This is a genomic window from Halomonas halocynthiae DSM 14573 (genome assembly GCF_000425725.1).
GTDB classification, from domain to species: domain Bacteria; phylum Pseudomonadota; class Gammaproteobacteria; order Pseudomonadales; family Halomonadaceae; genus Halomonas; species Halomonas halocynthiae.
In genome coordinates, this window is record NZ_KE384439.1 from 437,315 (window position 1) to 494,249 (window position 56,935).

Consider the following 56,935-nt stretch of genomic DNA (forward strand, 5'->3'; position numbering starts at 1 on the left):
CAGTCCGGCATGCTGGGTAATGCCATGATTGATTGGGCGGCGGGTCGAGGCATCGGGTTCTCTCACCTTCTGACACTTGGAGATAGTGTTGATGTGCGCTTGCCCGACTTGATCGACTATATCAATCAGTACTCACCCACTCAGGCCATTTTGTTGCATTTGGAAAATATCCATGACTCGCAACATTTCATGACCTCACTACGCGATGCCTCCCGCAACCGTTTAGTTGTTGCCATAAAAAGCGGCCGCACCTCTGAGGCAGATATCAGCGGTATTGCACCGACGCTTGGTATTCCTTGTCGTGACAGAGTTTATGCAGCGGCTTTAGCACGCGCAGGTGTTGTGCGAGTCGACGATTCAGATGAAATGTTTGATGCGTTAGAAACCTTGTCGCGCGTTAAACCCATGCGCGGTGATCGCCTGGCAGTTGTTTCTAACGGACTAGGGCCAGCGTTACTGGCTATCGACAAGCTGATTGGGGCGGGCGGTAAGTTAGCGAGCTTTACCCCAGAAACGCGTCATGCCTTGCTGCGTGATGACGTCGATATTAGCAAACCGGGTGAAAATCCAGTGGATCTCGGCGGGCAAGCGACTCCCGAGCGCTTTGTTGAGGCGCTGGAGTGGGTTGCCGCAGACCCTAATGTAGATGCTGTATTAGTCGTGCATGCGCCGACTCGCCTAGCACCATCGAAAGCAACCGCGCAGGCGATTATTGCAGCCCGTAAACGTTTACGGCGTAATTTATTAACCAGCTGGATGGGCTTCGATGAGGCGCTAGCAGCTCGTCACGAAAGCAACCTGGCCGGCATCCCCACTTATATGTCGCCCGAAAAGGCCATCAAGGCGTTCATGCACATGGTGAATTACCATCGGGTGCAAGCGTTACTTCAGGAGACGCCCCCTAGTCTGCCGTTTAGTACGACAGCGGAAATTCGCCAGCAGTGCCACGAGTTGATCGCTGAAGCACGGCAGCAAAAACGTGAGACGCTTTGGCACTCTGAAGTTGCCAACGTGCTTGAGGCTTACGGAATTCCAGCGGCAGAAAGCCAATATGTAAAAACAGCAGAAGAAGCTAAGTATGCAGCGCAGACGATGCCTGGAGAGCTAGCGATTAAAGTGGTGCATGAAAATAACTGTCGGCCTTTTCATTACCGCAAACACCCACATAAATTATCGGCTGGTTTATTGCAGGACCTGAGTACGCCCAGTGCTGTAGCGGAGGCACATCAACGTCTGGAAGCTCGCATGGCTGAGAAATTTCCTGAGGTTGAAATTCGTGAATATTGCTTACAAAAAATGCAGCGCGGCAAGCACTCGATGCAGCTCTGTGCGGGAATTACCCGCGATGCCGTGTTTGGTCCAGTCATCGTATTTGGCATTGGTGGTTACAAAGCAAATGTGCTTGCTGACCGACAGGTGGCGCTTCCTCCATTAAACCTGACACTCGCTGAAGATATGGTGTCGCGTACTCATGCGGCCAAACTGATTCGTGAGCATTCCAGTGACCCCGAGCGTGACCTTGGCCGAATACATCAAATGTTGGTGAAGCTTTCACAAATGTCCAGTGACTTGCCTGAACTGCGTGGCCTAGAGATTAATCCGCTGCTGCTTAACCGTGATGGTATGCTAGCCGTAGACTTCGCCATGGACCTAGGTTCACCGGCACGCTTTGCTATCATGCCTTATCCTGAAGAGTTGCGTGAGTGGGTGGTGCTTAAAAATGGCTGGGATGTGGAAGTGCGGCCCATTCGTGCGGAAGATGCGCCGTTGATTTCACGTTTCCATGCGCAGCTTTCTGAAGAGAGTATCCGTTTTCGCTATTTTCACAACAAAGCGGACCTTAGCCAGCGCGATCTTTCGTTACTTTCACAAATTAATTACGACCGCCAAATGGCGTTCATTGCTGAGCGTCTGGATAGTAATGGCAATAAAGAAATGTTGGGCGTAGTGCGGGTCTGGAATGATCCAGACAATATTCGCACTGAGTTTTCCGTTATTATTCGCGATAGTTTGCAGGGCCTAGGTATCGGCAGCCTGCTGATGAAGAAAATGATTCGCTATTGTAAGAGCGTGGGTACATTAGAGATTGTCGGTAAGATCATGGTCGATAATCATCCGATGCGTGGGCTGATGAAGCACCTAGGGTTTACTCAGCATTACAATATCGAAGAGCAGGTAGTGGATGCGGTGCTTAGGCTCAACGAGCCAGAAAACGATTGGCAACGACACCGCTTAGAAAAGCCAGCGTAAAAGAAGAAGCGCTGGCTATGGCCAAGCGCTTCTCAGTACTGCATAACGTTGCTGTTACCAGAGGCTTAGGGCGCCAAGCGAAAGTGGTGCCATTCATCGTCGCGCTTCTCGTAGCGAATACGGTCATGCAAACGACTCGGCTGGCCTTGCCAGAACTCGATCATACTCGGTTCAACCCGATAACCTCCCCAGTGAATAGGGCGATGTATTTCCTGTTCGGAGTAGACTTGGCGGTAACGTTGCTCGCGCTCTTCCAGCCACTCGCGGTCAGGAATGACCACGCTTTGTGTTGCGACCCAGGCGCCTAGTTTGCTATCCCAAGGGCGGCTTTCAAAATAGGCGTCAGATTCTTTTTTGCTGATTTTACTAACGTGACCTTCAATACGTACTTGCCGGTCGAGTGATGGCCACCAAAATGTCAACGCCGCTTGAGGAACATTTGCCAGCTCGCTACCTTTGTGACTGTGGTAGTTGCTGTAAAAATACAACCCTTGCTCATCATTGCCTTTGAGCAACACTACACGTGCATGGGGGAGGCCTTGCCTGTCGACTGTTGAAAGCGTCATGGCATTGCCATCTAACCCCTCGCTCTCAAGCGCTAGTGTCAGCCACTCATCGAATAGCGGCATCGGTTCACTAGGCATATTGGACTCGTCGAGCTTTCCACCTTCGTAGTCGCGACGGATGTCAGCGATATTGCGTGTCATGGGATTCTCCTCAGATTCATGCCCCATGGTGGCGATTCGTAGCGATAAGCTCAACACTTTACGGGCCAAGATCCGACTTTTTGTTGATCTATGTCACCGCCTAACCTAGTTGCACCATGGCCATATACATACCCGTGCCGCCAATGATTGATAGCAACGCATTGCGTCGCCATAAGTGAAGCGTGGCAACAATGATCGATGCAATAATCATCGGCCAGCCAGTACTGCTAACGTTCAGCTGACTGTCCAGCATTGGGCGGAACTCACGTAACGCGTAAATCACCAAAATCATCATGACCGCAGGGGGTAAATAGCGCCCCAAGTGAAGGATAAGCGGATGATCCGCATGCTTCGCCAGTGCCACAAAAGGGATGACCCGAGTCGCGAAAGTTGTCACAGCACACACGGCAATAAAAATGAGTAAGTCAGCAATATTCATGCCTGCGCTCCTTGGTTATCACGCATCATGCGGTAGTGTACTAATAGCAACAGGCTGGCTGAGCCAATGGCGCCTAGCAGCATGTGGCGATCAGGTAGCAATATGAGTGCTGCCATGGCGCACGCAATGGCAAGACCAAACGGCAACCAGCGCCGCAAGCGGCTGGCTTGCTCTAAGGTTAAGACAATAAATAAAGCGGTCAGGGCGAACTCGATGCCTCGGCTATCAAACTCAATATTGGCGCTGGCAGCAGCGCCGATCAGGCTACCAAGCATCCACCAGAGATGGTTGAGCAGGCTGATCCGGAACGCCTGATCGTGATTCTGGTTTGCTTGGCTGGTCAGCAGTGAATAGGTTTCATCGGTCAGTGCAAAAATTAGGTATGGCTTACGCCACCCAGACCCTTTGAAGCGTTTGAGTAGTGAGAGGCCATAAAAAAGGTGGCGCGAATTAAGCATCAACGTAGCCACAGTGACGTCCACCAAGCCAGCGCCTGCGCCTAACAACGCAACAGCTAGGAACTGGCCGGCACCGGCATAGATTACCAGCGACATAAGTACCGCAGCCCATACCGGCGTGCCAATTTCGACGGCGAGAATACCAAAGGCTGCCCCTAGGGGGAGATAGCCAAACATCACTGGCAACGAGGCCTGAAACGGGGCTCGCCAGCGGTGTGTGTCATACATGTGAAGTCTCCTTATTAGCGTCTTTCATAATGCGCTATTATAAGCAGAAGGCGCGGAATATTGTTGCCTTGCTAAGTGTTTTCTTTCATCGTGAAACCTATTCATAGGGGGTATGTATGCAAAAAATCAAGGTGTGGGACCTGCCTGTTAGGTTTTTTCATTGGCTGCTTGTTGCCGTCGTTGTTGTGGCTTTTTATACGATGAAGACAGAAGGCGCGCCATTTGACTTCCCTATTGAAATACACGCGAAGGCGGGTTACATCGCACTGGGTTTGTTAGTGTTTCGTTGGATTTGGGGAGTGACGGGGACGCATCACGCACGGTTCAGTAATTTTATTTACTCACCCGCCAATACGTTTCGCTATTTGCGCAGTATGCTGAGTGGTCAGGGGGCGTCCTATGCGGGACACAATCCGCTGGGCGGACTCGCCGTTCTGGCGTTGTTAGTGTCGCTGAGCATACAGGTTCTTAGTGGGTTATTTCTCAGCGATGATATCTTTTTCAATGCGCCACTGTACTCTTATGTCTCAAGCGATATCAGTAGCCTGATGAGAAAAGTTCATACTTGGAACAGTAATGCGCTGTTGGTACTGATTGGCTTACACTTATTGGCCCTGCTGGTGCACAGCCTGAAAGGTGAAAAGCTCATTGGAGCGATGCTTACGGGTTACAAGAATCTGCCCGACGCTGCTGACGAGCAGCCTGGCCGTGAAATAAAGCGCCACCTGAACCTTTGGGCAGCCTTACCGCTGATTGTTTTTGCTATCGGCCTTGTTGCATGGCTGTGGCGAATATAGGCCTCTGAGTGCGAATACTGGAAGTATAGTTTCACACAAAACAAGGCGGCTGATAGCCACCTTGTTTTGTTGCCGGCCTATGTTAAAAGACCATGCTGAGAGCGGTATCAGTCGCCACGATATGCGTCGTGACAGCTTTTGCAGCTCTGACCTACTTTGCCAACTTGCTTGCGCATGGCGCTGAAGTCATCACCGTTAGATAATTCAGCCAGGGTAGTGGTTTGCACGACTAAGTCGTCGGCCATGCCCATGAAATCGTCCATGTTAGTGGCAATTTTAGCTAGAGCACCAGTACTGACGCTGTGCTCACCGCCGCGGAACGATCCTTCAACGAAACCTTCCCAAGGCATGCCAGCAAGTGCTGCGAGGTTGTTGGCGCGCAACTGAAACTCTTCCGCGTTATAGTCCATATCGCCTTTGGCCATAGCGCCCAGCGGCCCCATTTGCCAGGCCATCACGCTGAGGGCGTTTTGGCGATAGTCGATAGCATTGTCATTTTCTTCTGTGGCTTGCACATTGGCGGAAAGCAGCAGGGCTACGGTGCCCAGAGTACACATCTTAAATATTGACTTCATCACGGTCTCCTGATTTTAGTCTTGCTTTTTTCTTCGCGTCACTGGTAGCAACTCAACAAGATAGCGCCTGCTTATCCTAGCAGCAGCCAGTGTAATGAACACCCTGAATTTAATTAATCATTTCTCATGTGTTTCGCCTGAGTTGGCGGCTGCGAAAGCGCGCGTAACCCATGCAGCCAGTAAACAAGGCAAGTGAAACGACCATTTCCAGTACACCATGAAGCGCCTGGTCTGGGAGGGTTGTCACCATGACGCCCATTGTAAAATATAGCAGGCTAACGAAAGCCAGCCACGCATGCCCACGGGGGCGCTTCGCGATGATGGCAGGCGAAAAGAGTAGCAGAGGCAGTATAAAGACCAGCAGTGGTGTCAGGGGGCCTTCTGTACTACCGACCATCAGTCCACGGTAGGCCGATAGCAATAACAGTAAAATAAAGCTGACAATAACCAGTACTCGAGACTGATGGGTTAATCTATCCAGCCCTTTGCGGTTCTCAAAATCTTCCAGCCAAGCGCGCATTAGCTTTCCTTGGAGGCGCTTAGCGCCAGTGCGAGGTGGGCAACTCTGTTACCTTGAGCATGACAAAGCTGTCGTTCGTTTTCATCTAACGGCTGATCACTGGCAGTGCCAGCAACATGACTGGCCCCATAAGGGGTGCCACCGCGAGTGGTGTGTAGCAGTGCCATTTCACTGTAAGGAATGCCAGCATAGACCATGCCGTGATGCAGCAGCGGAAGCAGCATCGACATTAGGGTGGTTTCTTGCCCGCCATGCAGGCTGGAGGTGGAGGTAAACGCACTGGCAGGCTTGTCGATAAGTGCGCCACTGAGCCAAAGTTCACTCGTGCCATCCAGAAAGTACTTCATGGGAGCAGCCATATTGCCAAAGCGAGTTGGGCTGCCAATTATCAGCCCTGCACAGTCGCGCAGGTCGTCCAGAGTCGCGTAAATTGCCCCGTGATCTGGAATGTCGGGCGCTACAGCGTCACAGGTGGCAGATACGCTGGGTACCGTGCGCAGGCGTGCTTGAATACCGCGCCGAGACTCGATGCCAGCGGCCACCTGTTCTGCCATGGCACGTGTTGCGCCGTGGCGTGAGTAATAGAGAACCAGTACGTATGGAAGTTCAGTCATGAATATCGCGCCATGAAAATAAGGAGATTAATTGACGAGCTCAAGCACTCGCTCGGGCGGGCGACCGATGACAGCCTGCTTGCCAGAGTCAGCGATGGGGCGTTCGAGAATACGTGGGTGGGCGACAATAGCGGCGACAACTGCCTCTGAATTATCCGCTGACACGCCAAGCGCTTTCCATTCGTCCTCGCCTGTGCGCACTAGGCCACTGATCCCATTGGGTAGTCTGGCGATTAATTCGCGCAGTTCATCTTCATCGAGCGGATTTTCCAAGTAGCGGCGTACCTGCACGTCAGCCCCAGCCTCTTCCAGTAATGCTAGCGCCTGGCGAGACTTAGAGCAGCGAGGGTTGTGAAGCAGTGTCAGCATAGCGGAACTCCTTAGATTGGCTTATCGCAGACCAGAACAGGCGGCAAATATTGTAGGCCGCAGCGCAGTTGGTCACAACTGAAGCCAACACACGGCGGTTACGCTTTTTTGACCACTAGGCCTTCCACGCTAACAGGAAGCAGCGGCCCAGCTATCAATCAACCGGTGCGGGCGATGCATTTAAGCGCTGGTACACCCAAGCTTGCTGGCCCTCAGATAAGCGAACGCGAACACGTTCGTAGCGAACTCCCAGTCGTTCGTAACGATCCAGTCGTCTTAGCTCATTAACGTTGACATTAAGCAATAAGCCATTGACCTGGGCGTGAGCATTAGGTGCCAGGTCTAATCCCTGGCGTTCAAAACCGGCTAATTGTGCGGCGACGGGGTTGCCTGTACGACCATAAACTAGCCAACGCACCGGAGCATGGGTAAGGGTGCCATACACAAACACTTGCTGTTGGCTCTCGGGCATGGCGGGCAAGCCCTCAGGTTGCTGATACGTCCAAGGGCTGAGCAGAGTCAGCCATAGCCACAGCAGTGGCAAGGACACGACAAATAAGCCCGTTAGCACAAGATATCGCAGAGACATTGAACTCCAGACGCAGGGGGATTAATCATTGGCAATCGTGATGCTAGGATACGTTAACCTATGACTCAACCCGAGGTGCCATCATGACTCTGACAACGCGTGATGAGGTGGACTTCCAGACGTTGATGGGCGATGTTCGCCCGCTGTCACGAGGTCACAACCGTGCGAAAACATCGCCGGTACGCCGTGCCCCTAGTGAGGCACAGCTGGCCCGCCGCGAAAGCGCCATTCAAAGGGTGGGTGAAAGTGATTTTCTGTCGGATGATTTTGTTGAGCTGGTTCCCCCTTTCGACCCGTTGGCGTTCTGTCGTGCGGGTGTTCAGCAGGGTGTTATGGACCGTCTGCGGCACGGAGGTTACCCAGTACAGGCCAGCCTGCACTTGTTACGTCGACCACTAGAGGCATGTCGTCGGGAGTTGCCACGGTTTATCCGCGATGCGTATGCGCATGACTTGCGTTCAGTGTTAATCGTACATGGACGAGGGCGAGAGGTAGACAGCCCTGCAAATATACTGCGTTCGTATCTGGCCAAATGGTTGATGTCATTTGATACGGTTCAGGCATTTGCATCGGCAGACAGCGCTGACGGCGGTTTGGGGGCAACATGGGTCATGCTGAGAAAATCAGAGCGGGCCAAATCAGCCAACCGTGAACGCCAACAGAAGCGCAGAGGCTAACTCTGTCTCTGCGCTTTGTCTCTGCGCTTCTTGTCGGTGCAGTGGCAGTGATTGAGGTAGTGATCGCTTAAACTGCCGCGCCCTCTAGTGAGGTGGGTTCTTGGTGGGCACGGCAGTTATTACGTTCGTGCATCTCGCGTAAGCGGCGACGAAATAAGGGTTCGGTGCTGTCCACGCCGGGCTGGTAGCTACGACTGAACGTTTTCAGCGCCCGCAAAGCGTCTTCAATAATTTGATCCTCACGCAGCGAAAAAGCATCAAAGCCACAGCGTGACAGGTAAAATAACTGATCGATCAGCACATCACCGACTGCGCGAATTTCTCCTTGATAGCCATAGCGCTCTCGCAGCAATCGAGCCGTGCTATAACCACGACCATCGGTAAAGACAGGAAAGTCGATGGCAATCAGTGGTGCGCTGGCAAGCTCTGCAGCAAGTTCTGCGCTCAGCTCAACATCGCTGGCAAGCCACGGCGCGATATCAGCACCTTTGGCCGAGGCCTGCCACTGTTCCAGAGGAGCGATTAAGCGGCCGCCTGGCGTGGTGGCCTTATGCGCGTCAAGGCGTATCTTGGACTCTTGGTGCGGCTCACTCTGTGTGTTATCACTTTCTGAGCTATCACCTCGCCATAGACCCCAGCGGTCATCAACGTGACGGCCACGCAGAATCAACGGGCGTTCGCTGTAAGCCCCTGTAATCTGTTCAGGCATATACATGCTCCTTGAAAGGCTTGATGCCCAAGCGCCGATAGGTATCGAGAAAGGTTTCATCCGGCTGGCGGTTACCAACATACACTTGCAACACTTTATCGATGACTTCAGGCACATCGGCGCGGTAAAAAGAAGGGCCGAGAATTTTGCCCAGTGACGCGCCATTGCCTTGACTGCCACCGAGTGAAATCTGGTAGTACTCTTCGCCTTTTTTGTCGACACCAAGAATGCCGATGGTACCGACATGGTGGTGTCCGCAGGCATTCATGCAGCCGGAAATGTTGAGCTCTAGCGGTCCCAAGTCATAGAGAAAATCAAGATCCTCGAAACGCTCTTGAATGGCTTGAGCAACGGGAATCGACTTGGCATTAGCCAGCGCGCAGTAGTCGCCGCCGGGGCAGCAAATCAGGTCTGACAAGGTGCCAACAGTGGGGTTGGCCAGGCCGAGTGCATCCAGTTTGTGCCACAGCTCTTCAATGCGATCAACGGCAACATCGGTAAGCACTAGGTTTTGCTCATGAGTGACGCGAATCTCGCCATAGCTGTATTCATCGGCTAGGTCGGCGATGGCTATCATGTGCTCTGACGTGACATCGCCTGGCGCATGCTCACGGCGCTTCAGTGACAATGTGATGGCTTTGTAGCCCGGTGTTTTATGGTTGGTCACGTTATTGGTGACAAAGCGTGCGAAGGCGCGGTTTTCATTGCGCAGTTGTTCGTATGCCTCAATCGCTTCTGCAGGAATATCGCGCCACTCGGGATCAATAAAGTGCTGAGTAACTGCCGCGACGGCTTCTGACGTCAGTGTTTGCGGGCCATCTTTCAGGGATGCCCATTCCAGCTCAACCCGACGGCGAAACTCATCAATTCCTAGTGCTTTAACCAGTATCTTGATGCGCGCTTTAAACTTATTGTCGCGGCGCCCGAACTGGTTATAGACCCGAACTAACGCCTCTAGATAGGTCAGTAGATGCTGCCAGGGAAGGTCGTCACAAACCACGTCGGCGATCATTGGGGTTCTGCCTAGGCCACCACCTGCTAGTACGTTGATGCGCACTTCACCAGACGCATTACGCCATAGTCGAAGGCCTACATCATGAACCTGAATGGCGGCTCGATCCTCTTCGGCGCCGGTTACCGCAATCTTGAACTTACGTGGCAGGTAAGCAAACTCAGGGTGAAAGGTAGACCATTGACGAATCAGCTCGCACCATGGGCGCGGGTCAACGCTTTCATCGTCGGCAATGCCAGAGAACTGATCCGTGGTGGTGTTACGGATATCGTTACCGCTGGTTTGAATCGCATGCATTTGTACACTGGCCAGTTCTGCCAGGATATCTGGCACGTCTTCTAGCTTCGGCCAGTTAAGCTGCAGGTTCGTACGAGTGGTGAAATGGCCATAGCCGCGATCATAGCGTGCCGCTATTTCACCCAGTTTGCGCAACTGATAAGACGCCAGCATGCCGTAAGGGATAGCGATGCGCAGCATGGGCGCATGACGCTGGACATAAAGCCCATTCTGCACGCGTAATGGAAGAAACTCAGCCTCGCTAATCTTACCTTCAAGATAGCGGCGCATCTGGTCACGGAATTGGGCGACACGTTCATCGACCAGAATTTGGTCGTGGTTATCGTAGCGATACATTCGGCGCGTTCCTGAAAAAGGGAAGTGGCTCATTTAGCTCCACCATAGCGCCTGTCTTTTATTCAATAAAAGAATAAATGGCTATCAATCATAATTTTTTGGTAATAAAAGGTGGGTTGCTGGGGCAGCTGAATGCATCTCAGGAGGCAGCAAAAAGGGTTGCTGCCCACTGGGATGCATTTAACACCGCGATGATACCCGAGCCTGGCCCGCGACACGGTGGTTTCATTCATTATCACTCAGGGTCGTAAGAGAGCACAGGGGCTAACCAGCGCTCCATGTCATCCTGTGTGCGGCCTTTTCGATGGGCCAAAGACTCGACTTGGTCGCGAGTGATTTTCCCAGTAGCAAAGTATTTCGACTGTGGATGAGAAAAATACCAACCCGCCACAGCAGCAGCAGGCCACATCGCAAAGTTTTCGGTTAGCTCCAGTCCTGAATTAGCGGTGGCATCAAGCAGGCGGAACAAGGTGGTTTTTTCGGTGTGATCAGGGCAGGCGGGATAGCCCGGAGCGGGGCGAATGCCTTGGTATTTCTCCGCAATTAACGCGTCATTATCTAATGACTCTTCCGGTACATAGCCCCAGAACTCTTTGCGCACGCGTTGGTGAATTCGTTCAGCGAATGCTTCGGCTAACCGGTCGGTCAACGATTGAATCAAAATCGCATTGTAATCATCACCGGCAGCCTTGTACTCCTCAGCGAGTGCTTCCACGCCATGCCCTGTAGTGACTGCGAAGCCGCCGATCCAGTCTGGTTTGCCGCTTTCTTTAGGGGCGACAAAATCCGCTAGGCTGTAACAGGTTCCATCACGGTTCTTGGTGGTTTGTTGGCGGATATGATGCAGCCGTTCAACCACTTCGCTGCGTGACTCATCAGCGTAGATCTCAATGACATCGTCATCGACGCTGTTCGCTGGCCATAGGCCAATCACGCCACGCGCCTGCACCCGCTTTTCATCAATCAGTTTACGCAGCATGACCTGGGCATCATTGAACAGGTTGCGCGCGGCTTCCCCGACCGTTGCGTCATCGAGAATTTTTGGGTATTTGCCTGCCAGCTGCCAGCTAATGAAAAATGGTGTCCAGTCAAGGGTTTCTAGCACGTCATTGAGGTCATAGTCGTCAAAGCGCAGTAGTCCGGTCATGGCGGGGCATGGTGGCGTGTAATCGTTCCAGTCAATTACTGGCTTGCGCTTGCGCGCTTCGGTATAGCTCAAGTCGGCGGCTTTAGGGCGGCGCTTGGCATTTCGCTCACGCACCTTCTCGTACTCGGCGTGTATTTCAGCAACGTATTCCGATTTCAGTTCTGGCGACAGAAGCCTGGAGGCAACACCTACGGCACGCGACGCATCCGATACATAAATGACGGGGTGCTCGTAGCCAGGTGCGACTTTAACCGCCGTATGAGCCTTAGAGGTGGTGGCGCCACCAATTAGCAACGGCAGTTCAAACCCTTGGCGCTGCATTTCCTTAGCCACACTGACCATCTCATCAAGAGAGGGAGTGATGAGCCCGGACAGACCAATAATGTCAGCTTTTTCATCAATAGCCGTTTGCAAAATTGTTGCAGCAGGCACCATTACGCCTAAGTCAATCACGTCATAGTTATTACATTGCAGTACTACCCCGACAATGTTTTTTCCGATGTCGTGAACGTCACCTTTGACGGTGGCCATGACAATCTTGCCCTTGGCTTGAGTGGTTTCATCTTTTTCGGCTTCAATGTAGGGCAGCAGGTGACCCACTGCCTGTTTCATGACACGAGCCGACTTAACCACTTGAGGCAAAAACATTTTTCCTGCCCCAAAGAGATCGCCAACCACATTCATGCCATCCATTAATGGGCCTTCGATAACCTCAATAGGGCGCTCAAATTGCTGACGAGCTTCTTCGGTATCTTCAAGGATAAATGCCGTCACGCCCTTAACTAACGCATGCTCGATGCGTTTTTCAACAGACCAGCTGCGCCACTCCAAGTCTTCTTTTTTCTCGGCACTACTGTTGTCATCTTTATATGTCTCGGCCAATTCCAAGAGACGCTCTGTGGCGTCTTCATGACGATTAAGTACTACGTCTTCAACGGTTTCGCGTAGCACGTCATCTAGGTCGTCATAGACACCCAACTGGCCCGCATTGACGATCCCCATTGATAGGCCCGCACGAATGGCGTGGTAGAGAAATACCGAGTGAATGGCCTCGCGTACCGTGTTGTTACCGCGAAATGAAAAGGACACGTTGGAGACACCACCGGACACCATGGCGTGGGGCAGGTTTTCACGGATCCACTGGGTGGCCTGAATGAAGTCGACGGCGTAGTTATTATGCTCTTCGATGCCGGTGGCGATGGCAAAGATATTGGGGTCGAAGATGATGTCCTCGGCAGGAAAGCCGATATCATCAACCAGCAATCGGTAGGCACGCTCACTGATTTCAGACTTGCGGGCAAAGGTATCTGCCTGGCCACTTTCGTCGAAAGCCATAACGACAACAGCGGCACCATGGCGGCGGCAAATAGCAGCTTGTTCGCGAAAGCTCTCTTCACCCTCTTTTAGCGAGATGGAGTTGACGATGGCCTTGCCTTGAATACACTTCAGACCTGCTTCAATAATCTCCCATTTGGACGAATCGACCATAATGGGGACCCGGGAAATATCCGGCTCACCTGCAATGAGGTTGAGAAAACGCACCATGGCTTCCTGAGACGCCAGCATGCCTTCATCCATATTGATATCAATGACCTGAGCACCGTTCTCTACTTGCTCTAGGGCCACCTCAAGAGCGGTGGTGAAGTCATCTTCTTTGATTAGGCGCTTGAAACGGGCTGACCCTGTCACGTTGGTGCGCTCACCGACGTTAACAAATAGTGAGTCAGCTGTGATGTTGAACGGCTCTAGCCCCGAAAGTCGGCAGGCGGTTTCAATTTGCGGTATTTGCCTGGGGGATATGCCATCAATGGCTTGTTTAATGGCGCTAATATGCTCTGGTGTAGAGCCGCAGCAGCCGCCGATAATGTTAACTAGGCCACTTTGTGCAAACTCAGCAACAATCTCGGCCATTTCTTCGGCGGTTTGGTCATACTCGCCAAACTCGTTAGGTAAGCCCGCGTTGGGGTGCGCTGAGACAAACGTATCGGCTTTGTCAGACAGCTCGTGCAGATAGGGGCGTAGTTCAGCGGCGCCCAGAGCGCAGTTCAGGCCGATGGTCAATGGCTTGGCATGGCGTACTGAATTCCAGAACGCCTCGGTGGTTTGGCCTGACAGCGTGCGGCCTGAGGCGTCAGTGATAGTGCCGGATATCATCACCGGCAGGCGTTCCCCCCGCGCTTCGAACAACTCTTCTAGGGCGAAAATGGCTGCCTTGGCATTGAGCGTATCGAAAATTGTTTCCAGCATGATTACGTCGCTACCGCCCTCAATCAACGCTTCAGCGGCCTCATAGTAATTTTCGCGCAGAGCATCAAAAGTAACGTTGCGTTTGGCAGGATCGTTAACATCTGGTGACAATGAGCAGGTGCGCGATGTTGGGCCCAGCACGCCTGCAACAAAGCGCGTAACGCCCGTGTCGTTGGTTACCGCATCACAGGCTTGGCGGGCTAACCTGGCGGCTTCACGGTTTAGCTCAGGCACCAAGTCTTCCATGCCATAATCCGACTGGGAAAGCCGCGTGCTGTTAAACGTATTAGTTTCAACAATATCGGCACCAGCCGCTAAATAATCGCGATGAATACGCACTACCAGTTCAGGTTGTGTCAGCACTAGCAGGTCATTATTGCCCTTGAGGTCGCTTGGCCAATCAGCAAAGCGTGTACCGCGAAAATCGTCTTCGCTGAGTTTGGCATTCTGCAACATGGTACCCATCGCGCCATCAAGCATCATGATGCGTTGCTTCAGACATTCGGTCAGTGTGGCAGTTTGGGCTGAGTCGGGGAGGGTAGCCATGGTGAAAAACGTTCTCCAGCGTGAATATGACATTAAGGTATTAAGAGTATTATTTAATTTTCGACTTTTTTATCAGTTTTTTATTCTTTTTGGGCATATCAATACGCTGCTTAGTTGACCCTAAGGTGTGTGATTTAATGTGTCGAAACAGAATAGCAAAAGTATACCGTAGCGAGCAGGGTCGATGCGGGTGCTATGTAGGCTTGGCTCATCGTTTTAACAAAGACCTACCAATACACTCGGGATTGTCTCGCAACCGTGAGTCGCTTACCATAAGTGCCATGTCATTTACTTTCCGTTCCGCGCAAGCACCTTAAATAAGCGTGGTTCGACCAGCGAGAGAGCCATGAGCGAAACGATTCAGATTACCGACAGTGCCCAGGATTACCTTGCCGAGCTGCTAGCCAAGCAGGATGTCGAAGGTATCGCCGTGCGTATTTTCATTACCCAGCCAGGCACGCCCTATGCAGAAACTTGTTTAGCCTATAGTCGGCCGGGTGAAGAAGAGCCCACCGACGAGCAGCTAACGCTTGAAAAGATTAATGTATTTCTCGACAAGAACAGCTTAGCGTTTCTTGAAGATGCTGTGGTGGACTTCAACGCCGATCGCATGGGGGGCCAGCTAACCATCAAGGCACCGAACGCTAAGATGCCGAAGGTCAATGCTGACAGCCCGCTGGAAGATCGCATTAATTATGTGCTCTACAGCGAGATTAATCCTGGCCTGGCTGCCCACGGCGGCGAAATCAAACTGATTGAGCTGACAGAGCAACAGGTGGCTATACTGGCTTTCGGTGGTGGTTGCCAAGGCTGTGCTGCGGTTGATTTGACCCTGAAGGACGGTGTCGAGAAAACCCTAATGGAACGGATCCCTGAGTTAGCGGGTATTCGCGATGTTACCGATCACACAGACACTACTAACGCCTACTATCGTTAAGTGAGCTGAACTGCAGACCAAGCTCGCCATCATAGGCGGTGGCGAGCGTTATGTTTTTTAGGGCTTATTGTTGCTCAAAAAGCACCTCTAGTTCCTGCTGGTCGGCTTGAAGCTCAGCAACGGCTTCGTTGAGCTTCTCGCTACGCCTACGAATTTTTTTTGCATCACCTTTTTGTTGTGCGCTTTTCAGTTCAGCTTGGCGCTCTTGAACCTCTTCCAGGCTCTCGCGAACAGCCTCTTCGGCATCTGCTAGCACGCTTTCGTTAGTGCAATGCTCCTGTACTGCCTCTAGTGCCTTGGTCAGACCGCGTATGTGATGCTCATTAGCATCCTGTTCAGCAATATGAAGCTGGGCCTGGATCTCTTCAGCTTTGGTTTGGCACAGAGGCTCTAGGTTTTCCGTCGCAAAAGCGGAATAACTGAAAACGAGAGGTGGCGCACTGATCAACAATGTAGTGACATGGCGAGTAACATTTTTCATGAGCTTATTTCCTGATGCTTTGGTGTGAGAGCTTAGGGTGTGAGAGCTTAGTAAGAGTAACGATAAATAGTTCAATCTTCTTTCGCAGCTTTATGATCAGCGTCGCTAATCACTCGCTCTAGCGATACCCAGAGCCGATCCTGCAATTTGCCTTCCAGTGCTTCTATCTGAGCGTCGCGTTGCTCCAGCCGTTCAGTCAAGGTGACGATATCTTCCTGGCGTGCTGTTTCAATAGCACTAAGGCGCGATGCTTCGGTTTTTGCTGCGTCTTCTCGCTGTTGACTAAGCATGCGTTCACGTTGCCATTCAGCCTGGGCTTCGGCCAGCGCCTGATGTTGAGCCTTGAGCTCGTTCTGGGTTCTGTCAAGTTGCTGCTCAAGCCGATTACGCTGCGCGTATTGCGCTTTTTCGGCTTGACGGTATTCCAGCCGAGCTTCATCTAGCAGGTTCATTAAACGAGCCTCAGCTGCCTCGTGGCGCTTTTCTTCCTGGTTCAGCTGTGCCTGTTTCGTGGCCTCGAGCTCGCGGTAGCGCTGCTGAAAGTGAGCCTCGCGTTCTTCCATCTTCTGCTGGGCTTTACTGGCTTGCTCAGATAATCGTTCAACCTGTTTTTGCAGTTGCTCATTGGCTTGATAAGCCGTCTCTAGTTCAGCCTGGCTGCGCGCCAGTTCGGCGCTATGTTCTGCCAGGCGTTCATCTAGCCGCGCAAGATGACCTGAAAGTGCAGATTCGCGTTGTTCGGCATCTTCAGCGCGTCGCCCCGACTCCGTCACTTGCTCATGTGCTTCGGCCACCTGTTGATCCGCTAATTGACGATAGTGAGCCAGGCTCTCATTCGCGGCCTGTTGTGCCTGTTCCCATAAATTTTCGGTGAGCGCCTGAAGTGGAGCGGGCATCCCACGGGCCGGGGGCTCATCCTTACGCTGATCTTTGCGGACACGCCATTCGCGCAGATGCTCACTAATCGTAGTAAAGCTGCCAGTGCCAAGCACCTCGCGAACTTTTTGCACGCTGGGCGCTTCTTGACGCTGTAGGAGCGTATCGATAGCGCGTTGCACATCTTCATACGTAATACCGATTCTGGCCATGTCTACTCCTATCAACAGTAGTGGAGTGAGGGGCGTGGTGAGCCGAGCCAACGCTTATGCAGGCTGTAGGATCAATAAATACCTTAACGGCTACTTGGGGCGGCACCAGTGTAACGCAATGCCGTAATGAATCCTGCACTTCTGGCATCGCCTTGCTTTGCAAAAGCGCTTTTCTCAACACCCTCTTTTAACCACGCCTCCTCATGCGTATCTCCTAGGGGGATTCTTGAAGAATCCTTCAAAACATTAGGAAATATGCCGAGACTAGAAAGCTGTGTAATGTATTATTACATAATACATAATTATACACTACATATTGGGTATAAAATTCAAGATTACCCGTATTATCTTGATTATTTACCCTGGCGCGCCGACACTACGCATACGATGGCACGGCAGTTAGAGAAAGCTGGAGTCAGTGGAGCAGGTGGTCGAATAAAGGTGAGATATGACACATAAGCCGCTGTTGCCAGAAAATCGGGATGGTTGCGTCCAGCAGGTTGGGTTGGGTGATGTGGCGAGCCGCTCGGTAATTGGCTCGCCGCGGATCAGCGCGGCAAGCGATATCGAGGCCGTGTCAGCCTGGCTGATGGAGTATCGCGCGACCCCTAATACTCAGCGCGCCTATCGGAGAGAGGCTGAGCGGTTATTACTGTGGATGGCCGATACGCAATATCACGCAAAGCCACTGAGCTTAACGGGGCTACGCCGTGATCAGTTGGCTGTGTTTGAGCAGTTTTTGGCCGACCCGCAGCCTGCTGAGCGCTGGATTGGTCCTGTTCGCCCGCGCAACGATAGCCGTTGGCGTCCGTTTCGAGGGCCGCTGTCTCCTGCCAGCCGTCGTCAAAGCCTGGTGATACTACAAGGTATGTATGCTTGGTTGACCGAAGCTGGGTGGGTAGACCACAACCCCTTTCGGCTGATGCGTGACAAGCGCCGCCGGTTAGATAATCGCAGCAACCGAGTTGAGCGCTACTTGGAGCGCCCGCTGTGGGACTGGCTCTGGCAGTGGCTGAATACATCGCTGCACGCGTCGGCAACACCTCGACAGCAATTCGAGGCTCAGCGGCGACGGATAATATTTGGATTTGCCTACCTACTGGCACCTCGGCTTGGGGAAATGGCCGCGGCTCGGATGAATGATTTTTTTATGAGAGAAGGTCGGTGGTGGTGGCGTGTCGTGGGGAAGGGCAGCAAACTGGCTACTATTCCGGTACCGCCAGATATGTGTCGTCTGTTAGAGGAATGGCGTGCACATCTAGGGCTCTCGGGGATGCCTAAAGCAAATGAGGCTACACCATTGTTACGTGGCATGGATAAGCAGCGAGCCATTGGTGACAACCAGCTGTACCGACTGATACGTGATGTTTTTCAGCAGGCGGCGGTGGCTCTAGAAGAGAGCCTTGGGTGCAATGCTAAGCGTGACGTCGCAATGTTGTTGCGCGCTACACCACACTGGCTACGACACACGGCGTTGACACATCAAGCTCAAGCCGGTGTAGAGCTGCGCTATTTGGCTGAGAATGCGCGCCATGCTCGACTCGACACGACGGCTCGCTATCTGCACACCGAAGACGAGCAGTGGCATGAGCAGCAATCACGTCATGGGTTATCTCCCATGAAACAAGCGGAGCACGGCTTTGCGTCTAACGCTAATTCAGGGGCGGACGAGCAGGGCAATGGACCGCTATAATAAGGATAAAATCTTCCATGGAGCCTAAAATGACTGTGAGTACCGCTGAAGCCGCTCAGCAAGAACTGCTGGAAGAATTCGAGCTGTTTGATAACTGGATGGATCGTTATCAGTATATTATTGACTTGGGCAAGCAACTACCCGCATTGCCAGAAGAGTATCAGACGGATACCTATCGCATTCAGGGCTGCCAGTCTAATGTGTGGATGAACGATCGTCGCGAAGGCGAGCTGCTGCATTTTGATGCAATGTCTGATGCAGCCATTGTGTCAGGATTAGTTGCAGTGCTGATGCGTATTTACAGTGGTCGAACACCACAGGATATTTGCAACACCTCACCTCATTTCCTACATGACCTTGGTCTAGACAAACATTTGTCACCAACCCGCAGCAATGGCCTTAATGCCATGCTGCAAAAGATCTATCGGGTGGCAGAGCAAGAGTCAGCAAGATAATCTCTTGGTCAGTTGATCAAAAAAAGTATTAGTTTTTCATTAGTTTATCAGCAAGATAGCGAAACTAATGACAAGGAGAATATCATGAAAACACAACTGCTTGCCGCCGCCGTAATGCTGTTGCTGTCTGGCTGTGCGCAAATCGGTCAGTGGGAAGAGGAGATGGACGCAGAGCAGGAAGCTGCTGATATAAAAAAGTGTGAAAACCGAGGGTTTTCAAGAGGCAGCTCAGCAATGGCTACCTGCCTTCAAACTCTTTCCCGTGAGCGTGAAGCCGAACAGGATCGTTTTGAGCGGGAGTACGAGCGGGAAGAGGCTGAGAGGAAGGCCAAGAAAAAAAAGAAATAATTCGTAGTCACAAAATCACACTTCGAATGGGTGAATGACGTTCGGCATTACCATCAAACTGCTTGACCTCAAGGAGGATGGAACGGTCAAGCAGACCAAGCGCGATGACTTCAACGATGCCTAGTGAGGCAACAGCGATGCAAACAATAGCGCATAGCGCCGATGCGTATTTCCATGTGCGGGTTTTAATCGGTCTTGTCACTGGACTTGGCCTGGCAAGGCTGCTGACCGGGTTGGCACGTTTTGTTCAGCACCCCAGTCGTGCGCAGATATACCCGCCGCATCTGGTGTGGGTCATATTCATGCTGATCTATATCATCCATTTCTGGTGGTTTGAGTTTGGTCTATCCATAATCAATGTGTGGGAGTTTGAAAACTATTCCTTTGTTATGTTGTATGCGGCACTGTTGTTTTTTATAACGACGTTGCTGTTTCCTGACCAGATGGGTGATTATTCAGGTTTCGCAGAATACTTCATGTCACGCAAGCATTGGTTTTATTCCCTTCTGGCCGTGGTTTTTATTATCGATATATTGGATACCCTTATGAAAGGGCAACAGTATTTTTTCGCACTGGGTGCCTGGTATCCTATAAAACAGATCGGCTTTGGCCTTTTGTGTGGGGCAGTGATGCTCACCAACAATGCCAGAATGCATACGGGGTTTGGTCTGATCGCTATTTTTGCAGAGCTTTGGTGGATCGCCTCGAAATTTCGATTTCTTGACGTATCATGACCCGTATTCATTGTGGCCTAAGCATTGAAGGCAAGGAAACTCACTTCAAACCCTGGCCCAGATTCACACCCCCTGAGAATAAGGAGGCCTGAGCCATGATACCTTCCCCGGTTAGTATGATCAGTATCATCTGTGTGACGGTACTTTTTGGTATGTCGTTTAACGCTCAGTCGGCAGAGTGCAATCATGCTGTTGACCAAAGCACTCTGAACCGCTGCGCGGACCAGGAATTTGAAGCAGCCGATGCGCGCCTTAACACAACCTATAAGGTGCTGGCCCAGCAACTCGATGCGGCCAGTCTGGAGCGGTTGAGGCAGGCGCAACGGGCATGGGTTTCCTACAGGGACGCACAGTGTGCCTTCGAGTCTGGGCCATCAAAGGATGGCAGCATATACCCAATGATTCTTTCCGGCTGTATGGAGGAAGCCACGACCGCACGGACCTCTGAGCTGGAAGCGCATCTTTCTTGTGAAGAAGGGGATGTTTCTTGCGTTCGCCGGTAGATGAGCAGCAGATACGATACGTGGAGCCTGGCGCGTCCCGTCAGATAGCGACTGTGCTAGAAGGGCCCCTGGCAAGGATGTTGCGCGTGACGTGGTCTGCTCTGAAGGCGCTATGCCACACTGGGATGTGACATAGCGAAGAGGAGTGGTCTAGCCCTGATATTCTTGGCCATTAATCCAAGTCGCATGCACGGCGCGCTCGTCGCCTAGAATCATCAGCGCAAATAGCCGTTCAGCTAGGCTTTCAGTGCGAGCGGTGCGACGTTTGAGCAGTGGCGTGGCAGCGGGATCCAGTACCACAAGGTCTGCTTCGCTGCCGGGTGCAAAATGCCCGATAGCATGATGCAGGTGTAGAGCACGAGCATTACCCAGCGTGAGTTGATAAAAACCTTGCCAGGCGGTGAGCGGTTGGCCCAGCAGCTGACCGACCTGGTAAGCAGCCTTTAGGCTTCCCAGCCCGGAAAGTTCCGTTCCGGCACCAATATCGCTGGCCAAGCTGATTTTTAGCCCAGCGTCGCGGCAGGCCAGTCGATCGAATAACCCGCTACCTAAAAATAGGTTGGAGCTGGGGCAGAACGCGATATTTGCCCCGCGCTCTGCCAGTCGGCGGCGCATATTTTGGTCCAGATGGATGCCGTGAGCAAAGGTGCTGCGTGGACCAACGAGGTCGAAATGCTCGTAGACTGCCAGATAGTCCTGACAGTCTGGGAATAGCTCGGCTACCCAGGCGATTTCTCCCGCGTTTTCTGACAAATGTGTTTGCAAGTACAGCTCGGGTGCGTTGCGTAATACGCCACCCGTGGCATCGAGTTGTTCGCGGCTGGAGGTTGGCGCAAAGCGTGGCGTCAGGCTGTAGCTTAGCCTGTCTCGGTCGTGCCAGTCGGCGATCAGGCGCTCACTTTCTATGATACCGCCGCCAAGCGGGTCAAGCAGCGCTTCGGGCCCATGGCGGTCCATCAGAACTTTACCCGCTAACATACGCATTCCACGGCGCTGTGACGCGGAGAAAAAGGCATCTACCGAATTAGGGTGTGACGTGCAGAATACCTGTGCTGTGGTGGTACCCGCGTCAATTAGCTGATCAAGAAAGGCGCTGGCGACCTCGTCAGCATAAGCTCGCTGGGAGAAGCGGCACTCCTCGGGAAAGGTGTACTCGTTGAGCCAGTCCAGCAGTTGGCGGCCATAAGACGCCATGATATCAAGCTGGGCATAGTGTATATGCGGATCGATAAAACCAGGCATCAGCAATTTACCGCGATAATCGACATGCTGGATGTTGGCTGGCGCATGCTTCACCACTTCTTGATAGTGCCCAATGTCTTTGACGCAGCCGTTTTCAATAAATAACGCGCCGTCTAAGTAATGGTTAATGCTACTGGGCGCAGGCGTATCGCCCTCGCCAGGATCGTCGGTAAAACTAAGCACTTCGCCGCGCAGCAGATAGCGGTTATCCGTCATGCTTGACTCCATAGGCAGGTGATTCGTGAGAAGAAGGTGTAAATGCCGGTGCCTGATTGAGCAGGCCGCGCAGCAGCGCTGGGTCGAGCCCGCGCCGACTGGCGGTGGGTACCTGTGTTACCAGTGAGGTTTTCAACGTTAGAAGCTCAGCGGCCACCGCCAAGGCAATTTCGTAAGGCCGCTTGCCAATTGCGCCGGGAACGCCAATTGGGCAGCGAACCTTGGCTAGCCGTTCGTCGCTGTGTCCGGCGTCTCTCAGCCGACGCCGAAAGCTGGCCCACTTGGAATCCGAGCCAATCACGCCCAGTGAGGCAAGATCGTCGCGGCCCAGTAGCGCATCGAGCAGGGCGCGATCCAGGGCATGGTCATGGGTCATGATCAATACATGGGAGCCCGGTGCCAACTTTGCGACAGTCTGTTTAATACCTGATTCGTCGGGTGTATAGCTGTGACGAGACTGGCGCTCGACGGCAGGTGTCTCCGGAAAACCATCGCGGCGGCTGTCGAGCCAGTCGATACGCCATGGCAGGGGAGCGAGCACCTGGGCCAGGGCGCGTCCCACGTGTCCGGCACCGAACAGCGCCACCTGCATCTCTGCCGCAGGGAACAGTTCGATCAGCACCTGCACGTGGCCGCCGCAGCACTGGCCGGAACGTCCGCCTAGAGGAAAGTCCTCCAGCCGTAGTCCTGCTTCTCCGCTGGCCAGCCAGAGCTGAGCTGTTTCGATCACTTGCTCTTCAAAGTGGCCTCCACCCAGGGTATCAATGCTGATGTCAGTAGTGATTATCATGCGCGCGCCGGGCTCTCTAGGTGTCGAACCTGCTGCCGCTACCACGGTGGCTAGTGCATGAGGGCGGCCATCGCGTTGCAGTTGATGTAGCGCTTCATGCCAGGTTTGAATGCTCATTAGCCTGGGCCCTCGGTTTTCAACCGCTCAATAGTCATCAGCACACGTTCGGGGGTAGCTGGCGTGTCTAACGGTGGGCAAGTGCGGTAGTCGGTAAGGCTTGATAAGGCATCACGCAACGCCGACCACACGGAAATACCCAGCATGAAAGGTGGCTCACCCACGGCCTTGGAGCGGTAGATGCTGGCTTGAGAGTTAGGGTGCCCCTCGAGGAGTTTGACGTTAAACACCGGTGGCAAATCGCCAAAAGCCGGTATCTTGTAAGTGGAGGGGCCGTCAGATGTCAGGCGGCCAGCATCGTTCCAAGTGAGTTCTTCGCTGGTCAGCCAACCCATTCCCTGAATAAAAGCGCCTTCTACCTGGCCTGTATCAATCGCTGGGTTTAGCGAGTCGCCAACATCGTGCAGGATATCGGTGCGAGTGAGCCGGTATTCGCCGGTAAGCGTATCGATCTCGACTTCAGACACCGCTGCGCCGTGGCTAAAGTAATAAAACGGTCGGCCTTTAGCCGCATGGCGATCGTAATGAATCAGCGGTGTGGCATAAAAGCCTTTCTCAGACAACGACACCCTTCCCCTGTAAGCTGCCTGAATCAGCTCACCCCAGGCAATGCGCTGTTCACTTTCATCGATGCCAGCGACAAGATGGCCGTTTTCAAGCCGCATGGCTTCTCGGTCTAACCCGCCATTGTTTTGATCAAAGTGTGTCGCAGCAAAGTCGAACAGTCGCTCGCGCAGCTTGCTGGCTGCATCTCGTGCTGCCTGGCCGTTGAGGTCGGCACCACTGGAGGCGGCAGTGGGTGAGGTGTTGGGCACCTTGTCGGTGCGAGTGGCGCTGATGCGCACCTCGGTCATTTCTAGCCCCAGCTCGCGAGCGACTACTTGGCAGATCTTGGTGTGCAGCCCCTGCCCCATTTCGGTGCCGCCGTGATTGATCATCACGCTACCGTCGGTGTAGACGAGTAGCAGGGCACCGGCCTGGTTGAGGTGCTGTAGAGTAAAAGAAATACCGAACTTTACTGGCGTTAGTGCGAGCCCTTTTTTGATGATCGGGCTTTGCGCGTTGAACGCGTTAATCGCTGTACGGCGAGCCCAATAATCACTGCTGTCTTCAAGCTGACTGATGAGGTCCGACAGCAACGACAGCTGCTCCACACGCTGGCCGTAATGGGTTATGTCACGCCCCTGGCGATAGAGGTTGCGTTTGCGAATGGTCAGAGGGTCTTGACCGAGGCGACGGGCGATGTCGTCCATGGCCTGTTCGATGATCATCATGCCTTGGGGGCCGCCAAAACCACGAAAGGCGGTATTCGATGCCTTGTGGGTACGCGCACGGTGCCCGGTGACTCTGGCAGAGCCCAGCGAGTAGGCGTTATCCGAGTGAAACATGGCGCGGTCGACAATGGCGTCAGACAAGTCCGGCGAATGTCCGCAGTCGCCCACCACGGTAATCTCGCCGCCCAGCAGCACGCCCTGGTCATCTACGCCGAGTCGATAGCGGTTATGGAATGGATGGCGCTTGCCGGTGGCGTGCATGTCATCACGGCGAGGCAGGCGCAGTTTAGCCGCACGGCCGGTGCGTCGAGCAATAATCGCGGCAATACAGGCCCAGGGCGATGCTTGAGTTTCTTTGCCACCAAAACCGCCGCCCATACGCCGGTTTTCTACAGTGACGGCATGAAGTGAGATCCCCAGTACCTCAGCAACCAGCGTTTGGGTTTCACTGGGGTGTTGGTTCGAGGTGTAAACAATTACGCCCTCGTCTTCGCTGGGTGCCACCAGGCAGGCTTGCCCCTCAAGATAAAAATGCTCTTGACCACCGACGAATTGCTCACCCTCAAATACGTGTGCTGCCTGATCCAGTGCCTGCTGCCAGTCGCCGCGCTGTTGAACATGGGTAGGGCGCACCAAGTTGCCGCGCTCAACGGCGTCCAGCGGGTCGAAACTGGGCGTACCTTCGCGAATATCAATGTCAGCCAGCGTGATCGCACGGCGGGCGGCTTTTTCGCTTTCGGCGGCTACGGCAAACAGGCACTGGCCGACATAGCTGATTTCGTCGTCGACAAAGAGCGGGTCACCGGCAAACACTGGGCCGATATCCGTGTGGCCGGGCACATCAGCAACGCTGATCACGTCGATGACACCGGCTGCAGCTCTCACTTTATCGAGGTTCAAATGATGAAGGCGGCCGTGAGCCACTGTCGATAGACCAACGGCGACATGCAGAAGGTTCGCCGGCGCAGGTAAGTCATCAATGTAGTCTGCACGGCCGGTGACATGCTTGATAGCGCTTTCGTGAGCATGAGAATGGTTGGCAGCACTCTTTTTGTCATGAGCCGGGCCAGAGGACGGATCAAGCTTAGTGAGCGTACGCATCGAGAGTCACCTTGATCGCTGAGTGGTTGTTATCTGCCTCAATCATTAGGCGCAGCCGTTCAAGTAGGTTGCTGGCGGCTGTGCGGCGATACTCGGCGCTACCACGCACATCGTTCATTGGCGTGAGTTCTTCGCCTAGCTGTTGACGGGCGGCAGCAAAGGCGGCGCTGTCGGGTGCGCGACCTTCAAGCGTGGCTTCGGTGGCGGTGGCTCGTAGTGGAATGGCGGCCATGCCACCAAAAGCCAGGCGCACATCACGTAGTACGCCTTCTTCAATACGCCAGGCGAAGGCCCCGAGCACCGCTGAGATGTCATCCTCTCTGCGCTTAGACAGCTTCCAAATTTTGAGATTGTGTTTGAGATTACGGCCTGCTGAAGGGTGAGGTATGAATATCGCGGCGATGAATTCGTGCTCGGCCAATGCTGTCTTACGGTAATCGAGGAAAAAGTCCTCTAATGGTAACTCGCGTGCTCCCTCGGGCCCATCTAAACGCAGACGTGCTCCTAGTGCCAGTAGCACCGGCGGGCCATCACCAATTGGTGACGCGTTAGCAATGTTACCGCCCAGCGTGCCGCGGTTGCGGATCTGAGACGAAGCGAAACGGTGCAGCAAGTGCTCAAAAGCGGGGAAATGTTCAGAGAACAGCGGCGATAACTCCGCTAACGTAATGGCAGCACCGATCCACCAGCCACCGGCGGTTTCATCGATGGTTCTGAGTTCAGCGACCTGATGTACATCGATGATATCGTCCAGTGTCTCGAGGCGCTGGGTCGTCTCCAACCATAAATCAGTACCACCGGCGACCAGTTTCGCTCTGGGCCGCAGGCGTTTCATCTCACGCAGTGCGGCAATATCTTGCGGCATGGCATAGTTTTGCGGTGCAACGTAGGCATCAGAGCGCAAGCCGGCAAGATTATCAGCCAGCTCAGTATTATCGGCCCAGGCCAGCTGGAAGTCTGGATAGTCACCCATCGCCAGCGCGGCATCGCGGATCGGGCGATAGCCGGTGCAGCGGCACAGGTTGCCGCCCAGCGCTTGCTCCAGATGTTGCTGAGTGAGCGGGGCGCGCGTGCGGCGCTGCTGCTCATACAGGGTAAATAGCGACATCACGATGCCAGGTGTGCAAAAGCCGCACTGGCTGCCATGGTGGTCGACCATGGCAGCCTGGGCTGGGTGTAGTTGGGAAGAGTGTGGCTGGGCGGAATGCGGGGTGTCACTGCGTGCCAATCCTTCCACAGTCACCAGATGGCAGCTGGCCACTTGATGTGCAGGCAGGATGCAAGCGTTGGCACTGCGATACTCAAGCTCACCCTGAGCATCCAGCTCGCCGATGGCCACGGTGCAGGCGCCACAATCGCCCGATGCACAACCTTCTTTCGTGCCGGTTTTACCCAGATGAAGCCGCAATAGCTCAAGTAGGCTGGTCTCAGCGGGCACATCGGCACACTGTTGTCGCCTGCCATTCAGGTAGAAGTCGATCATGGCCGTCTCCGTGTTGTCGTTGTGTTTGTTGGCCGAGGAAGTCCGTTATCTTTAATTCTTGACCATGTGGTCAGTTTTCGCAAGTCTAGCGTTATTTTTTTATTGCCAAACTACTGCCATCTATTTTTCACGCGGGGCCAAGTGGCTTGTGCGAAGTAAAGTACCAAACAAAAAACGCGAGAATACCGAGGCAGGGGAGGCGTCTGAATTGCTTGAACACGGGCTCTCAGGCAAAATTTCTGCCTGATATAACGGTCTCCAGGCGAGGGCTCATGGACAAGGCAAGGCGGCATGGCGTGCAGAATGAGCAACAAAGCGAGCCAGATAATGGGCACAGCGTTGAGCAGGAAAGCGGCGGCGTCATCCGTCAGCGCAATGAGCGCGCCATCCTGGCGGCAGCAGAGCGGATATTTGCGCAGCACGGCTATCGCGGTACCAGCCTGCAGCAAATCGCCGAGCAAGCGGGGATGCCCAAGTCTAATCTGCTGTATTACGTCGGCAGCAAGCGCAAGCTCTATGTGCGTCTGCTGGAGCGTACTATGACGCGCTGGAACGTCATGCTTGACAACATCTCGGCCGATGATGATCCCGCTGAGGTGCTGTCGGCCTTTATCCGCTCCAAGATGCAAATTTCGCGCCAGCACCCTGAAAGCTCACGACTGTTTGCCAGTGAGATTCTGGGCGGCGCTCCTTTTCTCCAGGAATATTTGCGCGGTGAACTGCGTGATTGGGTGTTGAGCCGTTCGGCGGTGTTCAAGGCATGGGCCGACCGCGGCCTAATGGACCCGGTCGATCCGGTGTGGCTGATCTTTTTGATCTGGTCATCGACCCAGCACTACGCAGACTTCGAAGCTCAAGTGTTAGGCATCACCGACCGCGATGCGCTCAGCGATGATGACCTAGAAGACATTACCCGCTTTTTGACCCGCATGGTGCTCAAAGGCTGCGGCGTGAAGGCTGTCGAGCTGAGCCAATGAGCGTTTAGGCAGGGTTCAGGTGGTTGCCAGCATCACGACGCAGAGTGCCGCAGTAATCCACATCGCCGGTTTGATCTCCGATATTCTGCCGGTCAGGGTTTTGATCAGCACAAAGGTCATGAAGCCGAAGGCGATTCCAAGAGTGATCGAATAGGTCAGTGGCATCAGGATGATGGCCAGAAACGCTGGGAATGCTTGGTCAAAGTGGGTCCAGTCGATCTTGCTTATTGGTGCCATCATGAATAGCCCAACCATGACCAGCGCAGGCGCTGTGGCAATACTCGGTACCAGCGATAACAGCGGTGACAGAAACAGGAACGGCAAGAAAAGCAGGGCGATGACCACTGCCACTAATCCCGTCCGTCCGCCCTGAGCCACCCCTGCACCGGACTCGATGAACGTCTGTGCGGCGCTGGTGCCCAGCGGTGCCGCAATCATCGAGGCAAAAGCATCGACTGTCATCGAGCGTTTGAGGTTGCGCGGATTGCCGTTCTTATCTTTGAGGCTATCGCCCGCCGACTCGGACAGCGCCATGAAGCACGACAACGCATCGAAAAAATTGGTGAACAACATGACGAAAATAAACGGCAGATAAGCCACCTTGAGCGCGCCAAGGATATCGACCTGCATCACTGCTCCAAAGTCGGGCCAGGCGGCTAGGCCGCTCCAGGCGACGACGACTTCATCGCCCCATAGGTGGCCCATAGGGGCGGCCAGCAGGGTGGTCAGCGCAATACCCATGATGAGCGCGCCGTTGAAGCGCTGAATCACGAAAATGGCTGTGGCAACCAAGCCAATGAAAAAGGTGGTCAGCTGAGCGTCGATGGTGCCCAGTGACACCAGAGTGGCATTGCTGCCAACGATGAAACCGGCATTTTGCAACCCGATAAAGGTGATGAACAGCCCGATACCACAGGTAATGGCATAGCGCAGCGAGGCAGGGATGGCGTCGATGACGGCTTCGCGGACGTTAAACATGGCAAGTACTGCAAACATCACCCCCGACCAGAATACGCAGCCCAGCGCCACTTCCCAGGACAGGCCGGCACCCAGCACCAGGGTATAGGTGAACAGTGCATTCATGCCCATGCCCGGTGCCACCAAAATGGGGTTGCGCGCATAAAGCCCCATGGCCAGGCTGCTTAAAAAGCTGATCAGCACGGTGGCTGACAGTGCCGAGGTAAAAGGGATGCCCGCGGCAGAAAGTACCGCCGGGTTAACCACGATGATATACATGCCGGCCAGGAAGGTAGCGACGCCTGCCAGCAGTTCGGTTCTCAGTGTGGAGCCACGCCGAGTAACGCCAAACCAGCGGTCAAGAAAGTGCTGATTCTGTGGGTCTGGCGCAGCCGCGGGTGAACGCCCTTCGGGGTGTGTCGTTGTCTGTTGCATGCCATTTAACCCTGTTGTTGTTGTGGGGTGTTGTCATGGAAAACTTGAATCGCTATATCTTGACCGCTTGGTCAGGATGAGGGGCTAAGCGTAGAATCACTGGCGAGAGATAGCAAGAACCGAGATGGAAAGAATCCATACAAGTATCGGCAATGTGGGCAAAGAGACGAAGATGGCTGACGCTGGGCAAAATACCTCGGACAGGCAACAAGCCGCCGCGCTGCCAATTGAGGCGCAGCTGGCTGATATTCTTGCCGCACTGAACTCGTTTTCGCAGGCATTGTTGGTAGCCGAGCCTGGAGCAGGGAAAACAACACGCGTGCCCCTAGCGCTACTTAACGCGCCCTGGTGTCAGGGGAAAAAGCTATTGCTGTTGGAGCCGCGCCGCGTTGCCGCTCGCTTAGCGGCTGGGTTCATGGCCGAGCAGCTGGGAGAAGCCTTGGGGGAAACGGTAGGTTATCGTATGCGCGGTGAAACCCGAGTGAGTGCGAATACGCGCCTTGAGGTTGTCACTCAGGGGGTGCTAACGCGCATGTTGCAAGATGATCCTCTGCTGGAAGGCATCGCTGGAATCATTTTCGACGAGTTTCACGAACGCAGCTTAGAGGCGGACCTGGGCTTAGCGTTGGCACTCGATGCCCAGACCGTGCGCGATGACCTGCGCTTGCTGGTGATGTCGGCGACCCTCGATGTGGCCTCGCTTACCGCGGTGCTTGGCGAAGACACGCCGGTGGTTGACTGTCCCGGTCGCCAGTTTCCGGTAGAAACCCGCTACCGCGAGGCGGCGGGGCGTGATCCAGTGGCGCATCAGGCCGAGGTGATTGCCGAAGCACTGGCGAAGGACAGCGGAGACGTGCTGGTGATTCTGCCGGGTGTCGGCGAGATCCGCCGTCTGAAAAGTGCTCTGGCCAGCCGTTTTTCAGGACTTGCGTCTGCGCCTGTCGTTGGCGAACTGCATGGCCGTCAGTCGCTGGCCGAACAACGCAGGGTACTCCGCCCCGTGAGTGATGCTCAACGCCGAGTCGTGCTGTCTACCGCGATTGTCGAGTCCAGCGTTACCGTGGACGGCGTGGGCGTGGTCATTGATGCCGGTCGCGAGCGGCTGGCCGTGTATCAGCCGCGCAGTGGTCTGACTCGGCTCGAAACGCGGCGTATCAATCGTGCCAGTGCCGACCAGCGGCGTGGTCGGGCAGGGCGTCTGGGGCCCGGTGTGTGCTATAGGTTGTGGGGCGAGGAGCAACCGCTGCCGGCAGACCGCGAGCCGGAAATCTTACAAGCCGATTTGTCGTCACTTGCTTTTGAGTTGGCACGTTGGGGTATTACCGAGCCGCAAGCATTGCAGTGGATTACCCCACCGCCGATAGGGGCCATGAAGGCGGGCCAGAAGCTGCTCGCTCGGCTCGGCTTGCTTGACGAGCATGGCCATCTGACACCGCTGGGGCATCGTTGTGAGCGTTGGCCAGCATCGCCTCGTTCGGCCTTGCTGCTGAGTCAGGCATCCGAGCTGGGCGCGAATATTGCCGCGCTGGCGTGTTGTTTGGTGGCGTGGCTTGATGTCCGAGATGCCGGTGGCGAACAGGATCCGCTGGACGCACTGAGAAAACACCTAGCTCGGCCCAATGACTTTCAACATTGGCGTCGCGAGGCAGAGCGCCTGTTGAAATTGATGCCAGCTGGCGTCAGAAATGTGCGCTTGGCTCAGGTCGATTTACCGCACGATTCGGCGTATATCAGCCAACTGCTGGCGATGGCCTGGCCAGAGCGAATAGCCCAACACATCTCACCTGGTGAGTTTCGGTTGGTAAGTGGCGCTAAGGCAACGCTAGATGCGCGCAGCTCTCTGGCACGTGCCGAGTTGATTATTGCGATAGCGTTGGATGGAAGGGACGGCGGGGGACGTATTTATCGCGCGACGCCATTAAGCCATCAGAGCTTGGTTGAGTGTTTTCCGGAAGCATTGACCTGGCGTGATCACTTAGTCTGGGATGACGATCAGGGGTGTCTGGTCGGTGAGCAGCGCCAAGGGTTAGGCGCGGTGATATTGGCGCGCCGGCCACTGCGTGGCAAACCTCCTGAGGTGGTACGCCAAGCGTTGATTGATGCCCTTGAGCGGCGTCAGCGACTGCCTTTCGACACCGAAGGCGAGCAACTGCGTGGTCGCGTGGCATTACTGCGCCGCGAACTTGGGGAGCGTTGGCCGGACTGGTCAGACGCCTCATTACTTACTGACCTGGACTTCTGGCTAGGCCCGCACGTAGCTGGCCTGCAGAGCATTGATGATATCGCTAAATTGCCGCTATCTCGTGTGTTGCTAAATCGCCTGGACTGGTCGCTGCGCTCTCAGCTCGATACGCTGGCGCCGACTCATCTGCAGGTGCCTAGCGGTTCTCGGGTTGCGCTTGACTATACGGACGACATTCCGGTGCTTGCTGTAAAGTTGCAAGAGCTGTTTGGCTGGCAAGACGTGCCAACACTGGCAGAAGGGCGGGTGGCCCCATTGGTACACCTGTTATCACCAGCGCGCAGGCCACTTCAAGTCACCCGTGATCTAGCCAGTTTTTGGGCCAACGGCTACATCGAGGTGCGTAAGGACATGCGCGGCCGCTACCCCAGACATCCTTGGCCGGAAGATCCGCTGAGCGCCACGGCCACCGCCAGCGTCAAGCCACGGCGATAGTCACGCTGGTGACACGTGCAAAACAGCCACTCATTACCGATTGATCATTGACTTGGTGACACTCTCGATGCCAAACGTAACAGCACCTGAAAATTGCCCTTGCAGTAGCGGGCTACCTCTCGCGGCTTGCTGTGGGCGCTACCATAATGGTGAGCCAGCGCCCACGCCGGAAGCGTTAATGCGCTCACGTTTCAGTGCCTTTGCATTGGGCTTGAGTGACTACGTGTTGGAAACGTGGCATCCCGATCAGCGTCCAGCCAGCCTGTTGGATGATAGCTTAACGGAATGGGTGCGATTAGAGATTCTCAGCAGCCAACAACAGGACGATGCAGGCCAAGTGCATTTTCGGGCAATTTTTCGCGAGAATAATCGCTGGAATGCTCTGGAAGAAGATTCAAGCTTCATTCGCACAGCAGGGCGCTGGTTGTATGTCGACGGCGAAACAGCCGTTGTGTCGCTTAAGCCAGGGCGCAACGCAGATTGCCCGTGCGGTAGCGGGCGTAAAGCAAAGCGCTGTTGCTGCTAAAAAAATGACCGAGCCATTCGCTCGGTCATTCGTGCTTACCGGTGGTACTTGCAGATAGTGCCTGCAAAGCGTGACTAAAGCGTCATGGCGGCCAACCAACCGAAAGCAATCAGCGGAATGTTGTAGTGCAAGAAGGTGGGTACCACGCTGTCCCAAATATGGTCATGCTGACCATCAGCGTTAAGGCCTGCGGTTGGGCCTAGAGTTGAATCAGAGGCAGGAGAGCCTGCATCGCCCAAGGCTGCTGCGGCACCCACCAGTGCGATAGTGGCCATCGGAGAGAAATCAAAGCCGATTGCCAGAGGGACGTATAACGAAGCGATAATCGGAATTGTCGAAAAAGACGAGCCGATACCCATGGTAATAAATAAGCCCACTAATAGCATAATTAATGCTGCCAAGCCTTTGTTATCGCCAATCAGGTCAGTGGAGCTGGTCACTAAGGTTTCAACTTCTCCGCTAGCTTGCATTACGCTGGCGAAACCCGCCGCTGCGATCATGATGAAACCCACTAACGTCATCATCTGCATGCCTTCAGTGAAAATGTTGTCTTGCTCGTGCCAGCGGAATACACCGCTAACTGACAGTAACGCAAAACCAAATAAACCGCCCAAAATCATTGAGCCACTGAATAATTGCACGGCAACGGTACCCAGCAGTGAAATGGCAATCATGCCCATTTGCCAAGACTTGAGGGTGCGCGTGGTTTCAGTCGGAGGTTGAGCCCCATGAGCTAGCTCTCGGTCCTCATAATGACGCTTACGGCGATAGCTGAAAAATACGGCAGTAATCAGTCCTAGCGCCATGCCACCGATGGGTACCAGCATTGCTAAGGGCACCATGCCAGCAGTGACGTTCAGGCCAAACTCGGCACCATTTTTGTTAATGTTGGCAAGTAGAATATCGTTAAGAAAAATAGAGCCAAAACCGACAGGTAATAACATATAAGGCGCAGTAATGCCGAAGGTGATAACACAGGCCACGGCACGGCGGTCTAGTTCAAGATGATTCATCAGTTTAAGAAGCGGTGGCACCAGCACTGGAATAAAGGCGATGTGCACTGGAATCAGGTTCTGAGAGCTCACGGCAAAAGCCAGTAAGACGCCAAGCAGAGTAAGAATGATTAGGCGGCGGTTGGGGTTACCTTCATCGAGATGTAGCCCTGCAATAGCGCGTTTAGAGAGCAGTTGAGTGATACCAGAACGTGACAGTGCAACCGCAAAGGCACCCAGTACAGCGTACGAAATAGCAACGGTAGCACCATTACCCAGTCCGCTTTCAAAAGCACTCATGATCTCGCTAACCGGCATCCCGGCGTAGAGGCCGCCCACCAAGCTGGCGGCTATCAGCGCAAAAACCACAGAAACCCGAGCAAGACTCAGGGTAACCATCACCAGGATGGCCAATACGACAGCATTCATTTCAATCAAGCCCCTAACAGGATGGTAAGACAAACAAAACCGCGCGATTTCCAGCCAGAAGGAAGTCGCGCGGCCGATAGTGGTGTTGGAACACCTACGCTATTTTGCGCCAGCATAGCCTGATATGTCGAATGGCTAAATCATTAGGCGGCTTCAACTTGCGCCTTCACCTTCTTGACGATATGCGCACCGATTGGCAGGGCGGATGTCGCTGCAGGCGAGGGAGCGTTTCCAACATTGATAGTGCGTGGGGTATTGACGAACAGGAAGTCGTCCACCAGCTTGCCATCGCGAGAGACTGCTTGGGCGCGTACGCCTGCCGGGTAGGGAGTGAGGTCGTCCTGCGTCAGGCTCGGGCAATATTTACGTACCAGTTCCAAGTAGCCTTTTTTGTACAGCGAGTTTTTCATTTCAACGAGACCCGGCTTCAAGTTCGCTTTCAACACTTTGAGAATGCCTGGGTTAGTCAACATGCCAGCCAAGTCGCGTGGCGACACATCACGTCGACGGTAGCCTTCGCGCTTAAGTGCCAGTACAGCGTTGGGGCCAACAGTGACAGTGCCGTCAATCATGCGTGTCAGGTGTACACCAAGGAATGGCATCGACGGATCGGGAATCGGGTAAATCAAATGGTTAACGATTTGGTTGTGCTGTTCTGGCAATAAGTAATACTCGCCACGGAATGGGCAAATAGTAAAGCCAGGGTCTTTGCCTAACATACGTACAACTCTGTCAGCCATCAGCCCCGAACAGGATACCAAGTAGCGGCTAGTAAATTCGCCTTGACTGGTACTCACTATCACTTCCTGCCGGCGCTCATCAATACCGGTAACTTCCGTAGAATAGCGAATCTCCCCACCCATACGTTCGAACTCAGTCGCCATGGCACGAGTGACGGCAGAGTAATCGACGATACCGCTAGAGGGAACCAAAATACCGCCAGTTCCCGTAATATTCGGTTCGCGCTCACGTAACGCATCAGCACTGAGCCACTCACGCTCTAGTCCGTTAGCCTCTGTACGCTCCCACAGCGCCTGCATCCGTTGCATTTCTAGGTCGCTGGTGGCGACCAGCAACTTGCCACAGATGTCATAAGCGACACCGTGAGCATCACAGAACTCCCGAGTAGCAAGGTTTCCCGCCAGGCAGAACTGAGCCTTGAGGCTACCTGGTGTGTAATAAACGCCAGCATGAATTACACCGCTATTGTGGCCTGTTTGATGATGCGCGGGCCCCGTTTCCTTTTCTACCAGCAGCATGCGGCGATCAGGATAGTTCTGCTTGAGCTGCATGGCGGTAGACATCCCCAGGATGCCGCCGCCAATGATGATGAAGTCGTACATCGGCTGCCTTTAGGTGCTGGGTAGAGGGGTTAATTTATTAGATAATTTCTTGGGTAGAATGGCCAAATGATACGTACCACCCTCAAAAGTGCGGCACGTATCATGGCATATTTACAGCACTGTCGCTGCTAACATCAGGCTTGACTAGGGTTACGTAACGTACTGGCATAGGTGAAATAACCACGCTGGCGCATCAGCTCACGGCGAAGATCAGGATGCGCCGTGAAGCGATCGCGGCCGTGTAACCAGAAGTGGTTATTAATCAGTAGGAAGCTACCCACAGGGTTTGGCACTGACAGAATCGCTGAGCTGCTCTCCAGTGACTCTGAAAGGTCTGTCAGCCAATTGCCTTCTTCAAAATCTTTGGGCTGCACAAACTGATCAATGTAGGCCATGATCGGCTGGCCGTTGACATCAACATCAAACACCGCGTGATAAACGTCTTTTGTTACATTCTTACTCGGCGGAACACTCCAGCGCATTGGGCGATGCGCCAGCGGATGACGGTAGAAGCGCTCTAGGTCCTCCCAGTCGTCCAGATGGAGGAGTAGCGAGTTTCCGCCCTCCATGTTCTGTTCATCGATCTTCATCATCAGAACGTAGTCGGTATCTTGCTCGACAAAGGTGCCATCGTTATGGAGTTCCATAACGCGGTGTGGTTGACGTAAATAACTGTCTGAGTTATCTACGTTCTTGACCACGAAACGTGCATAATACTCACCACTCATCGCATCAAAGTTGGAGCGGCCCATCAAGTGCGCTACAGCGGTTGCCACTTTAACCATGTCATCGGCTTGCTCAACGCTATTCAGCCCTTCAGGAACGACCTGAAAACCACCTGTTTTACGATCCACCAACGTGTTGATCAGTACCGCTTGCAGCGTGTTATCGCACAGGTCATCAAGAATTTTTGCGACCCGGAAACGCAACATTGATTTGTACTCAAGCGCTTGTACCGGCCACTCAGCCACTGCTTCAAGAAACGCCTTAACGACCGAGCTGCTGATAGTTAGCTGTAACAGGCGATCAGAATGCGCTGATGGTGCCAATGTAAAACCTTGAATATTGGCAGGCAGCGGCATAGCGGTTTCAGGAAGCTGGGTCAAAACGGTCATGTGGGGAGACTCCATCGATGTTCAGGGTTGTTGTGTTAAAAATATCTACATTTTTATCTTTCGTCAATATTAAGCAGGGTATCCGATGGTAGTGGCTATGAAAAAAACAACAATGAAGCACAAAGGCGTTGTGGCTGCGATCATTGGATGGCTTGGGTTGCTTGCTACCACTCTGGCGGCGATGGCTTTCTTTGAACGGCAGCAGCTGTTTATGGAGTTACAGAGCGAGGCAGCCATCCTGTATCGCCAAGCTTCGCAGAGGGCTGATCAACATGATGCGCATCTTACTTCGCTGTCTGCGATTGCTGTGGCAGAAAAGGGCAATCAGCAGGGGGTGTTTCTCAACGTTGCTGATACCATCCGGCGTTTCTATCCTCGTATCACGGCTATTAATTTAGTACCGCTGGATCGTGCTGATGCTGACCTGACGACCCAATCAGGCCAGTTTTTTGAAACAGTTATTGCTGCTGCAAACGCATCCAGGGGCGAGTTGATGTTGCGTGCTCTGCCACAGGCAAACGGCCAGTATCTTGCAATTAAGCGCAGCCCTAATACTACTGAGGCGCGTTACGGGTTGGCGATTAGCGTCGATGCAGAACGATTGCTAGCTTCTGATAACGACTTCTGGGCGCGGCCATCAGTGACACGCAGTTTGCGCTTGCCAGACGGCACTTTGCTAATTGGAGAGGGAAGTCGCTCGGCTGCGATATCGTTTCGTCATGCGTTGAGTAGTGGGTCACAGCCGTTGCTCTTTGAAGCGGGTATTTCCCCCAGTCTCACTGATTTCTTACCGGCTGATCGCACATTACTTGTTGCACTCGGGATGACATTATTTTACCTGCTAGCCCTTCTTGGCTGGCGACAGCTTGTGCGAACACGCCGAGCAGAACAGCAAGCGCAGCTAAGTGCGAGTGAAGCGCAGCTGGCTCATGCCACCCGCGTTAATGCGCTTGGGGAAATGGCTAGTGGTATGGCACACGAGTTAACTCAACCACTCACTGCAATCCTGAGCCAAGCACAGGCCGGACGGCATCTGGCACGACGTGGTGACATGGGGGGCTCGGAGGAGAGTTTTTCTCGAATTGTGGAGCAGGCCAAGCGTGCCGCCGCAATTCTTGACCGGTTGCGCGACTGGACGCAGCCGCATGCTGAGCGGGCTGAACTTGTGCCCCTCAACAAAGCAATAGAGAACGTTGAGGCGTTATTGCATCGTGAGCTAGAAATGCGTGGCGTGAGCCTGATGACGGATCTTGCTCACACACAGGGGGTATCACTTTATCTTGACCGGATTGCACTAGAGCAAATTATTTTCAACTTGACCCGAAATGCGGTCGAGGCCGCTGAGAACAGCCCTGAGGCCCGTGTAATGATTCTCAGCGCGATGACTAAAACCCGTATTATGCTTGAAATCATTGATAGTGGGTCGGGCGTGCCTGATGCCATTCGTGCGCGGATATTTGAGCCGTTTGTTACGGGAAAAGTTGATGGTACTGGGCTGGGGTTGGCACTGTGCCAACGGCTGGCAGAGCACATGGGCGGCGAGCTAAGCCTGATCGAGGACCGTCCAGAAACAGTCTTTTGCCTCTGGCTGCCTCGCTGTGTAGAGAAAAATAAGGAATCATTGAAATGAGCCCTCCAGTCTACTTGGTTGACGATGATGAAGCCGTGCGTGATGGGCTGTCACTGTTGTTACGCACGGTCGGCCTCAAGGTGTACAGCTTTGCAACACCTCATGATTTTTTGGCCTCTGTGGGCACACTTGAGCCAGGCTGTTTAATTCTGGATATCAGGATGCCGCAACTCTCTGGTCTGAAGCTTCAGGAAACCTTAGATGATCAGCAGGTTAACTGGCCAACTATCGTCATTTCAGGCCATGGCGATATTCAGGCGTGTCGTCGTGCTTTTCGCAACGGTGCCATCGACTTTTTGTCGAAGCCCGTAGATGAGCAGGAGTTAATTGATGCGATTCAAAGAGGTCATGCCGAGCTGGAGGTGTATAAACGCGAAGCCTCGGAAGCAGATGAAGCGCGTAGCGTGCTTGCACAGTTAAGCGAGCGAGAAACTCAGGTTCTGGAAATGGTGGTGAAAGGGCTGACCACACGCGAGATTGCTGATGTACTTTTATTATCACCCCGCACCGTAGATAGCCATCGCGCGGCTATTGGCGCAAAGGCGGGAACGCGTTCAACAGCGGAATTGACACGCTTATGGCTTGATTCAGGGCGAGTCAGTAGAACTACGGATCGTGCTGCAAAACCTACGAATACTCGATAGTCATTCTTATGTGTAGTATAGCCTTGGGATTGTAAATAAATGATTAAATCAAGGAGAAACACATGATTCGTAAACTGACTCTAGCTGCTGCATTACTTCTTCCTATTACCGTTGCTGCCCAAGACCTGCCGACAACTCCTTATCTACCTCTCAGCATGGCGCAAGACGCAGCGCAAACGGCATTAAATGCCTGCTCCGCCGAAGGCCACAATGTCAGCGTAGCAATTGTTGCCCGCAGCGGTGAAACCAACGTGCTGTTACGTGCGGATAATGCCGGCCCGCATACGGTAGGCAGCAGCACAGGTAAGGCCTTCACGTCAGCTAGCATGGGGCGTGATACGGCTGGCATAGCCAATTTTATTGGGAGTAATCTAGCTAATGATGGAATGCGCGACATGGATGACCGGATGGTAATTCAGGCAGGTGGCCTGCCAATTCGTGTTGGTGGTGCATTGGTGGGCGGTATCGGTGTCGGTGGTGCGCCTTCAGGTGATATCGACGCCTCTTGTGCTCGTGCCGGTCTCGACGCAATCGGCGCTGACTGAGTTTATGTCTCCGTGTCGTCGGCTCCTTATTCTGGAGCCGACTTTTTATTTCCTTCGTGTTTTCCCTGGTATTTTTAATGTGTTACTGAAAGAACCGTGAATGTATAGACGGGCGAGTTGGCAGCAGTTTTCGAGCGGGTGCTTTTGCTGAATCTAGCGTGACCATATCAAGAGCGGTGCTAAGCTGTTGGTCACTATAGAAGCCTGAGCGATAGCCAATCAGCATCGCACGGTCTAATAAATCTCCATTTCCATAAGGCCACCACGCATCGCCAAGAAAGCTCTTATCAAGATGAATGTGATCATCTACGAAAGGAGGAAGAACAACTAACCCATCAGGATCGATGCGTTTGGCGCTAGTAGCAACCACATCGACCGGAACAAAATACCCATCACGCATGGCAAGATCATTACGTTTGCCGCTAGCAGTCAGTGCACGAGTGTATAAATAATCAGTCATTGCGCACCTGCCTGTTCAAGTATGTCCACAATCTCAGCATACCTACGCTGTTGCGCATGCTGGAGTGGCGTGAATCCCTGGTTGTCGGCGAGGTTAACATCGGCACCTGCATTAACCAGCAGCCTGACAATTTCGATATGATGCAGTCCACCATCACCGAGGATGATGGCTTCAAGTAATGCCGTCCAGCCTAGGTTATTGACGTGATCAATATCGGAGCCCGCCTTGATCAAGGTTCGAACCGTTTCTACATGGCCCCGCTCTGCTGCTGGGATTAATGCTGTGCCACCATAGCGATTCGTGCTTTCCAGATCGGCACCATGAGAGAGTGTCATCTGCAATATTTCTCGATGTCCTCGTGCCCCCGCATAAAGGTAGGGGCTATCGTTGATGTCATCTTTGGCATTGACATCAGCTCCCGCCTCGATCAGTAAGCGCGCGGCCTCGACTTGGTTGGCGTGAGTTGCAGCAAGTAGTGCTGTTCGCCCGCGGGCATCTCTTGCATCAAGCGGGGCACCAGCAGTGATCATTTCCTGCACGGTAGCCACCTTGCCGCTTTCAGCAGCAAGAATCATCAAGGGATTAGCCTGTCCGCCAAGGCAGAAGGAGGTTGTCAAAATCAGTAGTCCTGTGAGAAGGGGGAGGGTAAAGAGTGTCATTAAACGGTTGCGCATAACGTTCTCCTGTTTTTCCTATGAGTAATACTGGACAAACAGATCATTTGGAAATTAAATATTTGAATGAAAATAAGTGCGAAAACAACAAGCTGAGCCGGAAACTCCTTTTGTGCGTGAGATCACTCAGATACTTGCGGATGCCGTTGGGCGGTAAGTGCTTAACAAGGGCCTGAGTCACGCTTTGAAGATCAACGAGTAGAAGACGATGTCATTAGTTAATGATTTGCGGTTGCAAAGTCCTTCTACGGCACGTAATCGTGCACCAATTCTCGCCGTGCTGCGTGAGTATCTGCCAGCCAATGCTTATGTCTTAGAACTTGCCAGTGGTAGTGGTGAGCATGGTGTGTATTTCACCCAAGAGATGCCCGGCTGGCAGTGGCAGCCCAGTGATACTGAGCCAAAAGCACTGGCTTCTATTGATGCATGGAGGCGCCACAGGCAACAACAACGGCCAAAAAGTAAACCGAGTGATAACCTTCTTGTGCCACTTGCACTTGATGTAACGGCTTCTTGGTCTGATGAGTGGGGCTCCACTGCGTTTGACGCTATCGTAGCTATCAACCTGATTCATATTTCACCCTGGCAGGTAACACAGGCGTTGATGGCGCAAGCAGGGAAGCGCCTCAATAGTCATGGTGTGTTATTTCTTTATGGGCCGTATCGGCGTCAAGGGCAGCATACTGCGCCTAGTAATCAGGCCTTCGATGCCGATCTGCAGGCACGGAATTCTACCTGGGGCGTGCGTGACCTGGAGAGCGTTGAAGCCGAGGCTGCAGCAAACGGCCTGGTACTTGATCAGGTGGTTGAGATGCCAGCCAACAATTTGAGCGTAGTTTTTCGCCGTCAGCCCAGCTAGCCTCGGTCAATTGATATGGGGTTAGCGCTTTTTTGGAATTTCACCAGGGGTACGGTATTCAACGCCTTGGCTCTGGCGCTCACTTTCAGTGAGTGTTTCATCTTCGGTTGGTACTCCCCATACGGTTTCTTTTCTGCCATCTTCCCAAGTATAGGTAGTACAGCCTGATAGCATGAGAAGAGACAGCAGGGCTATCACAGAGGTTTTCAGCAGGCGGCGAGGGGGATTTTGCATGGTGTGCTCCTTGGAGGGCAGCATAGAAAAAACATGGACAAAGCGTCGGTGAAATATGGTCATGCGTCCTGGCTGGCCTCGCGAGGGCGAAAGTGCTCGTCTAGCTCAGGATCTTCTCGGCATAGCTGTTCGCTGGGTCCTCCAGGCACTGGATCAATACCACCTTCGCAACTGGGATGGCAGCTAACAATACGCTTCACAGCAAGCCAGCCGCCACGCCAAGGGCCATGGACCTGCAAGGCTTCTACAGCATAATGAGAACAGCTAGGCCAATAGCGACAGCGTGGGCCCAATAATGGACTGATAACCCATTGATACAGACGGATCAGGCCGATGAAAACGCTGGCAATCACACGCTTAAGCCAATGAGCAGGGCGTAAATACCAAGCCGTCATAGGTGTTTCATTTTCCGCCATAAAGCGTAGCCGGATCAACCAGTGGTGCGCTGGTAATACGTGCGCCACTGACTTGTAGGTCAATATAAAAGCAGCTTCGCCGCCCTGTGTGGCAGGCAGGCCCCGTTTGATTGACTTGCAACAGTAGTGTGTCGCCGTCACAGTCCAGTGCTGCACTGATCAGATGCTGCTGCTGGCCTGAGGTTTCCCCTTTGCGCCACGGTTTGTTGCGTGAGCGCGACCAGTAACAAACTCGGCCGGTGCGCAAGGTTTCTTCCAGCGTGTCGCGGTTCATCCAAGCCATCATTAGCACTTCACCACTGTCGTGTTGCTGAGCGATGGCAGGGAGTAAGCCATCGGCATTGAAAAGGGCAGCATCCAAGATATCAGCGAGTGTAACGTTTTCGTCAGGTAGTGCGCTTTCCAGCGCTTTGAAGCTGAGAGTCATAGTTGACCAAGAAACAAAGGATTAGACCGCTATCTTACGCACCCGACAACAAGCAAGCCACCTCGTATGTCGCGGCGTTAGCCGCCTAAATCGAGGCAGTGGTTTTCGACAGACCAGGTATGTCAGGCTGGCTGCGCGCAAAGTGCTGCTGACAAAATGCCACCCTTTGCTGTGTATCAAGCTCGTCAGGCTGCTTTTCAATGAGGTCTAGGCGAGGGCGCAGGCCTTCACCATTGGCCATTTGGATAGCAAGACCTGGACGTGCATTGAGCTCAAGAAGCATCGGGCCTAGCTCGCGATCCAACACCATATCCGTTCCTAAATAGCCCAGGCCGGTGACTTCATAGCAACTGGCAGCAAGCGTTAACAGGGTCTCCCAGCCACTAATATGTAAACTGGCCAACTCGTGCTCGGTGTCAGGATGGTGGGCGATGGCTCTGTCGTATTGGACACCGCGCAAGGCTTTTCCCGTCGCAATGTCTATTCCCACCCCAACAGCTCCCTGGTGCAGGTTTGCCTTGCCATCTGACGCGGCGGTCGATAAGCGAACCATAGCCATCACAGGGTAACCTTTAAAAACAATCACACGGATATCGGGCACACCTTCATAGGTGTATTTGTCAAAACGCTCATCAAAATTGATTAGCGCCTCTATAACGGCCACATCCGGTGAGCCGCCCAGTGAGTATAGCCCAGAAAGTATGTTAGAGACGTGACGCTCTACGTCATCAATACTCAGCGATTGCCCGCTGGGTTTGAGGTAGCGATCACCGCTGACCTCATTAACGATCAGAATGCCCTTGCCGCCGCTTCCTTTGGCAGGCTTGATGACAAAGCCTTGATGACCACTCAAAATACGATGCAATTGCTTGATGCCAAACTGTGTGGCAATAGTACCAATCAGTGCTGGTGTCGCAATGCCATGCTGCTCAGCCAGTAGTTTGGTTTTTAATTTGTCATCAACCAGCGGATATAAAGAGCGCGAATTGTAACGCCCAATATAGCGAATGTTACGACGGTTCATGCCCACGATGCCTTTGGCACGCAAACGCCCTGGCGTAGTCCACATGGCTTAGTCCTCAGTCGCAGGTTTGAAGCGGCGCAGCTCCAGCAAACGATATCCCGTGTAATTGCCAAGCATCAGAATTAACCCCATCAGGATTAGCTGCACACCAATGAAGTTAAAAGTGATGTAGCGAATAATCGCATTATTCATGGCGAGATACGCCAGCACTGCTGTCAGCAAACTGCCGCCCCCTTGAATCAGCACTTCCTTGGGGCCTTCTTCTTCCCAGAGTATCGACATCCGTTCAATAGTCCACGCGAGAATGATCATCGGGAAGAAAGTAATCTGCAGCCCAGCGTTAAGCCCAAAACGATACGCTAGCACGGAAAATACCGCGATAATTGCAATCACCGTAATAATGACTGCCGAGACTCGGGCGACCAGCAACAGGTTTAGGTAAGAAAGATAATTACGAATAACCAGGCCGACAGCAACAACGAGCAGAAAGCCAATGACACCTGTCAGAAGTGACGTTTGAATAAACGCTAAAGCAATTAGCACCGGCATGAACGTACCAGACGTTTTAACGCCAATTAGTACGCGCAACAATACGACCATCAAAGCCCCGACGGGAAGCAGCAGTATCGTTTGAAACAGCGCTTGTTCTTCAAGGGGTAAGCTGTGAATTGAGAAGTTTAGCAGGGTCTCAGAGCCCGCCTGCTGAGATCGAACCGCTGCTTTAGCTGGTTGGTTGCGAGACAGCATTGAGAAGCTGACTCGTGAGCGTGAGCCGCCTTCAACGTCCAACACCGACTGACCGTTATTTTCCCACAATAACAAGTTGTCAGGTTTGCCCATTGCACCACTTTTCGGATCAAAAAGTGTTCTTGAGTTATCGTGATAGACCTGAATCCAGGTTGTCAGTGGCTGCCTGCGCCGCCCATGTTCGAGTGGTAAGGCGCTGACTTCCTGTGCGACAACACCCGCCTGGTTTAGCAACTTCACCAAAAGGGGGACACGATCAAACTGCGTCAATAACAGCCGCGTATTTTCGCCTAGACGGTCGGCATTAACGTTCTGAATAAGCTCACGAGTAAAGCTGATGTCATCGGCACTCTGTGCCCAAGCACGTTGGATTACCTCAGCAGCAGCGGTGTCGTAAGGCGGCTCCCAAGCCACTGAGGGCAAGGTTTTGAGCGACTCTTGCTCGATTGAAGTGGCCTGAGGAGCCACCATAACCTGTGCGCTATAAAACAGCTGTTGGCTACCCTCTACGTCACGAGCTGCCCATTGGGCACGACGTCCCCGTGAATCATCAGAAAAATGCAGGCCATAGCCCGGTGAGGCGGTATGTTCGGTAAGTACCCGGTAGCCTTCTTGGGTTGACGGTAATGCCAAATCCACACTGGCTGGGCCACCATCAGCAATAAAATTAACTTGTGCTTCAATTTCCCAGACTTGGCGTTGCTCACCTGGTAACCACGGCACGTCAAACTCGATATGCCGATGCACGCTCATTCCAATGCCGACCAGAAAGAGTAGGGCGACAACCAAATAAAAGGGGAGTCGTGACATGGGGCATCCTTGTTACAGTCAGAAGCGACACAATTGCTTACTGTCAACCTGTGCTCAGGCAGTGCAACCATGCCAGTGTTAAGGCGTTATTCAGCCGCGTTTTTAGCATTGCTGTCGTTAGAAGATTACTGCTCTGTCTCATCAGCCTGCTGTGTGAAAACGGGCTGGTCATGAACATGCTGACGCGCAACATCAACGATGGCGATATCTAACAGAAAGCGTCGTCCAAGCAGGGCCGGAAACTCAAGGTGAGTCCGATCGGTCAGAGTAAACTCAATATGCTGGCGGATGGTGCCGAGGGTCATCAGTAACTTAATAACTGGGCGTGATGCCTCGCCAGTTGCCTGAATGATTTTAACTCGTCGCACTACCGGTGCTTCTATCCAGTCATTCCTTACTGCCTCAGTTGCCTGGTCTTTATCATCAAGGCCTAGTTTAAAGCGCACCCAGTTTTCGCCATCACGTTCAAACGGAGTGATGTCACGAGCACTCAGCGATGAGGTGTTAGCACCGGTATCAATGCGAGCTTCCAAATAGGTGCCAACGGTTGGCAGGCCAATCCATTCATTACGCCCTAAAACGGTTTTTCCTTCACCTAAGTCGACAGCCTGGGGACAGCTTTGTTGATTCTTTTCAATCACCTGTTTTTTATTATTTTTTGCAAGCAGGGTAATGTCATTACGCATGTTCCGGACTTGCTGGCTAAGCTCGGTAACGTTTTGACTGATTACGGCAGGGTCGCGCTGTGCAATCAACGAAGACAGATTGCTACCGCATTGAGTAGAAAGCATATTTTCTAGCTGATCCATGCGAGCCGTAAATTCTGGTGAGGTCACGGGAGGTGGTGGCACGTCAGCGGGCGGCTTATTAAGCTGAGCACAGCCGCCAAGCACTGACAGGCCTGTCATCAGGAATACCACCAACGATGGGCGAGTCAACATGCGTTTACATCCTTGTGAAAGGCTTTTGATAATGGCAAACAAAACGAGTATGACAAAAGGCCAGAAAAACTCGCCAGGTCGTATACCAACATACGTGCGGCTACGATAATAAGGAGCATACTGACGACTGTCCATTAGCTAGCATTGCTGTGACAGCTTGCGTCGGTGTAAAAAAGTGCTGCCGGACTATCGACTGCGGCGTGTAAGGAAGGATGCCACCAGCAAAACAATACCCAGCGCAGCAAGAATGAAGGCGAGGGGGAGAAAAAAACTTTCCTGAAGCACGCCAGTCTCGTCGATATCGCCATAAAAAAGTGTTTCGACCAGCCAGGAGAGCGCAGCTAACATCAAAGAGGTGACGCCGGAAATACGCAACCATTTTTTCATCTATACTTCCTCAAGTGAATATTAGTGAGTCTCATTGGGAGCAATACTTGCTGTCGCGATGGTTTCAGCATGGTTTCAGCAACGCGAGTGCGGTTGACCAGCTGGTGACGCCTATGACCCAATTTAACATAATATACATTATGCGAACTTAAGGGTTGGCATAATGTTCGATACTCAGATACCGCGACTGAGACCCGAAATATACGAATTGGTTCATGGCCCATAAATCTAAAAACCCCCTGGCATGCTATGACGTATGCTAGGGGGTTTTTAGCGTACTTGCTCAATGCTAAGGCATTATTTTACTCAACGGGCGCGTAAGAGCCATCGTCCCGATGCACTTCCTTTCCGCTCAAGCCTGGCGTGAATACACAGGCTAAATGCATGGTTTTATGCGCACGCAGCAAATGCTCATCATGCTGGTCGAGGATATAGATGTCGCCTGGCTTGATCGGCCAAATTTTACCATCAGCCAGGGTTTCAACTTCACCTTCACCTTCAATGCAGTACACCGCTTCGAAATGGTGTTTGTAATGAATGTGGGTTTCCGTGCCTTCAAAAATGCGGGTGATGTGGAATGAGCAGTTGCCGCCATCATCTGCCAACGACAGACGCGTGCTGTCCCAGTTGCCGTTTTCGGCTTTGACCAGGCGATCTGTCTGACGCGCTTCATCTAGATTACGAACAATCATGCGTTTCTCCGGTTAGCGGTTTACCATTTATTCATCAATAAGCTGCCCCTGATCACTTTCCAGGGGCAGCTATAAATAGGTTTCTTTAATATCAGGTTATGTCTGTCAGCGCTTCTTTTGTGCTGGTTTCGAGTATCTCTAGCGCTTGGCTCAGGTCTTCATCAGAAATTGTTAGAGGACACAAGCACTTAACAACCTCACCATCATGGCCACTGGTTTCAATCACCAAGCCATTCTCAAAAGCACGCTGAGTGATTTTGTCAGCAATTTCGCCAGTGCCGACATCAATTCCACGCATCATCCCGCGACCACGCTCAGAGGCGTCGATGCCCTGCTCACTGATCCATGTGGCAATGGAGGCGAAGCGTTCTGCGATGAGGTTTCCTTTACGCTGGACTTCGCGCTCAAAACTATCATCTTGCCAATACGTGCGGAGCGCAGCAGCAGCGGTTGTGAATGCCATGGCAAAGCCTCGGAAGGTACCGTTGTACTGCCCTGGTTCCCAAACATCGAGTTCTCGACGCATTAACACTTGTGAAAACGGTAGACCCAGCCCAGAGAGTGACTTGGAATTGGTCACAATATCGGGCACAACATCTGCATGCTCAAAGCTGAAAAATTTTCCGGTTCGACCACAGCCCGCCTGAATATCATCGATGATCAATAAAATATCGTGAGCACGGCAAATCCGCTCTAGCCGTTTCAGCCAGTCGGTATGACAAACGTTGATTCCGCCCTCGCCTTGCACTGTCTCAACAATCACGCCGGCAGGTATATCCAGCCCACTGGAGTTGTCGCCCAACAGCTTTTCAAAATAGTCTAGGGTATTGGTATGGTCGCCCAAGTAACCATCATAAGGCAGAAAGCTCGCACCTATCGTTGGCACGCCCGTGGCTTCTCGAAACTTGCGATTGCCGGTTGTTGCTAATGCACCCATGGTGACACCATGAAACCCATTCGTGAAGGTAACAATGTTATGGCGACCCTTAACCTTGCGTGCTAAACGAATGGCTGCTTCAACCGCGTTAGTTCCAGTCGGCCCCGGGAACTGAACCTTATAATCCAGCCCACGTGGTTTTAGGATAATTTCTTCAAGCGCTTCAATATAGTCGCGTTTTGCTGTTGTCCAGAAGTCTAGACCGTGAATGATGTTGTCTTCTGATAGGTAATCGATTAGCGCCTTCTTAATCTCAGGGTTATTGTGACCGTAATTTAACGTGCCTGCCCCAGCCAGAAAGTCGATGTATTCCCTGCCGTCTTCATCGGTCAAGCGCGCATTTTTGGCCGTAGTGAATACGACTGGAAACGAGCGCGAATACGTACGGACGTTAGATTCCATATGTTCAAAAATCTGGGTCTGCATGTCGACCTCCATTAAATGTGTAGATTGAACCGGATAAATAGCCAGCGATACGCCAAATGCATCATCACGACTCGGTTAGCGGATGATGAGTGGCCAGGATCAAGCCTGAATAGTATTAAATGGACCGATGCGCACTAGGTTTTCAGGGTCGTGTTCCCCGCCAAGCTGATAGGTCGAGAAGTATTCGCGGCTATTTAGAGGGGCTTGCCAGCGCTGAGATAAGCGACGAAACAACGTCCATGATGCTTTGTTATCCGGTGTTATCGTCGTTTCCAGGTGATGCACCGAATCAAGTTCTGAGCGTGCCAGCACGGCCTCTACTAAACGACGCGCCAACCCAGTACCACGAGCTTTTTCACCTACGGCCACCTGCCAAAGAAAATAAGTATCGGGGGCACTATGCTTCACATAACCAGAAACGAACCCGACCACCTCGTCGCTTTCATTGGTGGCAACGGCGCAGGTATCGCGAAATTGAGTAGCTAGTAGCAAGTAGGCATAGGCTGAATTCACATCTAGTGGAGGGCAAGACTTTACCAGCTCATAGATGGCCCAGCCGTCATCTGGGTTGGGTTTGCGGATAAACAATGGGTTGGTGTTATGGCTAACGACTGTATCAGCCACGCTGGGCCTTGCCAGCTCGACAGAGGGGGTAAAAGGGTCTGTTGCTACATTCATGTGTCAGTTCGCTGTTGCGAAAGTCGACGTGCATCTTAACAGTCTGCTTTACATTTATCAAAGCTCGTATTATGCAAATAGGTAAAAGCCATAAATTAAAATTATGACATGTCGATGACAACGGCGTGATCAAGCAATCCGTTAACAGGCAGTAGCAGAGTGAGTTGTGAGCGTTTCACACTAACAAAAAGGCCACCCGCGGGTGGCCTGTCTAGTTGCTATGGCAAGTAATGTAGTGGCGAGCGATTTAGCAGCGCGTTGGCGTACGCATAGTAACGAACTCTTCTGCGCCTGTTGGGTGAATGCCCACGGTAAGGTCAAATTGAGCCTTGGTCAGGCCAGCGCGAACGGCGATGGCAATGCCTTGGATAACTTCTCCAGCTTCTTCACCCACCATATGTGCGCCAACCACCACATCACTCTCGTCATCAACGATAAGCTTCATTAAGCAGCGCTCTTCGCTTCCTGAGAGAGTGTGCTTCATGGGCCGAAAATCAGCGCTATAGACGCGAATAGCGTTGTAATGCTCACGCGCCGCTTCTTCAGAAAGCCCGACGGTACCAATGTTCGGATGACAGAAAACAGCGGTCGCGATATGAGCATAATCCAACGGTTCGACTGGCGTATCGCCATAGTGATGTGCCACCAAATGCATAGCTTCTTCCAGTGCAACTGGCGTTAACTCAGGGCCATCAATAATATCCCCTAAGGCAAGGATCGAAGGGATTGAGGTTTCAAAACGCTCATTAACAGCCAGCTTGCCGTTTTCTTGGGTAGCGACACCCAGCGTGCTTAATCCCAGCCCCTCAAGGTGCGGGCGACGGCCTGTAGCCGATAGCACGACATCAACCTCAAGGCTCTCGCCGTTTGTCAGGGTAACATTGAGTCCATTTTCTACTTTGTCGATACGCTCAATGTTTGCCTCGAAATGTAGGTTAACGCCCTTCTTTCCCATTTCCTGGCGAGTAAATTCACGCACTTCCTGGTCAAAGCCACGCAGAAACAGGTCGCCGCGGTAGACTAAATGCGACTCACTACCTAATCCGTTGAAAATACTAGCAAATTCAACGGCGATGTAACCTCCGCCCAATACCAGAAAGCGCTGCGGAAACGTTTCTAGATCAAAAACCTGGTTAGAGTTCAGTGTGTACTCACTACCTGGGAACTCTGGTGTCCATGGCCACCCGCCGACAGCTACCAGAATTTTTTCAGCCGTAATACGCTCATTACCCACTTGCACTTCATGCGCGCCTGTAACTGTTGCGCGCCCGTTGATTAGGCGTACATTGGCACCTTCAAGCAAGCGCCCGTAAATACCATTGAGCCGTTTGATTTCGCCTATCTTGTTGTCGCGCAGGGTCGCCCAGTTAAACTCTGGCGCAGCAGGAAGCGTCCAGCCAAACCCCACGGCATCGTCGAATGATTCATGAAAATGAGCCGCGTAGGAATACAGCTTCTTGGGCACACAACCTACGTTAACGCAAGTACCACCAAGATACCGATCCTCGGCAACAGCAACTTTGGCACCGCTGGCAGCAGCAGTACGTGCCGCACGAACGCCTCCTGAGCCTGCGCCAATAACAAATAGATCATAGTCGAACTGTGACACGGACAACTCCTGATTTGGGATCGCCCCTAGCAAGGGCTATAGTTAATAAGGGAATTATACCAGTCTGTAAACGCTGCAGGGAGACGTTCGCTACGCCACGTTAACAGCCAAGAGGTTGTTGACTCACTGCTGCTCGGGCGGTAAATAGAGGCGCGGATTTAAAAAAAGTTACTTTTTCCAGCTCGCCTCCCCTCCAAATCTGACTGGAACACAAAGGAGCCCCTAGTGAAATACGAAATTAAAAAATTGCTGGAAAATAACCGCGCTTGGGCAGACCAGAAGCGCCAAGAGGACCCTGACTACTTCGCTCGACTGGCCAGACAACAAGCGCCAGAATACCTGTGGATCGGTTGCTCAGACAGCCGTGTACCTGCCAACCAGATCATCGACCTTCCGCCTGGTGAAGTGTTTGTTCACCGCAATGTGGGTAACTTGATCCACGCGAATGATATGAATGCACTTTCTGTTGTGCAGTATGCCGTAGATGTGCTTAAAGTGCGCCATATCATGATCGTTGGTCATTACGGGTGCGGAGCCATCCATGCCGCCATGCTAGGCGGAGAATTCGGTATTGTGGATTATTGGCTGCACTCTGTTCGCGAGCTTTACAGTTTGCACCGTGCCGACCTCGAACACCTGTCCATGGCAGAGCAGGTTGATCGCATGTGTGAGCTGAATGCGATGGCTCAGGTCAACACCCTGTGCCGAACTAAAATTGTGCAGCGAGCCTGGCAGCGCGGCCAGAAATTGTCGGTACATGGCTGGACCTACGGGCTTGGTGATGGTCGCGTGACTGATCTGAAATGCAGTGTGCACGGACTCGATCAGGTAGCTAAGCTATATCGCATTGACCACCTGACCTCCCTAGATGACGATTGAAAATCGTCGCAGTTAGCAAAAAGCATATCCTTATTCTTTTGCTCACTGAATAACATTATGGTGAAGTGTATGCTTGAAAGCCGGAGATGTACTCCGGCTCAAGCGCTTAAAATATTGAATAAAAACTGCGAAGCAGGGAGTTGCACATGAAATTCAAGAAGACACTGTTAGCCAGTATGATTGGCACTGCAATTACTGCAGCCACCCTTTCGCCAGCGGCTATGGCTGAGACCACTCTGCGTATGGCATATGACGCTGATCCAGTTTCAATGGATATCCATGAGCAGCTTTCCGGTGGCATTCTGCAGTTGTCGCATATGTCCTTTGACCCCTTGGTACGCTGGACTAAAGATTTTGAATTCGAACCTCGCTTGGCTACGGAATGGGAGCAAGTTGACGATACGACCATGCGTATGACGGTACGTGACGGTGTTACCTTCCATAGCGGCAACCCTTTCACCGCAGAAGATGTGGTTTGGACTGTCGAGCGACTGAAACGCAGCCCTGATTTCAAGGCCATTTTTGAGCCTGTCGACAGTGTGACTGCTGTTGATGAGCATACCGTTGAGTTCCACACCAACGAGCCCTTCCCGCTACTGCTGAACTTAGCGACCTACATCTTCCCCATGGATAGTCAGTTCTATTCCGGTGAGACAGAAGATGGGGACGCAAAAGACGAAATTGTTAAAAACGGTAACTCCTTTGCTTCAACACATATATCAGGCACGGGTCCTTATGTGGTGACGGATCGACAGCAGGGAGTTCGTGTTAATTTCGAGCGGTTTGACGATTATTGGGACAGCGAATCTCCAGGTAACGTAGATAACATTGTACTGACCCCGATTAGTGAAAATGCCACCCGCATCGCTGCTTTGCTGTCTGGTGATGTAGATTTTATTGCCCCTGTGCCACCTAATGACTTAGACCGGGTGCGCAACGATGACGGCGTTGAGCTGGTCACTATGTCAGGCACGCGAATTATCCTGTTCCATATGGACCAGGAACGTGTTGATGCGTTTAAGGATGAGCGCGTACGTCAGGCGTTTGTTTACGCTATTAACCAAGAAGGTATCGCTGACCGATTGATGAAGGGGTTTGCAACACCCGCCGCACAAGCTTCGCCAGCAGGCTATGTGGGGCACCTCCCTGAACTTGAGCCGCGTTATGACCTAGAAAAAGCCAAACAGTTGATGGAAGAAGCCGGCTATGCTGACGGCTTTGAGATCAGCATGATGGCGCCTAACAACCGTTATGTGAACGATGCCAAGATTGCTCAGGCTGTTGCCGCCATGCTGGCAAAAATTAATGTGACGGTAGATCTAAAAACCCTGCCCAAGGCCCAGTATTGGGGAGAGTTCGATGATCGTAGTGCCGACATGATGATGATTGGCTGGCACTCAGACACCGAAGACTCAGCGAACTTCCATGAATACCTCTCTGCTTGCCCTGATGCAGCGACTGGTGCGGGTCAATACAATGCGGGTAATTACTGCAACCCAGAACTCGATGCCTTGGTGACACAGGCCAACCTGGAGATTGACTTAGCCAAGCGTGCCGAAATGCTGCAGCAGGTTGAGCAAGCCCTGTACGATGAAGCCGCGTATATCCCTCTACATTGGCAAGACCTGGCTTGGGCATCGGCGGCCAATTTTGATATTGAGCCGGTGCTGAATGTGATGAACTTCCCGTACTTGGGAGACTTGGTTATCACGCCTGACGATCAGTAAGTAAGCTACGGGTTGCCGGCCCTCGCACCCAGGGGCCGGTAGCTTTCTCACAAGTGTTCTCTCACATCTGACATCTACTACGTGAAGCTTACGGGACGTGACACATGATTGCTTTTTTAATCAAGCGTTTGTTTCATGCGCTGCTGGTGATGTTTGTCATCAGCCTGATCGCTTTCGCCATTCAAGATAATCTGGGTGACCCGGTTCAGCAGCTTGTCGGCCAGTCTGTACCAGAAAGTGAGCGAGATGCCTTGCGCGACGAGTTGGGACTAAATGATCCCTTCATAACCCAGTATTTACGTTTTGCCGGTAACGCCCTGCATTTCGATTTTGGTTATTCCTACGTATTCAATCAACCCACCACTGAAGTGATTCTGCGACATTTACCCGCCACGCTAGAACTCGTGGCAGCGACGACCGTGCTGATCATTCTGCTATCAGTACCTATTGGGGTTTACAGTGCGATTAAGCCCCGTGCCTGGTTATCGCGTTTTTTCATGGGTGTGTCGATCATCGGTATTTCTATACCGGTGTTCTTGACAGCTATTGTGCTGATTCAACTGTTTGCCATCGGTGTTAGTTGGACGCCCTTTCCGACAGATACTGGCTGGGGGCAGTGGTTGAATGACTTGGTGTCCACCAATGGCGGAATGCCAGCCTATGGCCGCGGTGATCCGGTGCACGTATTGGGCACTTGGTACACCAACTTTGCCAGCATTAAGGGGCTGAGCTATTTAATCCTGCCTGCGGTGTCTTTGGCATCAATCATGTTGCCGCTATTTATACGCCTGATCCGTGCGGAAATGCTGGAAGTCTTGCAGTCAGACTACATCAAATTTGCACGGGCTAAAGGTCTCTCGCCACAACGCATTTACTTTTTGCATGCGCTAAAAAATACCATGCTGCCGGTTATTACTGTGGGTGGCGTGCAAATTGGTACCCTAGTGGCCTACACCATTTTGACTGAAACTGTATTTCAGTGGCCTGGCGTGGGATTGATGTTTTTGAATGCCATTGAGCGCTCAGACATTCCATTAATTGTCACTTATCTCGTTATCGTCGGGCTAATATTTACTATTACCAACACCTTGGTTGATCTGATCTATGGCTTAGTCAACCCCACCGTCAAGCTGACAGGAAAACCCGCATGAGTAGCGCAACCTCTTCCCCGCCAAGCATACGGGAACGGCTGAACGACTCTTGGCTGTGGTACAGCTTCAAGCGCGATCCCGTTGCCCAATTGAGTCTGCTGGTTTTTATCTTTATGGTCGCGGCGGCTTTTTTAGCCCCCTGGATATCACCGGCAGATCCATATGACTTAGCCCAAATCGATATTATGGCATCAGAATTGCCACCATTTTGGGTAGATGGCAGCGAGCCGGACTACTTGTTGGGTACCGACTCTCAAGGGCGAGACATGCTGTCAACCATCTTGTATGGCACTCGGGTCTCGCTAATCATTGGCTTTGGAGCCGTTGCATTGCAAGCGGCATTAGGCGTCTGCTTTGGCCTGCTCGCGGGATATAAAGGTGGTAAAATTGATGCCTTCCTGATGCGCTTAGCCGATATTCAGCTGTCGTTCTCCACCTTAATGGTAGCCATTATTGTTGGTGCGTTATTCAAAGCAGTTTTTGGCGGTGTGACCTATAACACCTATGCCGTGCCTCTGTTAGTGTTAATTATCGGCCTAGCCGAATGGCCGCAGTATGCACGTACTGTACGTGCTTCGGTATTAGCAGAAAGAGGCAAGGAGTACGTTGACGCCGCGCGGGTTATGGGGCTGTCCAGCGTGCGCATCATGTTCCGTCATATTCTGCCCAATACGTTGTCACCCATTTTTGTTATTTCTACCGTTCAGGTGGCTAACGCCATTATTTCAGAAGCTGCACTCTCGTTTCTTGGCTTAGGCATGCCGGAAACTCAGCCATCGCTTGGCTCGTTGATCAAGTCAGGCTTCGATTATCTGCAGTCTGGCTCTTGGTGGATTACCTTGGTGCCGGGGCTTGTACTCGTTATCTTGGTACTCGTCATCAACCTGCTGGGCGACTGGCTGCGCGATGTCCTCAACCCGCGACTTTACAAGGGCTGACTCCATGGCACTTCTTGATGTTAACCACCTCGATGTTCGCTTCGCTCTGCGCCGTGGTGATGTTCAGGCGCTGCGTGACGTCTGCTTCAGCCTAGATAAGGGCGAGCGCTTAGGGATTGTCGGCGAATCTGGCGCAGGTAAATCCGTCGCTGCATTCAGCCTGCTTAATCTGATCGCAAAACCTGGCTATATCGCTAACGGCAGCCATATTGTCTTCGATGGCGAAGAGTTGGTCGGACTGAGCGACCGCGCTTTGCGACGTATTCGTGGTCATCGCATGTCTATGATTTTTCAAGACCCGATGATGACGCTTAATCCTGTGCTCAGTATTGGCGAACAGATGATCGAGTGCCTCAAAGCACACCGCCGTATTAGCAAACGAGAGGCGCGGAAAGTTGCATTAGAAAAACTTCAGTTAGCACAGATTCCTGCGCCTGAAGCGCGTCTTGACCAGTATCCTCACGAGCTTTCTGGTGGGATGCGACAACGGGTAATCATTGCCATTGCCCTGCTGCTGGATCCAGACATCATCATTGCCGATGAGCCGACGACGGCACTGGATGTCACCATTCAAGCGGAAGTAATGGCGTTACTGCTTGATCTGTGTGAAAAACAGGATGTGGGACTGATTTTGATCACTCATGACCTTGGTGTGGTCAGCCAGGTTACTGAGCGTATGCTGGTAATGTACGCTGGCCGTGTTATCGAACAGGGGCCAACACGCGAAATCATTAACAACCCTCTTCATCCATACACCCAAGGGTTAATTCAAGCACTGCCGCAGATGGCAACGCCTGGCAGTCGGCTGAATCAAATTCCTGGGAGTATGCCATCGTTGGATAAGCTGCCCTCAGGCTGTGCCTTTCATCCACGCTGCCCATTTGCCACCCTTGATGATGGCCGCCCTCGCCCAGGGTGCCGTGATCAGGTGCCGCCACTGACAGGTGCTGATGCGCGCCAGGTGAGTTGTCATATGGTGGCAGAAAATAAGCCAGTACAGGCAGACCAGTCCGCGCCTGCCAAGGAGGCACACTAATGTCTGTTATGTCTGCAACAGCGTCAGTCGGCACTCAGTCAGCTGAAAACAAGGCGGCTGAAAACAAGGCGGCTGAAAACAAGATACCAGCAACGGCCCCTCTGCTCTCGATTCGAGGATTGGAAAAGCACTTTTCACTCTCTGGCGACGTCTTGGAGCAGCTTAAGTTCAAGGGCGGACGGGTGGTTCGTGAGCAGAAGTTTGTGCATGCCATCAATGGCGTCGACCTTGATATCCAGCGTGGTGAGGCTCTGTGTGTGGTCGGTGAGTCAGGCTGTGGCAAGTCTACCGTGGCACGGGTTGTTATGGGGTTACTCAACCCGACGGCCGGTGAGATCCACTACGACGGCGAGCGTATTGATCAGCTTGGTGCCAAGGCACTGCTGCCATGGCGGCAACGTATGCAGATGATTTTTCAGAATCCTTATGCATCACTGAACCCACGCATGACAATTCAGCAAACGCTGGAAGAACCCATTCGGCTGCATCACCCTACTTGGGACTATCGACAAGTCAAAGATAAAGTTAGCGAAGTGATGACATCGGTAGGTATTGCGCCTGACTGGGGCGCACGTTTTGGCCACGAGTTCTCTGGCGGCCAACGTCAGCGTATTGCTATTGCGCGCGCCCTGGC

Annotated in this window: 56 protein-coding genes (2 of these 56 cut by a window edge); 22 read left to right on the plus strand and 34 right to left on the minus strand. The window is 52.8% G+C overall.

Going from position 1 to position 56,935, the window contains the following annotated elements:
* A protein-coding gene (locus tag H616_RS0107635; protein ID WP_027966834.1) for a bifunctional acetate--CoA ligase family protein/GNAT family N-acetyltransferase crosses the window boundary here: on the plus strand, window positions 1–2,250 show its 3' portion. 495 nt of this gene lie to the left of the window's left edge; the window shows 2,250 of its 2,745 coding nt (coding positions 496–2,745); its start codon lies beyond the left edge, outside the window; it ends in the stop codon at window positions 2,248–2,250.
* 65 nt (window positions 2,251–2,315) lie between these two features.
* Here H616_RS0107635 and pdxH read toward each other — a convergent pair whose 3' ends face one another.
* The 3 genes from pdxH to H616_RS0107650 form a co-directional block, all read right to left on the minus strand.
* Entirely contained in the window at window positions 2,316–2,957 is a 642-nt protein-coding gene (gene pdxH, locus H616_RS0107640) for a pyridoxamine 5'-phosphate oxidase (protein WP_027966835.1), read from the minus strand.
* A 100-nt stretch (window positions 2,958–3,057) separates the two neighbouring features.
* Window positions 3,058–3,396, minus strand: a complete 339-nt coding sequence (locus tag H616_RS0107645) for a branched-chain amino acid transporter permease (RefSeq protein WP_027966836.1) — start codon at window positions 3,394–3,396, stop codon at window positions 3,058–3,060.
* Window positions 3,393–4,082 carry an AzlC family ABC transporter permease gene (locus tag H616_RS0107650; protein ID WP_035572740.1) on the minus strand — a complete coding sequence of 230 codons (690 nt, stop codon included), beginning with the start codon at window positions 4,080–4,082 and terminating at the stop codon, window positions 3,393–3,395. The genes H616_RS0107645 and H616_RS0107650 overlap by 4 nt, the downstream gene beginning before the upstream one ends.
* 116 nt (window positions 4,083–4,198) lie before the next feature.
* On the opposite strand from H616_RS0107650, the gene H616_RS0107655 reads away from it, so the two are divergent.
* Window positions 4,199–4,879 (plus strand): cytochrome b/b6 domain-containing protein, encoded by a 681-nt coding sequence (locus tag H616_RS0107655; RefSeq protein ID WP_027966838.1) that lies wholly within the window; start codon window positions 4,199–4,201, stop codon window positions 4,877–4,879.
* Window positions 4,880–4,986: 107 nt separating this feature from the next.
* On the opposite strand, the gene H616_RS0107660 is transcribed toward H616_RS0107655, so the two are convergent.
* From H616_RS0107660 to H616_RS0107680, 5 genes are all read right to left on the minus strand, one after another.
* Window positions 4,987–5,454, minus strand: a complete 468-nt coding sequence (locus H616_RS0107660) for a c-type cytochrome (RefSeq protein ID WP_027966839.1) — start codon at window positions 5,452–5,454, stop codon at window positions 4,987–4,989.
* 124 nt (window positions 5,455–5,578) lie between these two features.
* Complete coding sequence (locus tag H616_RS0107665) at window positions 5,579–5,974, minus strand: DUF2069 domain-containing protein (RefSeq protein WP_027966840.1); 396 nt, start codon at window positions 5,972–5,974, stop codon at window positions 5,579–5,581.
* Window positions 5,974–6,588 (minus strand): NAD(P)H:quinone oxidoreductase, encoded by a 615-nt coding sequence (gene wrbA, locus H616_RS0107670; RefSeq protein WP_027966841.1) that lies wholly within the window; start codon window positions 6,586–6,588, stop codon window positions 5,974–5,976. The genes H616_RS0107665 and wrbA overlap by 1 nt, the downstream gene beginning before the upstream one ends.
* 27 nt (window positions 6,589–6,615) lie before the next feature.
* Window positions 6,616–6,957 carry an arsenate reductase (glutaredoxin) gene (arsC, locus tag H616_RS0107675; RefSeq protein ID WP_027966842.1) on the minus strand — a complete coding sequence of 114 codons (342 nt, stop codon included), beginning with the start codon at window positions 6,955–6,957 and terminating at the stop codon, window positions 6,616–6,618.
* Window positions 6,958–7,111: 154 nt separating this feature from the next.
* A complete protein-coding gene (locus H616_RS0107680) occupies window positions 7,112–7,546 on the minus strand; it encodes a gamma-glutamylcyclotransferase family protein (protein ID WP_035572741.1) in 435 nt (144 codons plus the stop codon).
* 83 nt (window positions 7,547–7,629) lie between these two features.
* Between H616_RS0107680 and smrA the strand changes: the two genes are divergently transcribed.
* Window positions 7,630–8,223, plus strand: coding sequence for a DNA endonuclease SmrA (gene smrA, locus H616_RS0107685; RefSeq protein ID WP_027966844.1), 594 nt, complete (start codon window positions 7,630–7,632; stop codon window positions 8,221–8,223).
* 67 nt (window positions 8,224–8,290) lie between these two features.
* Here the strand turns inward: smrA and H616_RS14470 are convergent, their stop codons facing one another.
* From H616_RS14470 to metH, 3 genes are all read right to left on the minus strand, one after another.
* Window positions 8,291–8,932: a DUF934 domain-containing protein gene (locus tag H616_RS14470; RefSeq protein WP_084155773.1), complete on the minus strand. Its 642-nt coding sequence runs from the start codon at window positions 8,930–8,932 to the stop codon at window positions 8,291–8,293.
* Window positions 8,925–10,577 carry a nitrite/sulfite reductase gene (locus tag H616_RS0107695; protein WP_027966845.1) on the minus strand — a complete coding sequence of 551 codons (1,653 nt, stop codon included), beginning with the start codon at window positions 10,575–10,577 and terminating at the stop codon, window positions 8,925–8,927. Before H616_RS0107695 ends, H616_RS14470 begins: the two co-directional genes overlap by 8 nt.
* A gap of 235 nt (window positions 10,578–10,812) precedes the next feature.
* The gene (gene metH / locus H616_RS0107700; RefSeq protein WP_027966846.1) at window positions 10,813–14,517 is read right to left on the minus strand and encodes a methionine synthase; all 3,705 of its coding nucleotides are present in this window, start codon (window positions 14,515–14,517) and stop codon (window positions 10,813–10,815) included.
* A gap of 346 nt (window positions 14,518–14,863) precedes the next feature.
* Here metH and nfuA point away from each other — a divergent pair, with 346 nt between their 5' ends.
* Window positions 14,864–15,454 (plus strand): Fe-S biogenesis protein NfuA, encoded by a 591-nt coding sequence (gene nfuA / locus H616_RS0107710; protein WP_027966847.1) that lies wholly within the window; start codon window positions 14,864–14,866, stop codon window positions 15,452–15,454.
* A gap of 64 nt (window positions 15,455–15,518) precedes the next feature.
* Here nfuA and H616_RS0107715 read toward each other — a convergent pair whose 3' ends face one another.
* Window positions 15,519–15,935 (minus strand): DUF1090 domain-containing protein, encoded by a 417-nt coding sequence (locus tag H616_RS0107715; protein WP_027966848.1) that lies wholly within the window; start codon window positions 15,933–15,935, stop codon window positions 15,519–15,521.
* 71 nt (window positions 15,936–16,006) lie between these two features.
* Window positions 16,007–17,023: a DNA-binding protein gene (locus tag H616_RS0107720; protein ID WP_027966849.1), complete on the minus strand. Its 1,017-nt coding sequence runs from the start codon at window positions 17,021–17,023 to the stop codon at window positions 16,007–16,009.
* Window positions 17,024–17,471: 448 nt separating this feature from the next.
* On the opposite strand from H616_RS0107720, the gene H616_RS14475 reads away from it, so the two are divergent.
* The 5 genes from H616_RS14475 to H616_RS0107750 all read left to right on the plus strand — a co-directional run bounded on the left by H616_RS14475 (window position 17,472) and on the right by H616_RS0107750 (window position 20,756).
* Window positions 17,472–18,716, plus strand: coding sequence for a tyrosine-type recombinase/integrase (locus H616_RS14475; RefSeq protein ID WP_084155775.1), 1,245 nt, complete (start codon window positions 17,472–17,474; stop codon window positions 18,714–18,716).
* Between the two features lie 29 nt (window positions 18,717–18,745).
* A complete protein-coding gene (locus H616_RS0107730) occupies window positions 18,746–19,171 on the plus strand; it encodes a SufE family protein (RefSeq protein WP_027966850.1) in 426 nt (141 codons plus the stop codon).
* A gap of 84 nt (window positions 19,172–19,255) precedes the next feature.
* A complete protein-coding gene (locus H616_RS14480; protein ID WP_035572744.1) occupies window positions 19,256–19,519 on the plus strand; it encodes a hypothetical protein in 264 nt (87 codons plus the stop codon).
* Window positions 19,520–19,623: 104 nt separating this feature from the next.
* Window positions 19,624–20,253 carry a hypothetical protein gene (locus H616_RS0107745; protein WP_205619069.1) on the plus strand — a complete coding sequence of 210 codons (630 nt, stop codon included), beginning with the start codon at window positions 19,624–19,626 and terminating at the stop codon, window positions 20,251–20,253.
* A gap of 95 nt (window positions 20,254–20,348) precedes the next feature.
* Entirely contained in the window at window positions 20,349–20,756 is a 408-nt protein-coding gene (locus tag H616_RS0107750; RefSeq protein WP_051234078.1) for a lysozyme inhibitor LprI family protein, read from the plus strand.
* A gap of 150 nt (window positions 20,757–20,906) precedes the next feature.
* Here H616_RS0107750 and guaD read toward each other — a convergent pair whose 3' ends face one another.
* The 4 genes from guaD to xdhA are packed head-to-tail and all read right to left on the minus strand — an operon-like array spanning window position 20,907 to window position 26,979.
* On the minus strand, window positions 20,907–22,214 hold the full coding sequence (gene guaD, locus H616_RS0107755; RefSeq protein WP_035572745.1) for a guanine deaminase: 1,308 nt from the start codon (window positions 22,212–22,214) through the stop codon (window positions 20,907–20,909).
* Window positions 22,204–23,121, minus strand: a complete 918-nt coding sequence (xdhC, locus tag H616_RS14485) for a xanthine dehydrogenase accessory protein XdhC (protein ID WP_051234080.1) — start codon at window positions 23,119–23,121, stop codon at window positions 22,204–22,206. Before xdhC ends, guaD begins: the two co-directional genes overlap by 11 nt.
* On the minus strand, window positions 23,121–25,496 hold the full coding sequence (gene xdhB / locus H616_RS0107765; RefSeq protein WP_027966854.1) for a xanthine dehydrogenase molybdopterin binding subunit: 2,376 nt from the start codon (window positions 25,494–25,496) through the stop codon (window positions 23,121–23,123). The genes xdhC and xdhB overlap by 1 nt, the downstream gene beginning before the upstream one ends.
* Window positions 25,480–26,979 (minus strand): xanthine dehydrogenase small subunit, encoded by a 1,500-nt coding sequence (gene xdhA, locus H616_RS0107770; protein ID WP_027966855.1) that lies wholly within the window; start codon window positions 26,977–26,979, stop codon window positions 25,480–25,482. The genes xdhB and xdhA overlap by 17 nt, the downstream gene beginning before the upstream one ends.
* A 272-nt stretch (window positions 26,980–27,251) precedes the next feature.
* On the opposite strand from xdhA, the gene H616_RS0107775 reads away from it, so the two are divergent.
* Window positions 27,252–27,956 (plus strand): TetR/AcrR family transcriptional regulator, encoded by a 705-nt coding sequence (locus H616_RS0107775; RefSeq protein WP_084155777.1) that lies wholly within the window; start codon window positions 27,252–27,254, stop codon window positions 27,954–27,956.
* Between the two features lie 15 nt (window positions 27,957–27,971).
* Here H616_RS0107775 and H616_RS0107780 read toward each other — a convergent pair whose 3' ends face one another.
* Window positions 27,972–29,348: an NCS2 family permease gene (locus H616_RS0107780; protein WP_027966857.1), complete on the minus strand. Its 1,377-nt coding sequence runs from the start codon at window positions 29,346–29,348 to the stop codon at window positions 27,972–27,974.
* A gap of 172 nt (window positions 29,349–29,520) precedes the next feature.
* Here H616_RS0107780 and hrpB point away from each other — a divergent pair, with 172 nt between their 5' ends.
* Entirely contained in the window at window positions 29,521–32,025 is a 2,505-nt protein-coding gene (gene hrpB / locus H616_RS0107785; RefSeq protein ID WP_051234082.1) for an ATP-dependent helicase HrpB, read from the plus strand.
* A gap of 67 nt (window positions 32,026–32,092) precedes the next feature.
* Window positions 32,093–32,551, plus strand: a complete 459-nt coding sequence (locus tag H616_RS0107790) for a YchJ family protein (RefSeq protein WP_027966859.1) — start codon at window positions 32,093–32,095, stop codon at window positions 32,549–32,551.
* Window positions 32,552–32,625: 74 nt separating this feature from the next.
* Here the strand turns inward: H616_RS0107790 and H616_RS0107795 are convergent, their stop codons facing one another.
* From H616_RS0107795 to glaH, 3 genes are all read right to left on the minus strand, one after another.
* Window positions 32,626–33,972 (minus strand): Na+/H+ antiporter family protein, encoded by a 1,347-nt coding sequence (locus tag H616_RS0107795; RefSeq protein WP_027966860.1) that lies wholly within the window; start codon window positions 33,970–33,972, stop codon window positions 32,626–32,628.
* A gap of 143 nt (window positions 33,973–34,115) precedes the next feature.
* Window positions 34,116–35,315, minus strand: a complete 1,200-nt coding sequence (gene lhgO / locus H616_RS0107800) for an L-2-hydroxyglutarate oxidase (RefSeq protein WP_027966861.1) — start codon at window positions 35,313–35,315, stop codon at window positions 34,116–34,118.
* 134 nt (window positions 35,316–35,449) lie between these two features.
* On the minus strand, window positions 35,450–36,430 hold the full coding sequence (gene glaH, locus H616_RS0107805) for a glutarate dioxygenase GlaH (protein WP_027966862.1): 981 nt from the start codon (window positions 36,428–36,430) through the stop codon (window positions 35,450–35,452).
* Between the two features lie 97 nt (window positions 36,431–36,527).
* Here glaH and H616_RS14490 point away from each other — a divergent pair, with 97 nt between their 5' ends.
* The 3 genes from H616_RS14490 to H616_RS0107820 all read left to right on the plus strand — a co-directional run bounded on the left by H616_RS14490 (window position 36,528) and on the right by H616_RS0107820 (window position 39,249).
* Window positions 36,528–38,060: a sensor histidine kinase gene (locus H616_RS14490; RefSeq protein WP_169516158.1), complete on the plus strand. Its 1,533-nt coding sequence runs from the start codon at window positions 36,528–36,530 to the stop codon at window positions 38,058–38,060.
* A complete protein-coding gene (locus H616_RS14495) occupies window positions 38,057–38,704 on the plus strand; it encodes a response regulator transcription factor (protein WP_051234086.1) in 648 nt (215 codons plus the stop codon). Before H616_RS14490 ends, H616_RS14495 begins: the two co-directional genes overlap by 4 nt.
* 62 nt (window positions 38,705–38,766) lie before the next feature.
* A complete protein-coding gene (locus H616_RS0107820; RefSeq protein ID WP_027966863.1) occupies window positions 38,767–39,249 on the plus strand; it encodes a GlcG/HbpS family heme-binding protein in 483 nt (160 codons plus the stop codon).
* Window positions 39,250–39,331: 82 nt separating this feature from the next.
* Here the strand turns inward: H616_RS0107820 and H616_RS0107825 are convergent, their stop codons facing one another.
* Window positions 39,332–39,709 (minus strand): hypothetical protein, encoded by a 378-nt coding sequence (locus tag H616_RS0107825; protein WP_027966864.1) that lies wholly within the window; start codon window positions 39,707–39,709, stop codon window positions 39,332–39,334.
* The gene (locus H616_RS0107830) at window positions 39,706–40,383 is read right to left on the minus strand and encodes an ankyrin repeat domain-containing protein (RefSeq protein ID WP_027966865.1); all 678 of its coding nucleotides are present in this window, start codon (window positions 40,381–40,383) and stop codon (window positions 39,706–39,708) included. Before H616_RS0107830 ends, H616_RS0107825 begins: the two co-directional genes overlap by 4 nt.
* Window positions 40,384–40,591: 208 nt before the next feature.
* On the opposite strand from H616_RS0107830, the gene H616_RS0107835 reads away from it, so the two are divergent.
* Window positions 40,592–41,242 carry a DUF938 domain-containing protein gene (locus H616_RS0107835; protein WP_027966866.1) on the plus strand — a complete coding sequence of 217 codons (651 nt, stop codon included), beginning with the start codon at window positions 40,592–40,594 and terminating at the stop codon, window positions 41,240–41,242.
* Window positions 41,243–41,263: 21 nt separating this feature from the next.
* On the opposite strand, the gene H616_RS0107840 is transcribed toward H616_RS0107835, so the two are convergent.
* The 11 genes from H616_RS0107840 to gorA all read right to left on the minus strand — a co-directional run bounded on the left by H616_RS0107840 (window position 41,264) and on the right by gorA (window position 50,570).
* The gene (locus tag H616_RS0107840; protein ID WP_035572746.1) at window positions 41,264–41,476 is read right to left on the minus strand and encodes a hypothetical protein; all 213 of its coding nucleotides are present in this window, start codon (window positions 41,474–41,476) and stop codon (window positions 41,264–41,266) included.
* A 59-nt stretch (window positions 41,477–41,535) separates the two neighbouring features.
* Window positions 41,536–41,871 (minus strand): membrane protein insertion efficiency factor YidD, encoded by a 336-nt coding sequence (yidD, locus tag H616_RS0107845; protein WP_027966868.1) that lies wholly within the window; start codon window positions 41,869–41,871, stop codon window positions 41,536–41,538.
* Between the two features lie 7 nt (window positions 41,872–41,878).
* Window positions 41,879–42,319, minus strand: coding sequence for a phosphoribosyl-AMP cyclohydrolase (hisI, locus tag H616_RS0107850; protein ID WP_027966869.1), 441 nt, complete (start codon window positions 42,317–42,319; stop codon window positions 41,879–41,881).
* A gap of 85 nt (window positions 42,320–42,404) precedes the next feature.
* Window positions 42,405–43,388: an alpha-L-glutamate ligase-like protein gene (locus H616_RS0107855; protein ID WP_027966870.1), complete on the minus strand. Its 984-nt coding sequence runs from the start codon at window positions 43,386–43,388 to the stop codon at window positions 42,405–42,407.
* Window positions 43,389–43,391: 3 nt separating this feature from the next.
* Window positions 43,392–44,900, minus strand: coding sequence for an inactive transglutaminase family protein (locus tag H616_RS0107860; protein ID WP_027966871.1), 1,509 nt, complete (start codon window positions 44,898–44,900; stop codon window positions 43,392–43,394).
* A 125-nt stretch (window positions 44,901–45,025) separates the two neighbouring features.
* Window positions 45,026–45,841: an ATP-dependent zinc protease family protein gene (locus H616_RS0107865; RefSeq protein WP_027966872.1), complete on the minus strand. Its 816-nt coding sequence runs from the start codon at window positions 45,839–45,841 to the stop codon at window positions 45,026–45,028.
* Window positions 45,842–46,027: 186 nt separating this feature from the next.
* Window positions 46,028–46,228, minus strand: a complete 201-nt coding sequence (locus H616_RS14500) for a DUF3955 domain-containing protein (RefSeq protein ID WP_035572747.1) — start codon at window positions 46,226–46,228, stop codon at window positions 46,028–46,030.
* Window positions 46,229–46,530: 302 nt separating this feature from the next.
* The gene (locus tag H616_RS0107875; protein ID WP_027966873.1) at window positions 46,531–46,920 is read right to left on the minus strand and encodes an ectoine synthase; all 390 of its coding nucleotides are present in this window, start codon (window positions 46,918–46,920) and stop codon (window positions 46,531–46,533) included.
* 91 nt (window positions 46,921–47,011) lie between these two features.
* Window positions 47,012–48,283, minus strand: coding sequence for a diaminobutyrate--2-oxoglutarate transaminase (ectB, locus tag H616_RS0107880; RefSeq protein ID WP_027966874.1), 1,272 nt, complete (start codon window positions 48,281–48,283; stop codon window positions 47,012–47,014).
* Window positions 48,284–48,382: 99 nt separating this feature from the next.
* Window positions 48,383–48,961: a diaminobutyrate acetyltransferase gene (gene ectA / locus H616_RS0107885; protein WP_027966875.1), complete on the minus strand. Its 579-nt coding sequence runs from the start codon at window positions 48,959–48,961 to the stop codon at window positions 48,383–48,385.
* Window positions 48,962–49,208: 247 nt separating this feature from the next.
* Window positions 49,209–50,570, minus strand: a complete 1,362-nt coding sequence (gorA, locus tag H616_RS0107890) for a glutathione-disulfide reductase (protein ID WP_027966876.1) — start codon at window positions 50,568–50,570, stop codon at window positions 49,209–49,211.
* 225 nt (window positions 50,571–50,795) lie between these two features.
* Between gorA and H616_RS0107895 the strand changes: the two genes are divergently transcribed.
* From H616_RS0107895 to H616_RS0107920, 6 genes are all read left to right on the plus strand, one after another.
* Complete coding sequence (locus H616_RS0107895; RefSeq protein ID WP_027966877.1) at window positions 50,796–51,449, plus strand: carbonic anhydrase; 654 nt, start codon at window positions 50,796–50,798, stop codon at window positions 51,447–51,449.
* A 146-nt stretch (window positions 51,450–51,595) separates the two neighbouring features.
* Window positions 51,596–53,176: an ABC transporter substrate-binding protein gene (locus H616_RS0107900; RefSeq protein WP_027966878.1), complete on the plus strand. Its 1,581-nt coding sequence runs from the start codon at window positions 51,596–51,598 to the stop codon at window positions 53,174–53,176.
* Window positions 53,177–53,280: 104 nt separating this feature from the next.
* Window positions 53,281–54,327, plus strand: coding sequence for an ABC transporter permease (locus H616_RS0107905; RefSeq protein WP_027966879.1), 1,047 nt, complete (start codon window positions 53,281–53,283; stop codon window positions 54,325–54,327).
* A complete protein-coding gene (locus H616_RS0107910; protein WP_027966880.1) occupies window positions 54,324–55,265 on the plus strand; it encodes an ABC transporter permease in 942 nt (313 codons plus the stop codon). The genes H616_RS0107905 and H616_RS0107910 overlap by 4 nt, the downstream gene beginning before the upstream one ends.
* Before the next feature lie 4 nt (window positions 55,266–55,269).
* A complete protein-coding gene (locus tag H616_RS0107915) occupies window positions 55,270–56,301 on the plus strand; it encodes an ABC transporter ATP-binding protein (RefSeq protein ID WP_027966881.1) in 1,032 nt (343 codons plus the stop codon).
* Window positions 56,301–56,935 carry the 5' portion of an ABC transporter ATP-binding protein gene (locus H616_RS0107920; RefSeq protein WP_205619070.1) on the plus strand. 472 nt of this gene lie beyond the right edge of the window, so only the first 635 of its 1,107 coding nucleotides appear in the window; it begins with the start codon at window positions 56,301–56,303; the stop codon falls past the right edge of the window. Before H616_RS0107915 ends, H616_RS0107920 begins: the two co-directional genes overlap by 1 nt.

Bases quoted from the DNA above. Each gene is read 5' to 3' on its own strand.
- H616_RS0107795 (WP_027966860.1), bottom strand. From the start codon at position 33,972: ATGAATGCTGTCGTATTGGCCATCCTGGTGATGGTTACCCTGAGTCTT.
- wrbA (WP_027966841.1), bottom strand. From the start codon at position 6,588: ATGACTGAACTTCCATACGTACTGGTTCTCTATTACTCACGCCACGGC.
- metH (WP_027966846.1), bottom strand. From the start codon at position 14,517: ATGGCTACCCTCCCCGACTCAGCCCAAACTGCCACACTGACCGAATGT.
- H616_RS0107645 (WP_027966836.1), bottom strand. From the start codon at position 3,396: ATGAATATTGCTGACTTACTCATTTTTATTGCCGTGTGTGCTGTGACA.
- xdhB (WP_027966854.1), bottom strand. From the start codon at position 25,496: ATGCGTACGCTCACTAAGCTTGATCCGTCCTCTGGCCCGGCTCATGAC.
- H616_RS0107665 (WP_027966840.1), bottom strand. From the start codon at position 5,974: ATGCGCGCTTGGCTGGAAGATTTTGAGAACCGCAAAGGGCTGGATAGA.
- H616_RS0107825 (WP_027966864.1), bottom strand. From the start codon at position 39,709: ATGACTGATTATTTATACACTCGTGCACTGACTGCTAGCGGCAAACGT.
- H616_RS14490 (WP_169516158.1), top strand. From the start codon at position 36,528: ATGAAAAAAACAACAATGAAGCACAAAGGCGTTGTGGCTGCGATCATT.
- arsC (WP_027966842.1), bottom strand. From the start codon at position 6,957: ATGCTGACACTGCTTCACAACCCTCGCTGCTCTAAGTCTCGCCAGGCG.
- H616_RS0107835 (WP_027966866.1), top strand. From the start codon at position 40,592: ATGTCATTAGTTAATGATTTGCGGTTGCAAAGTCCTTCTACGGCACGT.
- H616_RS14495 (WP_051234086.1), top strand. From the start codon at position 38,057: ATGAGCCCTCCAGTCTACTTGGTTGACGATGATGAAGCCGTGCGTGAT.
- H616_RS0107830 (WP_027966865.1), bottom strand. From the start codon at position 40,383: ATGCGCAACCGTTTAATGACACTCTTTACCCTCCCCCTTCTCACAGGA.
- ectA (WP_027966875.1), bottom strand. From the start codon at position 48,961: ATGAATGTAGCAACAGACCCTTTTACCCCCTCTGTCGAGCTGGCAAGG.
- H616_RS0107745 (WP_205619069.1), top strand. From the start codon at position 19,624: ATGACTTCAACGATGCCTAGTGAGGCAACAGCGATGCAAACAATAGCG.
- H616_RS0107680 (WP_035572741.1), bottom strand. From the start codon at position 7,546: ATGTCTCTGCGATATCTTGTGCTAACGGGCTTATTTGTCGTGTCCTTG.
- H616_RS0107715 (WP_027966848.1), bottom strand. From the start codon at position 15,935: ATGAAAAATGTTACTCGCCATGTCACTACATTGTTGATCAGTGCGCCA.
- ectB (WP_027966874.1), bottom strand. From the start codon at position 48,283: ATGCAGACCCAGATTTTTGAACATATGGAATCTAACGTCCGTACGTAT.
- lhgO (WP_027966861.1), bottom strand. From the start codon at position 35,315: ATGTACGACTTCATCATCATTGGCGGCGGCATCCTGGGGATGTCTACC.
- H616_RS14470 (WP_084155773.1), bottom strand. From the start codon at position 8,932: ATGCCTGAACAGATTACAGGGGCTTACAGCGAACGCCCGTTGATTCTG.
- H616_RS0107660 (WP_027966839.1), bottom strand. From the start codon at position 5,454: ATGAAGTCAATATTTAAGATGTGTACTCTGGGCACCGTAGCCCTGCTG.
- H616_RS0107695 (WP_027966845.1), bottom strand. From the start codon at position 10,577: ATGTATCGCTACGATAACCACGACCAAATTCTGGTCGATGAACGTGTC.
- yidD (WP_027966868.1), bottom strand. From the start codon at position 41,871: ATGACGGCTTGGTATTTACGCCCTGCTCATTGGCTTAAGCGTGTGATT.
- H616_RS0107780 (WP_027966857.1), bottom strand. From the start codon at position 29,348: ATGCAACAGACAACGACACACCCCGAAGGGCGTTCACCCGCGGCTGCG.
- H616_RS0107875 (WP_027966873.1), bottom strand. From the start codon at position 46,920: ATGATTGTTCGTAATCTAGATGAAGCGCGTCAGACAGATCGCCTGGTC.
- H616_RS0107840 (WP_035572746.1), bottom strand. From the start codon at position 41,476: ATGCAAAATCCCCCTCGCCGCCTGCTGAAAACCTCTGTGATAGCCCTG.
- H616_RS0107820 (WP_027966863.1), top strand. From the start codon at position 38,767: ATGATTCGTAAACTGACTCTAGCTGCTGCATTACTTCTTCCTATTACC.
- guaD (WP_035572745.1), bottom strand. From the start codon at position 22,214: ATGACGGATAACCGCTATCTGCTGCGCGGCGAAGTGCTTAGTTTTACC.
- smrA (WP_027966844.1), top strand. From the start codon at position 7,630: ATGACTCTGACAACGCGTGATGAGGTGGACTTCCAGACGTTGATGGGC.
- glaH (WP_027966862.1), bottom strand. From the start codon at position 36,430: ATGACCGTTTTGACCCAGCTTCCTGAAACCGCTATGCCGCTGCCTGCC.
- H616_RS0107900 (WP_027966878.1), top strand. From the start codon at position 51,596: ATGAAATTCAAGAAGACACTGTTAGCCAGTATGATTGGCACTGCAATT.
- H616_RS0107855 (WP_027966870.1), bottom strand. From the start codon at position 43,388: ATGTGGACTACGCCAGGGCGTTTGCGTGCCAAAGGCATCGTGGGCATG.
- H616_RS0107905 (WP_027966879.1), top strand. From the start codon at position 53,281: ATGATTGCTTTTTTAATCAAGCGTTTGTTTCATGCGCTGCTGGTGATG.
- hrpB (WP_051234082.1), top strand. From the start codon at position 29,521: ATGGCTGACGCTGGGCAAAATACCTCGGACAGGCAACAAGCCGCCGCG.
- nfuA (WP_027966847.1), top strand. From the start codon at position 14,864: ATGAGCGAAACGATTCAGATTACCGACAGTGCCCAGGATTACCTTGCC.
- H616_RS0107860 (WP_027966871.1), bottom strand. From the start codon at position 44,900: ATGTCACGACTCCCCTTTTATTTGGTTGTCGCCCTACTCTTTCTGGTC.
- H616_RS0107775 (WP_084155777.1), top strand. From the start codon at position 27,252: ATGGACAAGGCAAGGCGGCATGGCGTGCAGAATGAGCAACAAAGCGAG.
- xdhC (WP_051234080.1), bottom strand. From the start codon at position 23,121: ATGAGCATTCAAACCTGGCATGAAGCGCTACATCAACTGCAACGCGAT.
- H616_RS0107650 (WP_035572740.1), bottom strand. From the start codon at position 4,082: ATGTATGACACACACCGCTGGCGAGCCCCGTTTCAGGCCTCGTTGCCA.
- H616_RS14475 (WP_084155775.1), top strand. From the start codon at position 17,472: ATGACACATAAGCCGCTGTTGCCAGAAAATCGGGATGGTTGCGTCCAG.
- H616_RS0107790 (WP_027966859.1), top strand. From the start codon at position 32,093: ATGCCAAACGTAACAGCACCTGAAAATTGCCCTTGCAGTAGCGGGCTA.
- pdxH (WP_027966835.1), bottom strand. From the start codon at position 2,957: ATGACACGCAATATCGCTGACATCCGTCGCGACTACGAAGGTGGAAAG.
- H616_RS14500 (WP_035572747.1), bottom strand. From the start codon at position 46,228: ATGAAAAAATGGTTGCGTATTTCCGGCGTCACCTCTTTGATGTTAGCT.
- H616_RS0107915 (WP_027966881.1), top strand. From the start codon at position 55,270: ATGGCACTTCTTGATGTTAACCACCTCGATGTTCGCTTCGCTCTGCGC.
- H616_RS0107655 (WP_027966838.1), top strand. From the start codon at position 4,199: ATGCAAAAAATCAAGGTGTGGGACCTGCCTGTTAGGTTTTTTCATTGG.
- H616_RS0107910 (WP_027966880.1), top strand. From the start codon at position 54,324: ATGAGTAGCGCAACCTCTTCCCCGCCAAGCATACGGGAACGGCTGAAC.
- xdhA (WP_027966855.1), bottom strand. From the start codon at position 26,979: ATGATCGACTTCTACCTGAATGGCAGGCGACAACAGTGTGCCGATGTG.
- H616_RS0107720 (WP_027966849.1), bottom strand. From the start codon at position 17,023: ATGGCCAGAATCGGTATTACGTATGAAGATGTGCAACGCGCTATCGAT.
- H616_RS0107730 (WP_027966850.1), top strand. From the start codon at position 18,746: ATGACTGTGAGTACCGCTGAAGCCGCTCAGCAAGAACTGCTGGAAGAA.
- H616_RS14480 (WP_035572744.1), top strand. From the start codon at position 19,256: ATGAAAACACAACTGCTTGCCGCCGCCGTAATGCTGTTGCTGTCTGGC.
- H616_RS0107865 (WP_027966872.1), bottom strand. From the start codon at position 45,841: ATGTTGACTCGCCCATCGTTGGTGGTATTCCTGATGACAGGCCTGTCA.
- hisI (WP_027966869.1), bottom strand. From the start codon at position 42,319: ATGACTCTCAGCTTCAAAGCGCTGGAAAGCGCACTACCTGACGAAAAC.
- H616_RS0107750 (WP_051234078.1), top strand. From the start codon at position 20,349: ATGATACCTTCCCCGGTTAGTATGATCAGTATCATCTGTGTGACGGTA.